Genomic DNA, 55,998 nt, shown 5'->3' with positions numbered 1-55,998 from the left:
TGGCCGAAGACGTCAGCGAGCGCCTGGTCCGCCTGCCGTTCTTCGCGCACCTGGACGATCGACAGTCGACCGTGATCGACGCCGTGCTCGACTTCTAGTTCGGGGGCGGCGTCGGGGGCGAGGCCCCGGTCCGCACCCAGACCTGCCAGTCGTCGGCGTCCGGGTCGCGGCGATAGACCGCGCCCAGCTGGGTTTGCAGCCGCTGGACGAACTGCTGCTGCTGCGGTGGACCCGCGAAACGGGGATCGGCGTCGAACAGGATGCGCTCGGGCGCGAGCGCGAGGATCTCGGCGACGAGGCCGTCGAAGTCGCCGGGTGTCAGGGTGCCGTTGAACGCATCGCGCACCGTCAGCGGAGACTGGAGGCCCGACAGGCGCGGCAGCAGGTACACGCTGGCCGAGAGGGAGAGGAGCCGGTCGCCTTCCGCGGCGCGCAGGTATGCCGCGCGGCGCTCGAGTGACGACGCCGCCTCCGCGTCCAGCCAGACCCCCGAGACCCGACGTTCCTCGGGCTCGGCGACCGGGTCCTTCACGAGGCGCTTCACGGCGCGCCGGGCGTCGTCGACCGCCTGCCAGTTGAGCGCGATGGCCGCGGGAAGCACCAGGAAGGCGAGGATCGCCGTGCGCGCCGGCAACAGGACCCGCGCGGGACGCCCCCCGCGCAGCGCGAGCACCCGCGGATCCAGGAGATCGGCGAGCAGGAACCCGTAGAGGAAGAGCAGGGTCCACAGGTTCATCGCCCAGGGCCGGTTCACGTAGTAGGCGAACCAGATCAGCAGGGTCGTCGCGATGGCCACCCGGAAGCTCGCGTCGGGCCCGAGCGCTCCCGCCCGCCAGCGGATGGCGCCGCGGATGACGGTGAACGCCGCGTGGGCGAACAGCAGCAACGCCAACGGGTCGAAGGGAAGCGGACTCCCCGCGTAGCCCGACGCGACGTGCCCCATGTCGGCGAGCAGGGAGCGCGCCGTTTCGAGAGGCCAGTAGCCGAGCGACGCGCGGAAGAACCCGGCGAACACGCCCAGCCCGAGCCCGACGCCCACGAGGTAGCCGATGCCGTGCGCCACGAGCGGGCCGAGGCGAACGGGCGCGCGCGAAGCCAGGTAGACGCAGAAGCCCACGCTGGCCGCGATCCCGGTCTCGAGGTTCGACACGAGCAGGAGCGCCGACACGCCGCCGAGCCAGATCGCCACGCCCCATCCCGCATCCCGCCGTCGGACCGCGAGAAGCCCGAGCGCCGCCAGCGGGAAGCCGATGAACCGCCACGCGGTCTGGTTCGGAAACCAGACCAGCGTGTTGAAGTTCGACAGGGACGGCGCGATCAGCAGCAGGGGCAGCACGACGGCCAGCGGACGGCGCGGTCGCCAGATCGCGTAGGCGGCAGCGGCGAGCAACGCGAAGAGCCCCTGCATGAGCTGGACGACGCGCACCTCGCTCCCGAACTCGGGCGCACCCCCTGCGCGCGCGAAGATCGCGAAGAGCGTCGGCAGGAGGGCGCCGTAGTTGAAGCTGGCCGCCCCTTCCCCGAGCGCGAGCCGTCCCGCCGAGCCCATTACAGCCGAGTAGTGGGCCTCGATCGCGGGCACCACCGAGGCGAGGTGTCCCGAGAGATCGAGGGGAAGCGCGAGCCCCGGCAGGATCAGGAGCGCGACGTAGAGCGCCGTCACCCCCGAGAGCACGGTTCGGGTGCGGGCCGCCCCGAGCCAGGGGGCCGCACGGGAAAGGAGCTCGGTGAGCAGCACACCCACCCCGAGGCTGATCGCCGCGCGCTCGGAGAACTGTGCCAGCAGGCCCGCGAGTGCGACGCCCGCCACCCACTCACCGCGGCGAGACAGCCAGCGCACGCCGCGCGCGACCTGCGGCGCACGGTCGCTCCACGCGCGCATGCGCCCGCGGTCGGCGAGGAGCATCCCGCCCAGACCCAGGGCCGCGACGAGGACCAACGCGACGCGATGCGCCCGACTCTGGTTCGTCGCGTCGAACATCGCGTGCAGCTCGACGAGCTCGGGCGTGAAGCGCTCGTGGAGCGGCGGATTCCCGGAGGGGGCCCAGAGCATCGGCAGGGCCAACAGGATCGACGCGAACGCGGCCGCTGCGGAAAAGCTGGATCGCGTCAGCCCGAGTCGCATGCCTCTGGACTACTCTTCCCTTCCGCCTGCGCGGTCATGGTCCGGGGTGCTGCGCTGGCGGAGCAGTATACGCGAGCCCATCCGGCGAACAAATCCATCCACCGGGGTGAATCACCGCATGAAGAGCCGCGAGCAGTTCCTCGAAGAGGTCGACGCCAACGGCTACTGCGTGGTCGAGGACGTGTTGTCGAAACGCGAAGTCGAGGCGCTGCGATCGGCCCTCGAGAACGCGATCGAGAAGGAGGTCGAGTACCACCACGGCCGCGAGGACTACGTCGACTACGCGATGGTGATGCTCTGCTCGCTCTATGGCGGGCCCTTCATCGAGGTCTTCGACAACCCGGGACTGATCGAGCCCCTCGAGTGGGTGCTCGGCGAGGGCTGCATCGTCTACGCCTACACGTCGTCCTCGATGCCGCCGGGCGGCACGAACTTCTCGAACCGGATCCACGTCGACTGCCCGCGGATCATCCCGGGCTACGAGACCAACATGGGCGCGATGGTGCTGCTCGACGACTTCACCGAAGGCAACGGCGGCTCCTGGCTGCTGGCGGGTTCCCACCGCAGCGTCGAGCCGCCGGCGCAAGACGACTTCTACGCGCGCGCCGAACGGCTCATCGCCCCCGCCGGCTCGGTGAACTTCCTCCACCCGCGGCTCTGGCATGCGGGGGGCGACAACCAGACCGACCGCTGGCGTCACTCGGTCACGATGAACATGTGTCGGCCCTGGATGAAGCAGCGCATCGACATCCCGCGGGCGATGAGCCACATGGACCTGTCGGGCTACTCCGAGCAGGCGCGCCAGAAGCTCGGCTTCCTGGCTCAGGTGCCCGCGTCCTACGACGAGTACTACCTGCCGCCCGACCAGCGGAAGTTCCGACAGCCGGTCGAGTAGCGCTCGCGCGTGATCCTCGACGGCGGCTAGCGATCGAGGACGGCGATGCAGCTCGCGCCGAAGCGCATCCCCCGGTCTCCGAACCGGGCCCGCTCCCACGCCCCGCCCCGCTCGAAGATCCAGGCGCCGAGGCCGCTCGGCTCGAGCTGCTGGGTCGCGCTCTCGAGGATCTCGTCGGGCGTCCGGGTGAGTCCCAACCGGTAGGGGAGGCAGCGCAGCAGGAAGGTGAAGGGCGGCAGGTACGAGTGGAAGTACGCGTTGAGTCGCACCTGGAGCCCGGTCCGGTCGGCGAGGCGTTGGATCATCCCGCGGTCGTAGCGCCGGTGGTGCTGGCTGTAGTCGTCGACGTCGGACCACAGCCAGCCGTAGGCCGGCACCGTGATGTAGAAGCGCGTCCCCGGACCGGCCTGTTGCGCCAGATCGCGCAAGAAGCCCGCGTCGTCCTCGACGTGCTCGATCACGTCGAAGAGTCCGACGCCGCCGATCTTCTTCTCGTCGAAGGAGAAGTCGCGGTAGGCGGTGCTGTAGACAAGCTCCACTCCGCGCTCGCGGGCCCGAAGGCAGGCCTCGTAGCCGGGCTCCACGAGGAAGCAGTCCCGGTCGGCGAATGCGCGGCCCAACATCAGGGCGAGGTAGCCGCTGCCCCCGCCGACGTCGGCGAAGCCGCCCTCGAAGGGATGGCGCCGCGCCGTATCACAGATGATCGCGGCCCGATGGGTGTGCCACGGGCTGCGCTCCTCGTGCCAGAGATCCTCGGACAGCGTGTACTCGGGATAGTCGACGGTCTCCTGACCGTCACTCACCCAGACCCCGTTGCGGTCTCGGACCAGGGCGCTCAGCGCGCGTCCCTCCAGCCCCAGATCCGCTCGCCGATCTCGTCCAGCGCGACGTTCGCGATCATGTCGAGGATCGAAACCGCGTGGTCGAACTCGGGGTTCATCTGGCGGTAGGTCGGATAGCCCGCGTAGTCCTTGTAGGTGATCTGGATCCCCGCCGCCGCGAAGTCGGGCTCGACGGGCGTCAGGTAGTCGCGCGCCGCGGGCCCGGAGATGTACTCGGTCGCGCCGAGCTGCTTCAGGAGCCCGAGGAGCCGCCCTTCGCGCTTCCCCTCCAGCGCGTAGTCGGCCGAATCGACGAAGCGCGTCGCGATCCCCAGCATGTCGCTGACCCGCCCCAGAATGTGCCGGTCCACGTCGATCAGCCGATCCCACTCCCGCTCGTGATAGAACTCGTGAAGCAGCGGCTCGAGCTGCGCGAAGTGCGCCGCGCTCTTGTACCCGTAGTAGAGCGAGCGGAAGTGGCGCTCCTGCCAGCGCGCGTCCTCGATCCGCACCTCGCTGATCTTCTGCTGGACGGCCGACTTCGCGATCGGGATCGTGAGCCACTGACGTCCCGACTTGGTGAGGATGGCGTTGCGATTCCGCCAGTCGTTCTTCGTGTACTTGACCTCGTCGTAGTGGACGAAGAGGTCCGCATCGTGGATGAGATCGAAGTACCCCTTCCAGGGCACATAGTTCGACTGGAGGACGACGACCTTCATCGCGCTAGCGGGTGGCGACGAACCCGATGTACTTGTAGAGCACCCGTGAGAGCGGCTGCACCTGCTGCAGGACGGTCTCCATCACCTCGGCATGGCGCACCCGGTCTCCGGCATCGCGGCTCTCGTCGTTGATGAGCGCGCCCTGCCCGATGTACCAGTAGTAGAAGATGTCGACGCTCGAGAAGCCGGCCTTGCGCAGCTTCTCGCGCAGCTCCTCTTCCTTGAAGCCGCCCAGTACGTTCTTTCCGTACTCGGCCTGGTCGAAGGTGTCCTTGTCGACTCCCAGCGTCTCCTGGATGTCCTCGTCTTTGTGGGACACCGCCTCGATCTCGCGCTTGATGATCGGATCGTAGGGGCCGTCGCGGTCGAGCCCGTCGATCGCCTCCCAGAAGTAGTAGTTCGGATCGAGGTCGGCGTAGTACTTGCCGCCGGGGCGGAGCGCGTTGTACGCCGTCTCGAAGGTCGGCTGAACGTCGTAGAGGTGGTGCAGGAACGAGTAGGTCGTGACCACGTCGAAACTGCCCGGCTCCACCGGGTATGTGCCGGCGTCGTGGTTGTGAAGTGTGATCGACGCATCCCCGGAGAGATCGACTTCGTCGAGCATCGCCTGGGTGACGTCGACGCCGTGGATCTCCTTCGCGTACTTCTTGCCGATCCCGATCATGAAGCCCGTGCCGCACCCCAGATCCAGCATGCGCTTGGCGCCCGTCTCTTCGAAGATCCGCGCCAGGATGGCGTCGACCTTGGCGACGTTCTCAGGGCGAAAGTGGGGCTCGCAGGTGCTGTAGTCGGCCGCCGCGCGGCTGTGCAGCGCGATGTTCGCCTCGATGACCTGCTTGTACTTGGCGCTGTCGCTCATCGACTCTCCCGAACTGATCCGAAGTTGTAGGTATCGCGGACGATCCAGGCCGGGCGGTTCTGGACCTCCCGCAGGACGCGTCCGATGTAGAGGCTCGCCAGCCCGATGAACAGGATCTGGACGCCGCCGAGGAAGACGATCAGGGAGACCGTCGTCGTATAGCCCGGCTGAATCTCCAGGAAGAAGAGCTTCTGGAGGATCAGGAAGGCCGTCAACAGGAAGCCGACCGCCGCCACCAGCGTCCCCGTCACGACGGCGAACTTCAGCGGCAGATCCGAGAAGGACACGATCGCCGACAACGCGAAGAGCAGCCGGCGCCGGAACGTGTAGCTCGACGTCCCCTCCTCGCGCTCCTGATGGGTGATCGGCGTGTAGTCCTTCTTGAAGCCCATCCACATCTCGAGCCCGGGCAGGTAGCGGCTCTTCTCGGTGAGCTGGTCGTAGGCGTCGACGAACCGACGCGACATCACGCGCAGCGTCGAGATATTGAGCGGAGTGTCGTACCCGGTGAGCTTGTTGAGCACCTGGGTGAAGAGTCGCGAGGTCCAGCGGTTGATCGCGGGATCGTTCCGTTGGATGCGCAGGCCGTAGACGACGTCGGCGTCGCCGCTGCGAATCAGGTCGAGAAGCTTCGGGATCTGGCTCGGAGGATCCTGCTGATCGACGTTCAGCATCCCGACATAGTCCCCGGACGCGTGCTTGTACCCGCACGAGAGCGCCAGGTGCTGGCCGAAGTTGCGACTCAGATCGATCACCCGCACGAACGGGAAGTTGCCCGCCAGCTTGCGCAGCAGCTCGATCGAATCGTCGACGCTGCCGTCGTTCACGAAGATCAGCTCGACCTGGCCCTCGATCGCCTCGCAGGCCAGGTACTCCCGGAACACCCGCTCGAACTCGACGCAGAAGCGTTCCGCCAAGCGCCCGTCGTTGTAGATCGGGACCACGAACGAATAGGTGGCAGAGGAGTCCTTCACGCCCGTCCCCCCTCGTGGTGTGCTCACCGTGCGCGCTCGCACCGCTGGGCCGATGCGTCCAGGAAATTCACGGGTTTCGCGCGTTCCCGACGGCTGCCCGGACGCCGCCAATACAACCACACGCGGCGGGTGGGGCGCCAGACGAGGCCCGCTCCCGGACGCACTGCCCCCCAGGGGTTGGCGGAGCGGGCCCGACGGACCCGAGACTCGAGCGCCCGGGCCATTCACTTTTGACACGGTCCGTGTCAACATTCGCCCGCGCCCCAAGGAGACCCCATGAAGACCCTTCGGACCCCCGACGCCCGCTTCGAGAACCTGCCCGGCTACGCCTTCGCTCCGCACTACACCGAGGTCGACGACGGCGACGGCGGCACGCTCCGCATCCATCACGTCGACGAGGGCCCCGCGGACGGTCCGCTGGTGCTGTGCATGCACGGCCAGCCGACCTGGAGCTACCTCTATCGGCTGATGATTCCGCGGCTGATCGACGCGGGACTTCGGGTCGTGGCGCCGGACCTCGTCGGCTTCGGCCGGTCGGACAAGCCGGCAGCGCGCGAGGACTACAGCTACCAGCGCCAGGTCGACTGGATGACGCGTTGGCTCGTGCAGAACGATCTGCGCGATACGACCTTCGTCGGCCAGGACTGGGGCGGACTGATCGGGCTGCGCATGGTGGCCGAGAACCCGGAGCGCTTTGCGCGCGTCGTCATCGCGAACACCGGGATCCCGGTGCCCCAGAACGTGACCGAAGAACGCGTCGCCGCCGTCGAACGGTTCCGGCGCGAGGCGCCGACCCCGAGCCTCCCCGAAGTGATGGCGGCCATCGGCAAGGGCAACCCGGAGGCGCCGGAGGCCGCCTTTGCCTATTGGCAGAAATGGTGCTGGGACACCGAGGACATCCCGGTGTCCGCGCCGATCGTCGGGTCGCTCGACGGTCGCCAGGCCACGCCCGAGGAAATCGCCGCCTACGAAGCGCCGTTCCCGGATCCGTCGTACAAGATGGGCCCGCGGGCGATGCCGACCCAGGTCCCGACCCTGCCGAACGATCCCTCGGTACCGGCGAACCAGCGTGCCTGGGAGGTCTTCTCGAAGTGGGAGAAGCCGTTCCTGTGCTGCTTCTCCGACAACGATCCGGTCTCGCAGGGCGGCGAGCAGCCCTTCCTGTCACGGGTCCCGACGGCGAAGAACCAGCCGATCCAGGGGGGCGGTCACTTCCTGCAGGAAGGCCGCGCCGACGAGTTCGCCCAGCGCATCATCGACTTCGTCGCCGCCTCCTGAGGAAGCAGCGAGCGCTAGCAGGTTGCTGAAGAACCCTGGACCGAGCCACACGAGCGAGTTCCGGTTGCCTTCGAGGCGACGAAACGAAGCTGTAGTGTCGCTACAGCGAGTTTCGAGAACGAAGAAGGCGGCCGGAAGACGCCGCGTGGCGACGGGAATGGGTTTTTCAGCATCCTGCTAGTCCTGTCCCGTGATGCGCCGCATCAGGCGGTTCATGCCCCCGATCCAGCGGTCGTAGTCGGCGGTCTTCCGCCGCATGTACTCGATCACCTCGGCGTGGGGCAGGATCAGGAAGCGCTCGTCCCCCAGGCCCTCGATGACCGTGTCCGCGAGCTGTTCGGGCTCGATCATCCCGTCGTTCGCGGCGGCCGCCGTCGCGTCGTTGTCGTTCGCGGTCATCGGCGTGCGCACCGCCTGGGGGCAGAGCATCGACACGCGAATGCCCTGATGGGCATAGGTGAGCGCGAGCCACTCGCCGAAGCCCACCGCGGCATGCTTCGTCACCCCGTAGGCGGCACCGCCGATCTGGTTGAGCAGCCCGGCCGCCGACGAGGTGTTCATGAAGTAGCCGCCGCCGCGCTCGACCATCCGCGGCACCAGGTGACGCGCAGCGTAGACATGGGACATGACGTTGACGTCCCAGCTGCGCTGCCATTCCTCGTTGTCCGACGCGAGTTCGGGAGCGGCGCCGATGCCGGCGTTGGAGCAGAACAGATCGATCGGGCCGATCTCGTCCTCGGTACGCTCGATCACCCGCTGCACGTCGGCCTCGCGCGACACGTCTGCGCCCATCGAGACACAGCCGAAGGCCTCGGCCGTTCCCCGCGCGCCCACCTCGTTCAAGTCCACGGCGACGACCTGACGCGCCCCTTCCTGGACGAAGCGCGCAGCCAACGCCTTCCCGATGCCGCTGGCAGCCCCGGTCACCACGACGATCTTGTCCTTGAGTTCCACCGTTCTCCCTCGCGGGCATTCTAGCGGGCGGGGGTGCCCGGGTGCGCCCCCCTCGGGCGCAGGGATCGCGTATGCTGCGCCCGAGGAGGATCCGCATGGCAAGCCTGCACGATTTCCAGATGTCGTCCATCACGGGCGAAGACGTGGCGCTCTCGGACTACGCCGGCAAGGTGTGTCTGGTCGTCAACGTCGCGAGTCAGTGAGGACTCACGAACCAGTACGCAGGTCTGCGTACCCTTCACGAGACTCACAAGGGCCAGGGCTTCAGCGTTCTGGCGTTCCCCTGCAACCAGTTCGGCGCCCAGGAGCCCGGGAGCAACGAGGAAATCCTCGAGTTCGCGCGCTCGAAGTACGATGCGTCGTTTCCGATGTTCGCGAAGATCGAGGTCAACGGGCCAGGCGCCTCTGATCTCTACCAGTTCCTCAAAGCGGGAAACCCGGACGAGGAAGGCAACGAGGACATCGCCTGGAACTTCACCAAGTTCCTCGTCAACGGCGAAGGCCAGGTGGTGAAGCGCTACGCGCCGCCGGTCGCGCCCGAAGACATCGAGGCCGACGTCACCGGCCTGCTCTAGACCGCGTCCGGAGCGCGCGACACTGCGCGTTCCGGACGCGGCCCGGGGCCAGCGCCCGCTCAGCTCGGCGCGCCTTCCTCGAGGGGTCGGTCGGACGTAAAGACCACCCAGAGCCGGCGCTCGCTGAACACCCAACCGCTCTCGGCGCGCGCGAAGCGATCCTGATAGCGAATGTGCATCGTCCGATCGCGGTCGCGTCCATCGCGCGCGTAGATGTGGTGCGCGGTGCAATAGGTCTCACCCCGCGCGCGCCCCTCGCCGTCGGCCTCGAGGGTCTGATTTCCGACCAGGTGGAAGGTGGCCCGATAGGCCTCGATTCGCGGCATCGCAGCGAGGACTTCTGCATGGCCGCGCATCTCCGCGTCGGGCGCGACCTCGCTCGGATCCCCCGGGTGCACGGCGATCAGGGCGTCCGGGGCCAGCAGCGGCAAGAGCGCGGCGTAGACGCGTCGATCGACGGCTCGGGCGTAGTGCAGCGCGAGGTCGTAGCAGGCGCGTCGGTCCGAATCGGTCAGCACGCGAACCTCCGGGGCGAGGCATCGCGCGGCGCGGATGCCTACTCGATCGCCTCGAAGAGGTAGCGCGAGTTCGCGGTCTCCACCTCGATCGACTCTTCGGAACGCCAGCGCACGGACACGATGTCGCTGGTCACGCGGACGGCGCCGTCCTCGGTGGTGAAGCGCACCGGGGCCCCCACCGCGACGTCCGAGAGGAGTTCACCCACGCCGACGTCCTGCTGCGGCGTATCTCCACGCTGCACGCGAATCCGCACCTTGCCGAGGGCGCGCTCGCGTTCGCCCTCACGGGTGTCGAGTCGCACGTAGTCGGTCAAGCCGGCGCTGTCCTCGGCCGGAAACAGCGACTCGTCGGTCAAGCGTGCGCGGAGCTCTGCCACGAGATCGACGCCGGCGTCTCGATCCAGATGGCTCACGACGTAGACCGTCGCCTCGGTCACGACGGCCAGGTCCCGCTCCGAGAGGTAGACCAGCGAGCGCACGTCGCTCGTCTCGAGACCGCGCTGGCGACGAATCCGCAGCCGCAGCGGCTGTCCGACGGCCAGCGGGGAGGCGAGCGTTCCCGTGCCGATGGAGGTCAGCTGCTCCTCCCCGACGTCCCACTGAGAGACCACCAGTCGCGTGTCCGGACCGAAGAGCGGCTGAGAAGCCTCCTCGTTCAGGGCATCGACGTGTCGGGTGTCGTTGGGATCGCTCACAGCGCCTGCCTCCGCAGTCGATCCGCGAGCTTCTTCGCGGGCATCGGGTGGGCGATCGCGAATCCCTGGGCCTCGTCGCAACCGAGCTGGCCGAGCAGCGGAATCAGGACGTCCTCGGACACGCCTTCGGCCACCACGCGCAGGCCGACGCTGTGGGCCATCAAGACCATGGCGCGCACGACGCTGAGCTTGTCCTCATCGGCGGCCATCCCGCCCACCACCGAGCGATCGAGCTTCAGGGTGTCGAGCGGGAGCTCGAGCAGGGTCTGCAGCGAGGAGTAGCCGGTTCCGAAATCGTCGAGGGCCACATGGCAGCCCGCTGCCTGCAGCTCTTCGAGGATGCGGGTGGCCTCTTCGACGCGGCGCAGCGCGACGCTCTCGGTCACTTCGAACTCGATGCGCGCGGGGTCGACACCGCTGGCTTCGATGGCGTCCAGGAACTCGCGCGCGAGGTTCGGACGCTCGAACTGCCGGGACGACACGTTCAGCGATACGGTGAGGTTGTCCGCGCCCAGGATCCCCTCGGCGATGTCACCACACACCCGTTCGAGGACCCAGCCCCCGAGGTCGAAGATCTGGTCGGTCTCCTCGGCGATCGGGATGAACTCGCCGGGCGAAATGGGCCCGAGTTCCGCATGGGTCCAGCGGATCAGCGCCTCGGCTCCGCGGATGCGCATGCTGCGTAGATGCAGACGAGGCTGGTAGCAGAGCTGGAACTCACCGGCTTCGAGAGCGCGGGGCAGCCCTTCTTCGATCAGGGCGCGGCGCTCCGCCGCCTCGCCGACCTCTCCCTTGTACACGAAGGGCTGGCCGTCGCGGCAGCGACGCGCCCCCTGCATCGCCAGGTCGGCGCTGTGCACCAGCTCCTGGGGCGTGGTGCCGTGGATCGGCGAGGAGGCGATCCCGACGCTCGCGCGCACCCGCAGCTCGACCCCGTCCACCTCGAAGGGGGTGTCGAAGCAATGGGCCACCTCGTCGGCCACCCGCTGGGCTGCCGGCAACTCGATGTCGGGGACCGCGATCGTGAACTCGTCGCCATTCAGGCGTCCGAGCACCGGACGGTTCGTATCCGTCGTGATCGCGGGAATCTCGGGCGAGGAGCGCACGGCGGCGCGCAGCCGGTTCCCGATCTCCTGGAGCAGCAGGTCGCCATTCCAGGGTCCGTAGCGATCGTTGACGCGTTTGAACGCGTCGACGTCGATCAACAGAAGCGCCACGTGGCGATCGTCGGAGCAGAGGTTGCCCAGCTCCTCGATGAAATGATGCCGGGTGGCGAGCCCGGTCAGCGCGTCGAACCATCCGACGCGGCGGAGCTGCTCGAGTTCGGGACCACCGGGCGTGATGCCGGTGGTCTGCAGCCGACGCAGGCGGGCCGCAACCCAGTCCCAGGCGACGGGAAGACGCTCGAAGTCGAGGCTCGTCTGGAACTCGACACCGCCGTGGGGCGGCTCGTGGCGGTCGGGAACCAGGATCAGTGTCGGAGGGAGCGTTCCGAAGTTGGCGCGCAGCGCGCGGAGCCGTTTCTCCCAGGATTCCTCGGCGCGGCGATGGTCGAGCACGAGCAAGGTGGGCGGCCGCGACACCCGCGACACGTCGTCGGGATCGATCGGCGTGACGCCGAAGCCCGCGTGAGAAAGCGCCTCGGCGCATTCCTGCACGAGCTCCATGTCTCCCGAGATGAGTCCCACCTCGGTCGGCAGCTGTGCGTCCCTGGAAGAAGCGTGCACCGCGAACGTATCGGCCTCGGGCCAGGGAGAGCTGAGGCGAGAGTCGCGGACGCCCCGGGAGGGTTCCGCTGGGACCATAGGGATCCGATCTCGCGCGACGCCTATGCTCCGCGAAATGCCGCAGCTTCCGGACAAAGAGCGGACCCTCGCCGCCGTACGGGCCGCGATCGACGCCCGACTCGCCGAGCTCGCCGCTTCCCAACAGGCCAGCCAGGCCGGCGCGACCCACAGCGAGACCCGCCAGGAGAATCCGAAGGACACCCGGGCGATCGAGGCGGGCTACCTCGCGCGCGGGTTGGCCGAGCGCGTCGAGGCGCTCCGCGAGGCCCAGGCCACCCTGGCCGGCCTCCGACTCGAGCCCTTCGACGCGGGCGATGGGATGGGCGTGAACCAGCTGGCCGCCCTCGAGGCGGACGACGGCGACGAACGACTCGTGTTCCTGCTGCCGGCGGGCGGCGGCATCGAGGTGAACGTCGACGACGAGACCGTGTCGGTGCTGACGCCCCAGGCGCCGCTCGGTCGCGCGCTGCTCGGTTGCGCGCCCGGGGAAGAGGTCGACGTCAAGACGCCGCGGGCCGCCCACCACTACCGCGTGATCGCGATCGCCTAGCCCACGCCCCCGGGTTCAGGGCGTCGGCGGTGGCGACGAAGCGGCTTCCCGGGTCTCGGTGGCCGATCCCACGCGACCGGTCAGCGACACCAGGCGCATCGCGAGCACCTCGCTGAGCCGCCCGTTCAGGATCGCGGCGATCCGCGGATAGCGTCGACTCAGCCGATCCAGGTCTTCTCGGGTCAGCCGCAGGAGTCGCCCGTCGGTCATGGCCACGACGTCCGCCGAGCGCCGCCCCAGCACCAGTCCGACTTCGCCGATCAGGTCGCCGCGGCGCATCGTGCGCAGCACGGTCCGCGTCGGACCGCTCCCGACGCTCGCCTCCAGTTCGCCGTCGATCACCACGAACATCTCGTCGCCCAGCGTCCCGTCGGCCACGACACAGTCGCCGGCACGGAAGGGCCGGAAGGAGGCCATCAGCGCCGCGATGCGTGCCTGCCGCTCGGTCAGTCCCTTGAAGACCGGAATCGAACGCTGGGGCGCCTCACCGAGATCGAGGCGCAGCACGTCCCAGAGCGTGACCACCCGGAGGCGTCCGGCGATCGCCGGCGTCAGCGTGATGTCGATGACCCAGGCGATCGCGAGGGTCGCCGCCGAGAGCAATCCGAACTCGAACTGATTGGCGTTGCCACTCGCGAGCAAGCACAGGAATCCCAGACACAGGGCGATCGTCGTGTAGGTGATCGGTCGCCCCACGGCGACCACGGCCTCGAGGACGCCGCGACGCTCGTCGGCCATCCGCTTCGCCGCTTCGTTGAAGTGGGCCATCAGGTGGATCGTGTCGTCGACCACGATCCCGAGCACCAGACAGGCCACGAGCCCGGTCGTGACGTTGAGCGAGACACCGGAGAGTCCCAGGAGACCGAAGTAGACCAGCACCGGGAGCGCGTTGGGAATCAACGCCACGAGCCCGATGCGGAACGACGTGAACAGGAACGAGAGGATCAGGTAGATGATCACGAACGCGGTGCCGAGGCTGCGCAGCTGGCCGACGGCGATCTCGTCGAGGGTCTGGGCCACGAGCACCGTGTTGCCGGTGACCTGGCCCGCGAGTGAGCCCGGCAGTTCGTCGAGGCGGGTCTGGATGCGATGCACCAGCGGCACCAACGCGCTCGAATCGATCGCCGAGGTGCGCACTTCGAGGTTCGCGACGCTGTAGTCCGGCACCACGAAGCGCTGGAGCTCCTCGTTCTCGCCGAGGATCAACAGCTGGCTCACCGCTTCGGCCGAATCCGGGATCCGGAAGGCGGCTTCGCCGTCGACGCCGCGGTGAATGGTCTTCACGTAGTCGGCCAGCGACGTGACGCCGCCGATCTCGGGTTGCTCGAGGAGCCAGCTCGTCAGGTCGTCGACGGCCCGGAGCGACACCGGGTCCTTGAACGCGTCGGGCTCGCGGGCCTCGAGCACGACGCGGAACCCGTTGGCGCCCTGGAGGTGCTGGTTGAAGGCTTCGAAGTCGATGCGGCTGGGATTCGAGCCGGACAGGCTGCTGACCAGACTCGTCCCGACCTCGATCCGCGTAGTCGCGATCAGGGCGGCGGCGGCCAACACCGCGGCGGACAGGAGCACCGTCGAGCGCCGCCGCAGGTCGAACTGGGCGACGCGCGACAGCCAGCGGTCGAAGCGATCGGGCTCGGTTTGGGAAGGAGTGACCGCCCCGGACGACACCGGCAGCAGCCGCAGCAGGGCGGGGACCAGCGTGAGCGCGAAGAGCGTCGTGAGCCCCACACCGAGCGCGTTGTAGAACCCGAACTGCTGGACCGCGTGGAGCGAACTCGTCGTGAGCGTCAGGAACCCGGCGGCGGTGGTCACGCCCGTGAAGAACACGGGGATCGCCGTTTCGCGCAGGGCTCCGTGCACCAGCGCCCGCGAGTCGCCCTCCCCGGCGCGCCGCGCCTTTTCGTAGGCCGCCAGCAGATGCACCGCATAGGCGAAGCCCACCACCACGAGGATCGAGGGCACGGCCGAGGTCACCTGGTTGAGCGAGCCCGAAATCTCGGCCATGCACGCCATCGTCGCGGTGACCGCGACCCCGACGGTCAGCATCGGGATCGCCACCCCACGCCAGCTCCGGAACGCCACGAAAGCCGCCAGGGCCATCACGACGTAGGCGATCGGGAGGACGCCCTGGATGTCGCGGCGCAGGAGGCGCGCGATCTCGGCCTGGATGTGGGGTGCCCCGGTGATCCACACCTCGGCGTCCCCCGCAGCCGCCTCCGCGAGGGCGCGGATCCGCTCGTCGAAGCGGGAGGTGATCAGCGCTTCCTCGGAAACATCCAGGAGCTGGGCCGCGACGACGGCCACGCGCCCGTCGCGCGAGATCAGGTTGCCCGCATAGATCGGATCGGCGAGGGCACGTTCGCGCAGGTCGGCGAGCTCCGCGGGCGTCTCGGGCACGTCTTCGAAGAACGGTCCGACGCGCAGCGCCCCGTTCTCGCCGCGGATGTGAACGGCCGTCGAGAGACTCGAGACGTAGAGCACCTCGGGCTCGGACTCGATCGCCTCGGAGAGCTCCTCCAGCCGGGCGAGCCGCTCACGGGTGAAGGCGTCGTCGCTGGACAGCCCGATCAACACGACGTCGCCGCTGTCGAAGAGGGCCTGGATCCGCTCGAGGTACTGCCGGCCCGGATCGTCCTCGGGCAAGAGGCCATCGACCGAGGGATCGAGCCGCAGGCGCGGCTCGCCACTGCGCAGGTCGACGAGCGCGAGCAGACTCAGCGCGAAGAGCAGCGCCACGCTGACCACGACCCAGCGCGGATGCTCCAGCAAGAGCTTCTCGAGCGGGTCGATCAGGCGTTCGCGCAGGTCGGACATGGGCCGGAGGCAGGGTACGGCGCCCGCGCAGTGGTCGCCCGGGGCGCGTCACCGCGCGGCTGGTGGGACCACCCCCCAGTGCTGCATCCGCGCCCGCGAGGGCCGGTTATGGTTCGGGGCGAGGTCATGCCCATGAATCCCGTCTCCCGCATCGTCCTGCTCGGCTGCGCGCTGCTGGCCAGCGCCTGCGCCCACATGAACGAACCGCCGTCGCGTCCGTATCTGTTTGGCTGGGGGTTCGTCTCACCCGAGGTCCTGCCCCCGCGTGGGGGCACCACCCAGGGGCCCGCCGTCGAGCTCGACCCCGAGCCGCCGCAGGCGTGGCGCGCGCTCCAGGCCGACTCCCTCGATCTGCCGGAGCGGGACCGGGCCGCGATCCTGGCCATGGCCGGCGACTACCGGGCCAGCTTCGACTTCCTCGAGACGGTCCGCTTCGACGGCGCGACCGAGCCCGCGACGCCGTACCGATCCTGGGGCACCGAACGCATCTACGTGGTGGAATCCGGTCCGCATTTCGTGCGGCTCCAGCACATCCTCGTGATGGTGGTCGAGGGCGATGACGGGGAGCTCCTCGGTCCCTTCGTCCAGAAGCACTGGCGGCAGGATTGGCGCTACGAACCCGAGCGCGCGCTGCGGTACCAGGGCCTCCAGCGCTGGCGGCTCGAGCGCGTCAACGCGGGCGAAGCCCGCGGGCGCTGGAGCCAGACCGTCTACCAGGTCGACGACTCGCCGCGCTACGCCACCCTCGGCAGCTGGGAGCACGGCCCCCAGGCCTCGGTATGGACCAGCGAAGATGGCTGGCGTCCGCTGCCCCGCCGCGAGAGCAGCGTCCGCGACGACTACCACGTGCTCGAGGGGCGCCACCGCCTGACCGTCATGCCGAGCGGCTGGGTGCACGAACAGGACAACCGCAAACGCGTCCTCGACACGGAGAGCGGGCGCCCCCTCGCCGATCGCGCCCGCGAGATCGGCGTCAACCGCTACCAGCGGATCCGGGGCTTCGACTTCAGCGCCGGCGACGCCTACTGGGAAGCCACGGGACGGTTCTGGAGCGAGGTGCGCGCCGCCTGGGACGCCCGCGTCGGGACGGGACGCCCGCTCCAGGTGGCGAAACGCTGCGAGGACGAACCCGCGTTCCTGCCGTTCTTCCGCGCCGCGGATCGTGTGGTGAACGACGGGCCGGCGCCGCGCGCCGAGCAGCGGGCGGAGATCGAGCGCATCCTCGACTGCCTGGTCACGCCCGGCTGACCAGGCCCCCACCGACGGCAGCCTTCGCGGTATGCTCCCGCTCCCCAAGCCACCGGGCGGCCCGACGGTCGCTCGTGCAAGGAGAGCAGCGATGATTCTGGGAGTGCACCACCCCGCGCTGGCCGTCCCCGACATGGACAAGGCGCTCGATTTCTACTGCGGCGTGATGGGTTTCGAACAGGTGATGGAGGCGAACATTCCCTCCGGCGTCGCGCCGATGGACGAGGCCTTCGGAATCGAGGACGCCGGCTGCAAGGTGCGCATGGTCCGCAAGGGCAACTCCTGCATCGAACTCTTCGAGTTCAACAGCCCCGAGGACGGCGTCGCGAACCGACCGGTGAACCGGACCGGGCTCACTCATTTCGCGGTCTGCACCGACGACTTCCAGACCGACTACGACTACCTGGTCTCGAAGGGTGTGACGTTCAACACACCTCCCTTCGGCGCTTCGCCCGCCCGCTTCGCCTACGGACGCGACCCGTTCGGAAACGTCTTCGAGCTGCTCGAGCACGTGCCCGGCTCGGGTGCCAGCACGCTGAGCTTCGACGAGTAGAGGGCATCGCATCGACCCCGACCGAGACAGGGGCCCGAATTCGGCCCGAGGTCGAGGCGCGAAACCGCAGGCATAGCGACGCTACGGCGAGGTTTCGCAACGAAGAGATCGGAGCGAAGGCGGGTGCCTGGCGACCGAGGGGTCGATGAGATGCCCTCTCGTCGCCGCGGGGCGCGCGTTGGCCGGCCACGGCCCGCGTGGTAGTTTGCCGGGCCGCTTTTCGCGCGGGTACGGTGAGGCCTCGTGAATCCCTCGGACACGCTCCTGACGACCGCCGAGATCGCCGTCGCGGTGCTCGGCTTTGCGGGCATCGTCGCGGTGTTGCAATCGCGCGCGGCTCCGATGGCCGAGTTGCGCCTGCGCGTGATGGTCGAGGCCGGCGGTACCACGATCGCCTTCTCGCTGCTCCCCGTCGGCCTGTTGGCGTTCGAGATCGCCGAGGAGAGTGTCTGGTCGATCGCTAGCGCGGGCCTCGGCCTGGCAACGCTGGCCCTGCTGGCCCGCACCTTCACCCGTCAGCGTCAGCTCTTCGGCTCGATCTTCCTGCGTGAGACGATCGTGTTCGACGTGGGTTTCTGGGTGAGTGCCCTGCTGGCGGCGATCGCCCTCGCCCTGAATGCCTTCAGCGTCGGCTACCCGGCCAGCTTCGGGGTCTTCTACGCCGGGCTCACCCTGGTGCTGACCTCGGCGGTGATCACCTTCGTGCGGATCGTGTACCTGGTGGTCGAGGGCAGCCGATGAGTTCCGAGGCCGCTGCCCGCGGCGACACCCACCGCAAGAGCATCGGCTACCTGCTCTGGCTCTTCGGCTTCCTCGGGTCCCATCGCTTCTACTACGGCAAGCCCTACACCGGCACCCTCTGGTTCTGCACGCTGGGCCTGTTGGGAATCGGCTGGCTGATCGACCTGTTCCTGATCCCCTCGATGGACCGCGACGCCGACGAACGCTTCGTCACCGGAGAGATCGACTACAGCCTCGCCTGGGGGCTGCTCACCTTCCTCGGCGTGGTCGGCATCCACCGCTTCTACCTCGGGAAGCTCTGGACCGGGATCCTCTACCTCGTGAGCGGGGGTATCGTCGGCGTGGGCGTGCTCTACGACTTCTGGACGCTGAACGACCAGATCGCCGCCGTGAATCGCCCGGAAACCCGCTGACGCGGGGCCGCTAGCTCTCGGTGCCGGACTCGCTGTCGGTGCGGGAGGACTGGGCGAGGGCGTCGGCGACGAGCTGACGCAGCCCGTCGTAGCCCAGCTTCTCGAGGGGCCGTCCGTTGACGAAGAAGGTCGGCGTCCCGCGCACACCGAGCGTTGCCGCGTCGGCGCGATCGATGTCGGCGAGCTTTTTGTATTCGCCGCGGCTCACCACCCGATCGTAGGCCTCCATGTCGAGCCCGATCTGCTCGGCGTAGCCCGGAATGAGCTCGGGGCGCGGCAGCTTGTGCGAGCCCCAGATGTGCTGTTCGCGGAACAGGATCTCGAGCATGTCCCAGAAGCGGTCCTGCTCGCGGGCCGCCTCAAGCGCCGCGATCGCCTGGATCGAGTTCTTGTGGAGCGGGAGGTAGCGGATGACCAGACGCACCCGGCTGCCGTACTGGTTCATGACCCGCTTCACGTAGGGATGCATCAGCTTGCAGGAGCCGCACTCGGGGTCGAGGAACTCGACGATCGTCACCTGCGCGTCGGCAGACCCCTTGGTCACGCTGTGGGGGCGCTCGAAGACCGTGTCGTCGGCGGCGGCCAGCAGACTCGACTGGGCGTCGCTCTGGGACTGGTTGTAGAGGAACGCGCCGATCCCGAAAACCACGAGCAACGCGCCCGCCGCGAGGGCCAACCGGCTTGCTTCCTTGCTCATGGGCTTCCTTCCTTGTTCACGCTTCCGTGCTCCCCGTGGTGCGCTGATGGAGCCACAGACTAGCCCCGATCAAGCTGAAGGCAGAGAACGACAGGAACGGGATCGTGATGAACCCGAGCCACTCGAGGTGCACCTCGCGGCACGACACGCCCTCGGCGCAGGGCGACAGGGACTCGGGGATCACGCCCCAGTACACGCCGTTGTGATACACGGCGATCCCGAAGCCCAGCACCACGAGCGGCAGCGCGTAGTGCACCACGCGGGCGTCCTTCAGCAGGATCCCGACCGTGAGGACGAGGCTCAGCGGAAACAGGCAGATGCGCTGGTACCAGCAGAGCGTGCACGGCGGCAGCTGCATCACCTCGCCGAAGAAGAGGCTGGAGAAGGTCCCGACCAGCGCGACCAGCCAGGCGAAGTACAGGAAGGGCGCGTCGCCCGAGACTGCCACCGGGGCGGCAGGGGCGAGCGGGGCGGAGTCGGCAGGGGGGTCGGGTTGCACGCGGGTCTCGGGCAGTTCGTCGAGCGACGGAGAACGAGAGTAGCCCCTCGCCCGGACCCCGCCGAAGTCCGGGCTTCCCGCCAAGGGGCTCCGGAGCGTGGGCGACCCGAGGCGCCGGGCGTAGAATCGCGCTTCGCCCACGCCGGCGGCCCGAGAGGATCCCAGCCGTTGCCGACCCACGTCGCGGAGATCGCGTCCCTGTTTCCGGAAGCCTCCGCGCTGCGCATGGCGGAAGCGAGCGATTGGGAGGCGCCGCTCGTGGCGGGCGAGGTGGCCATCGTGGCCAGGGCGGTCGCGAAGCGTCGACGCGAGTTCGCCGCTGGACGCGCCTGCGCGCGCGATGCCCTCTCGACCCTCGGTGGCGAGGCGGGCGCCCTGCCCCGCGACCCGGATCGGGTCCCCGTGTGGCCCCAGGGGTTCGTCGGGAGCATCAGCCACTGTGACGATGCCTGCGGTGCGGTGGTCGCCCGCGCGAGCGACGTGGTCGCGCTCGGCTTCGATGTCGAGGGTGCCGATGCCCTGCCGACCGAGGTGATCGACACCGTGCTCGGGCCGGCCGAACGCGATCGCGCGCAGGAGCACGACCGCGCGCTCGGGCGCGATTGGGCGAAGCTCGTCTGGAGCGCCAAGGAGAGCTTCTACAAGGCCTACTTCCCGCGATTGCGACACACCCTGGAGTTCCACGACGCGGAGGTGCAGCTCGCGGGTCCGGGGCAGTTCCAGGTGCGGCTCGTCGACCCGTCGGCTCCCTCCTGGTTCGGGCGACGCGAGATCGAAGGGCGGTTCGTCTATCGGGAACGGCTTCTCTACACGGGCGTCTTCCTCGAGGCGTCCGACGCCGGCGCCTCCGAAGCGTCGGGTTGAACGAAGCCCCAGTCGAGAGAAAGCCCGGGCGCGGCGGCACCCCGAACGCGACCGAAGCCCAGTGCGGCCGAAGCCCGAGCGGGACGCGCTACCCTCGGCCCATGCTCGTCGCCTCCGCCGTCGTCGTCTTCGGGATGGTCGCGTGGATCTTCTGGGCGATGGCCCCGAGCGACACGCTGCGCTTCGGCTTCGAGCAGATCATCCACGCACGGGTCCCCTGGTTCGTGTTGCTCCCGATGTGGGGCGGACTCGCCCTCGGAATCGGCTCCCTCGTGCGTCGCCGCCCCTGGTTCGCCTGGCCCGTGGTCGGCGTCGAGGCGCTGCTCGTCGGCCTGGTCTCGGTCTACATCCTGCAGCTCTCCCAGCTGCCGCCCTCGACACTCCAGGTCGCGGTGGGCGATCCGTTCCCGGCGTACTCGCTGCTCGACCAGGACGAGATCCGCCACGCGCGCACCGAGGGCGAAACGCGCCCGCCCGAGCTCTACATCTTCTACCGCGGCGATTGGTGACCCTTCTGTCGGGTCGAGCTGGTCCAGCTCGAGCAGTACTACGAACGGATCCACGACCAGGGCGTCGAACTCTACGCGGTGAGCGTCGACCCCCCGAAGGTGTCGCGACGCCTGCGCGACCACCTCGACGTCGAGTTCACCTTCCTCGCCGACACCGACGGCACCCTGCTCGACGCGCTCGGCATCCGCCATCAGGGCGCGCGCCAGGACGGCGCCGACATCGCCTACCCGACCGCCATACTCGTGGACCGGTCGGGCCAGGTGCAGTGGACCTACCAGTCCACCACCTACCGGGAACGCGCCGAACCCGAGGCGATCTTCGCCGCGATCGGGGGGCTCTAGCCGCCGGTCGCGCGGTGCACCAGGCCCACGCGCACCGCGTCGCGGTCGGGCAGCGTGCGCTCGAGGAGCGCCATCGCCTCGTCGATCTCGTCGAGCGTGAAGGTCTCGCCCACCAGCGTCGCGGTCGGGAAGCGACCCGAGTTCAGCACGTCTCCGGCCTTCGCGAAGGTCGCGGGGGTGCCGCCCGACCCGCCGATCACCCGCAGCGACTTCATGATGATGTGGTCGCTGATGATCTCGACCGGGCGCTGGTCCTTCATGCCCCCGAGCAGGATGCGCCCGCCCATGCGGGCCATCTCGATCGCGTCCGAAACGGGCTGAGTCGCCATCGCCGACAGTTCCATGACCACGCTCGGGCCCCCTCCGGTCAACTCTTGAATGCGACCGACGAGGTTCGCCTCTTCTTCCACCACGAGTGTCTCGTGCGCCCCGAGCGCGCGCGCCGCCTCGAGACGCAGCCCGTCGCGTGCGGTTCCTGTGACCACGATCTGCTTCACGTCGAGCATGCAAGCCGCGTAGGCGACCGCGATGAGCCCCATGTGCCCCGGCCCCTGCACGACCAGCCGATCGTGGCGCGAGAGCCCGACGGCCTCGGACCACGCGACGATCGACGAGAGCGGCTCGATGAGCGAGAGCTCGGCGGCGGGCACGTCGTCGGTCAGGGGAACGAGCTGGGTACCGGGCAGGATCCCCATGTACTCGCCGTAGCCGCCCCACAGCCCATGCTCGAAATCGGGCGGAATCGTGTACCCGTAGAGGTTGAGACCGGGACGCGCCGGCGAGTTCAGCACGAGCAGATCGACGCCGACCCGTTGCCCCACCGACACGCCGAGATCCGCGTCGGGTGCGAGGGCGTGGACGCGGCCGACGATCTCGTGTCCCGGGACGACCGGGCACACCTCGCCCGGGACGTGGGGCACGCCGCGCAGCTGGGAGACGTCGCTCGCGCAGAGACCGACGGCTTCGACCTGCAAGACCGCGCCTCCCGGCAGCGGAGTCGGGATCGGAAACTCCCGCACCTCGTAGGACCCGTCGCCCAGGAACACCACGCCGCGACAGCCCACACCGCCTCCTTGGATCGTCCGCCAGCCGAGGGCCACCTCGACGCTGCGGGCGGTCAGCATACACGACACGCCCGTTCGCTAGATTGCGCAGCGAGAACTCCGATGGAGGCGCCGTGAGCGAATCGTACTTGCTCGTCGAAGACGTCCGCGAAGGCGTGCGGCAGATCACGCTGAACCGCCCCGAGAAGCGGAACGCCATCCACAACGCCCTGCGCGGCGCCTTGTTGACGGCGCTGCAGGAGGCCGACCGGGACGCGGACGTCCACGTGTCGATCGTGCGCGGTGCGGGCCGGTGCTTCTCGTCGGGGTACGACCTGAAGTCGGACCTCTCGAGCGGTCAACCATACTTTACGGCCAACGTCGGGATGCCCTGGGCGCGCCATGTCAGTGAGGGCTGGCTCTCGCTCTGGGACCTCGCGAAACCCGTGATCGCCCAGGTGCACGGCTACGCGATGGCGGGGGGGCTCGAGCTGGTCGGTGCCTGCGACCTGGCCTACGCCGCCGCCGACGCGCGCCTCTCCCACCCGGTGCTGCGCATGTCGGGCCTCGCCGACTTCCCCTGGTTCGCGGCAAAGCTCGAGCCGCGTCACGCGATGGAGCTGCACCTGACCGGGCGCGAGTACTCGGGGGAGGAAGCCGCGCGTGCAGGTCTGGTGAACCAGGCGTTCCCGTCGGAAGAGCTCGAAGCGCGCGTGCTGGAGATCGCCGAAGGCATCGCGCGCGTGCCCATTCCCGTGCTGACGGTTCAGAAGCGCCACGTCTACGCGGCGCTCGAGGCACGCGGCGGTCGCTCGGTCGTGCGCATGGGTAACGACCTCTCGGCCGGACCCCACATGCAGGCCCTGATGGGCGCGAGCGGCGCCGACATCCTGGGCAACGTGAAGAAGGGGAGCTCGGGCGGTTCGGACGCGACGGGTTCAGGCTGAGCCGGCTGCGTGAAGCCCTGCGCGCCGGCCGAAGAAGCTGGCGTCGCCGAGGGACATCCCGCTGCTGTACCCCTGCTTCGCGATCCCCGAGGTGGTGCGCCCCGCGGCGTACAGGCCGGGCACCGGCTCGCCGGCGGCGCGCAGCACGCGCCCGTCCGGATCGATGTGGAGACCGCCGAGCGTGAAGACCGAGTACATCGCGGCGTCGGTACCGAGATCGATCGCGCCGAAGGGAGGCTCGGTCAGGGGCTGTAGATACCCCGCGCCCTTGTGGAAGAGCGGATCCTCTCCGCGCTCGGCGTAGCGGTTGTAGAGCGCGACGGTGTCCTGCAGACAGGGGGCGGGCAACCCGAGCTCGGCCTCGAGCTCCGCCACCGTGTCGCCGACCGCAGCGACGGCCGCGGGAAAGAACTTCGGCTGCTGGAACACCGCGTCGTCGACGATCAACCAGCCGCGCCCTTCCTGATGGAGCAGAAAGAACTCGCCGGCGCGCCCCATGTACGCATCCTCGTTCAAGAAACGCTGACCGAAGCGGTTGACGAAGAGCCCGCGTCGCAGGTCGTTCGGGGGAAACAGCGCCAGGCTGATGTCCCCCGCTCCCATGCGGATCGCGTGTCCGCCTGCCGCGATTCCCAGGCGGATACCCGAACCGTCGTCGTACTCCGTGCCCACCTTGAAGCGACAGCGAGACAGGGTCGGCGCATACGCGGCCAACATGTCTTCGTTGTAGACGAAGCCACCGGCGGTGAGCACCACACCGCGTCGCGCCTGCACGCAACACACGCCGTCGGCCTGGCGTGCGACCACTCCGACGATGCGTCCGTCGCCCTCGACCACCAGCGCCATCACCTTCGTCCCGGTGTGCACCTCGATGCCCGCCGCTTCGGCCGTCGCGACCAGGTGCTGCATCAGCAGACCGCCCTTGTTGCGCACTTTGCGCGGAATGTGCCCGCGCGGTGCGGGACGAGCGATCTCGCAGAACGGGTGCACGTGCTCGCTGCCCGAGTAGGTGAGACCGTCGTCGGTCTCGAAGGGCTCGTGGGCGTCGGGAAAGAACGACGCGCGGAAGGGAACGCCGCACGCGTCGAGCCAGTCGAAGTGCTCGAGACTGCCCTCGCAGTAGGCCGCGATCATGGCCTCGTCCGGGTCGGGACCGCACGCGGCCATCATGTAGCGGAACATGTCGTCGGTGCTGTCCTCGAACCCGCACGCGCGCTGGATCGGCGTCCCACCGCCGAGGTACACGAGGCCACCCGAGAGTGCCGAGGTCCCTCCGGGCCCACCCGCCACCTCGAGCACGCAGACCCGGGCACCCGCCCGCGAAGCCTCGATGGCAGCGCTCGCTCCCGCGCAGCCGAAACCGACGACGACGACGTCAGCGCTGTGGTCCCATTGCGGTACGTCCCGAGCGTCGAGGCGCAGCGGAATCTCGGTCTGGGAGTCGAAGGACATGGGGCTCCACGCAGCGCTCAGGGAACCCTGACCGAACCGGCGCGCTCGCACAGGCTTCGGAAGGGACGCTATCACTTTCGGGTCGCGTCCCCCGACGCGACCGCGAACGAGGATGCGATGGAAAAGATCGTCACGCTCTTGTGGAGACCCGAACGCCAGGACCCGCAGTCCTTTGCCGACCACCTGCGGGAGAAGACCGCGCCGCAGCTGCGCGCCCTGGGAGCCCGCGCCCTCAAGGTGTGCGTCGAAGACGACGCGGTCGCGGCGGGTGCAGGACTGCGCATGAATCCACAGGGCCCGCCGAAGGCCGCCATGGTCTCCTACTGGACCGGGCTGGCCCAGGACCGCGGCCCCTTCGAGTCGCTTCTTGCCGAACCGAGCGAGCGATTGGCCTCCTTCCTCGTCGTCGAGTCGATCCCGATCGTGAACGAGACCCACGTGTCCCCCCCCGGTGAGCGCACCGAGGGCTTCTCCCAGGTGACCTGCATCCGCGCGAAGCAGGGACTGCCCTACGACGAGTTCATTCGCATCTGGCAGACCGAGCAGCGGCCCTGCGCCATCGAGACCCAGTCGACGTTCCAATACGTCCGCAACGAGATCGTCCGCCGCCTGTCGGGTGACACTCCGCGCTGGTCGGCGATCGTCGAGGAGGGCTTTCCGATCGGCGCCCTCGACAACCCGGAAGTCTTCTACGACGCCGTGGGTGAGCCGGAGAAGTTCCGCACCAACCTGCGACGCATGATCGACACCTGCCAGAAGTTCTTGCAGATGGATGCCACCGACGTCACCGCGATGAGCGAGTACGTCTTCGACCGCGAGCCCTTTCCCTCATGACCGATCGCAACCAGAAGAGTGATCCCTTCGACACCCCCGACCGCGCCGTGATCCCCGACATCACGCGGGGTCACGTCGCGGCGATGGAGGCGTCGGAAGACGGCGAGCCCGAGCCGGTCTGGGTGATGTACAACATGTCGCACCTGCTGCTGCGCACCGTCGGACGACGCTCGGGGCGCATCCACAAGGTGGCCCTGCCCTACTGGCTCGACGACCGCGACACCCCGATCGTCGTGGGCTCCTACGCGGGCGCCAAGAAGCACCCGGCCTGGTATCTCAACCTCACGGATCGCGAGGTCAACGCCGAGCTGTACGTGCGCACGCGCTTCGATCAGTACTGGACCGAGGCGGAGATCCTCACTGGCGACGAGCGCCAGCGCATCTGGGACGCGATGACCGAAGACCGCAGCTACTACCGCGACTACCAGCTGCTCACCGAACGCGAGCTGCCGCTCATTCGCCTGGCGAAGAAGCGTCCGGCGGAGGGGATGCCTCCAGGCTGACGCCCGCGACGCGTTCCAACCCGAGCGCTGCCAGCGGATGGTTCGGCTGGAGCTCGAGGGCGCGCCGAAACGCGGATTCGGCTTCGGCCGTGTTGCCGTCGCGTTCGTGGATCAACCCGCGCAGATAGCGGGCCTCGGCGAGCTTGCCGTCGAGCGACACCGCCTTCTCGCAATCGGCGCGCGCGGGCTCGAGCTTGGCGAGGCGCAGGTAGACGCCGCAGCGCGCAGCCCACACCAACCCGAGATGCGGGCGCGCCTCGACCGCCCGGTCGAGGTCTTCCAGGGCATGATCCGGGAGCCCGAGCCGCTCGAGCGCGACGCCGCGCCAGAAGTAGGCCTCGGCCTGCTCTGTCTCGGGCAGGCCGGCGCCCAGGGCCAGGCTGTACCCACGCACGGCCTCTCCCGCGTTCCCGGCCGCGCGCGCCTGCTGGGCGTAGGTGAAGTACTGCTGCCCGGCGCTCGAACTCGTCAGGCGCGCGACGGCGGCAACCGCGTCGGGCTGCTTCGGGTCGAGCTCGAGCACCCGCTGATAGCGGGCCAGCGCGGCCTCGGTGTCACCGGTCTTCTCGGACAGGAGCCCCAGCGTGTAGTGGGCGGCTGCGGTCTCGGGCTCGAGTTCGATGGCGCGCTCGCAGCTGGGCACCGCCTCGGAGGCGCGTCCCAACTGCATCAAGAGCATGCAGCGAAACGCCAGTGAGGACGGGCGCTCCTCTCGTGAGATCGCCAGGTCGAGATCCGCGACGGCGGTGTCGAGGGCGTGCAACCTCATGTGTGCGCGCGCGCGGTTCTCGAGGATCGGGACCGACTCGGGCCCGGTGACGGCCTCGAGCACCGCGTCGTAGAGCACGACGGCGCGCTCGTACTCACCCGCGTTATGGGCCTCGACCGCCCGCTCGAAGTCGAGCTTCGGGTCCGCCAAAGCGGGCCTCCCGGCCCCGAGAGCCAGCGCGAGCGCGAGAGAGAGCCCGACGGCCGGCCACGGGAGCCACGAATTCCAGGAACGCATCATCAGGGGGGCCTTCGTTGAGGTCGACGTAGCGTAACACCGGCCATTCCCGGCGTGCCTTGGGATGACGCCCGGGGTAATCGACCGGCCCGCGACCCCGACCGACCTTCGCCTCCGCGTCCGCAGGAGGCTTCCATGACCCTTCGCAAACGGAGCGCGACCGCGCTCGCCATCGCCACCGCCCTGCTCTGTTCCGGCTGCGACCTCAACAAGTCGGTCCTCAGCCAGGCGCTGCGGGGATTCGTGGCGTACTTCGATACCCCGGCCTCGGTCGGCTCCGAACTCACCCGCCTGAGCGACCGGGTGTGGACCTACCACTGGTACTTCGATCGCACGCTGATCGTGCAGACCGATGCCGGACTCGTGGTGGTCGACCCCTTCAACCCGCACATGGCGACCCACCTGCGCCAAGCCCTCGTCGACGCGGGCATCGAACCCGACGTCCACACGCTCCTGTACACCCACTACCACGTCGATCACACCCGCGGCGGCGCGGCCCTGGCTCCGCGCAACGTGGTCTGTCACGTCCGCTGCGACGAGTTTCTCGACGAACTCCCCGCGGAGGACACCGCCGACGTCCTGCGCCCGACGCGCACACTCGAAGGAGACCAGCGTCTCGAGATCGGGGGCGTCCGCATCGACCTGGTGGCGCTGCCGAAGTCACACACGGACACCATGTACGCGGTACACCTGCCCGACGAGGGCGTGCTCTTCGCCGCAGATACGGTCGGACTCGGGGTGATGCTGCCTGCGGGCGGGGTCTCCATCTACATGCCGGCCTACCTCGCCGCCCTCGACCGCCTCCAGGGGCTCGACTTCGAGGTCTTCGTGTCGAGCCACTTCGGCTGGGGCGACAAGGCGGCCTACGTCGAAGCCGCAGATCTCCAACGCGACGGGTACCGCTGGGCCCGTGAAGCCCTGGCGCGATACGGGACGGACGAGCGCGGCATCTCGATGACCTACGACGAGGACCGCTTCCTCGCCGCCTTCTCCTACTTCTACGACCGGATGAAGGAGAAGTACGGCGATTGGCACGGGTTCGACGCCATGATCCTCAGCACCTTCACCAATCAGATCGTGGCCGTGACCGTCGGCAACTAGGCTGCCGCCGCGTAGCTGACGATCTCGATCTCGATGCCATCGGGGTCGTAGAAGTAGGCGCGTCGGCCGGGCTCGTAGTCCATCTCGAGATGGACGCGGGTGCCCGCGGCGGGCAACCGCGCCAGGATCGGTTCGAGCGCCTCCACTTCGACGGCGAAGTGATTGACGCCGGGGGCCGCGTAGCTCGACCGCAGCGGTTCCCCGGCTTCGCGCTCCGCTTCGGCTTCCGCCTCGAAGAGCGCCAGGTAGGGCCCGTCCTGCACACCGACGTGGGCCGCCGGCGCGGTCCGGGTGGTGTTCAGGATCTCGCCGCGCCAGCGCACGTCCCAGCCGAAGACGTGACGGTAGAAGGCGATCGAGCGCTCCAGGTCGTGGACGGTGAGGTTGACGTGTTCGATTCGCATGGCGTTCCTCCGACCGCGCGGGGGGCGCCCTCGCGCGTTGTCGTCGAAGGATCGCCCGGGAATGTCGGTTTTCTGGTAGAAATGTCGGTATCCTGGCAAGGCTCCGACTCCCCGTCAGCGCCGGCACCCGGTGCTCCGAACCCGCCGAGGATGGCGCCATGCCCCGTTCCCACCCCACCGAGGCGCCGGTGGCCGACCGGCTCGACGCGCTCAGCGATGCCCTCGCTCAGAACCTGCGGGCCGTCCGGGAAGTGCGGGGGCTGACCCAACAGCAACTCGCGGACCTCTGCGGCGTCCCGCGTTCGACGGTCGCGCACATCGAGAGCGGCGGAACGAACCCCACCCTGGGCGTCCTGGCGCGCCTGGCCGGCGCGCTCCACCTCTCCCTCGAGGAGCTCCTGGCTCCACCGCGGGCGCGCTGCCAGCTCTTCCCGCGTGGGTCGCTCCCCGAAGAGGTCTCGCGACGCGGCGGCGCGGTGCGATTGGCGAAACTGCTGCCGAATCCGGTTCCCGGCATGTCCATCGACCGGCTCGAACTCGCCTCGGGCGCCACCCTGGCCGGCTCCCCCCACGCCCCGGGAACCCACGAGTTCCTCTACTGCGAACGCGGGCGCCTCGATCTCTGGGTCGCGGGGGAACACTTCGCCCTGTCCCAGGGAGATGTGGCCGCGTTCACCGGCGACCAGCGCCACAGCTACCGCAACCCGGGGCGAGGAACGGCGGTCGGGTTCTCGGTGGTGTGTCTGGCCCCGCTCGAGGCGGGCTGAGCCGGCGGGCGAAGCCCTGCGGTGTCGGGGGGTGGCTCGCCGGCGCCTTCCGGGTACGGTGAGGATGGCAGGAAGAGGCAATGACCGAGGAGGCCCCGTGAAGTCTTCGACCGTCCAGTCCTGGATTGCGATCGCGGTGATCCTCGCCGTCGGCGCAGGGATCGCGTGGGCCGGGAGCCAGGGGAGCCGATCGGTGGGCGGGTTCCCGCTCTTCGCGTGGACCGGCGTCCTGGCCTTCGTCGTCAACTGGATCGTGTTCGTGCCGTCCTACGCGGCGCGCACCGAGCACTACTTCGATCTGACGGGCAGCCTCACCTACCTCTCGGTCGTCGGGTTCGCGTTGCTCTTCGGCGCCGGCGACGCCCGTGCGCTCTTGCTCGCGATGCTGATCGGGGTGTGGGCCGCGCGACTCGGCTCGTTCCTGTTCCTGCGGGTGAAGACCGACGGGTCGGACGGGCGCTTCGACCGTTTGAAGCACGACTTCCCCCGCTTCCTGATGACCTGGACCCTCCAGGGCCTGTGGGTCTTCCTCACCGCCGGCTGCGCGCTCGCGGCACTCTCGGTCGCCACGCCGACCCCGCTCGGCGCCAGCGCGGCGCTCGGCGTCGCCCTGTGGCTCGCCGGCTTCGCGATCGAGGTCACCGCCGACCGCCAGAAGCGGATCTTCCGCAGCGACCCGGCGAACCAGGGTCGCTTCATCACGACCGGTCTCTGGGCCTGGTCGCGCCACCCGAACTACTTCGGCGAGATCCTGCTCTGGGTGGGGATCGCCCTGATCGCCGCACCGGCGCTGCGTGGCTGGCAGCTCGTCACGCTGATCTCTCCGGTCTTCGTGTACGTGCTGCTCTCGCGCATCAGCGGCGTCCCGCTCCTCGAACAGCGCGCCGAGAAGCGCTGGGGCCAGGATCCCGAGTACGTCTCGTACCGCGATCGCACCCCGGCGCTCTGGCTGCGCCCCCCGCGAGCGGCCTGAACGCTGTCGACGCCCGCACCTCGAACACCCGATCTCGGCATCGGGAGGCTGCTCTGCTACGCGCTGCCGTCGCTGTTGAGCTCGGTCGCGGCGCTTCCGATGCTGCTGTTCGTCCCGGCGTTCTACGCCGACGACCTCGGCGTCCCCCTCGCGTCGGTCGGTATCGCGATCGCGGTCTCGCGCCTGCTCGACGTCGTCACCGACCCGTGGATCGGCGGTTGGAGCGACCGGCTGCGCAGCCGCTTCGGCCGCCGCAAGCCGTTCCTGGTCGCCGGCGTCCCACTCTTCGCCCTCGCCATCTGGCAGATCTTCGTGCCGCCGGCGGGCGCGGGCATGGCCCACCTGCTGCTCTGGTCGGGGCTGCTCTACCTCGCGTTCACGATGATGGACCTGCCTCACAAGGCCTGGGGCGCCGAGCTCTCGCCCGACTACGACGAGCGGTCGCGCATCACGAGCGTGCGCGAGGGCGTCTCGACCGCGGGACAGGTCGCGCTGCTCGCTGCGCTGGTCTGGGCGGCCGGGCGCGGCGTCAGCGAGGCGTCCACCCAGCTCTACGCGATGGCGCTCGGCGTCGTGATCGGCCTGCCGCTGCTGGTCGGGGTGGCGGTGCTCGCGGTCCCCGAGCCGCCGGCACCCGGCCCTCCGCGTCCGCGGCGCAGCATCCGCGAAGGCGTCGCCCTCGCGACGGGAAACCCGGCGTTCCTGCGGATGGTCGGCGCCGTCGTCTTCTTCGTATCCGGCATCGCGATCCAGGGGACGCTCCACCGTCTCGTGCTCGCCGACGTCATGGGCGACGAAGCCCGCTTCCCGATGATGGTCCTGGTCGAGAACATCGCGACCCTCGCGGCAGTACCGCTTTGGCTCGGGCTCTCGATGCGCATCGGCAAGCACCGGGCCCTGCTCGTCGCGGCGCTCTGGCTCGCGGTCTTCTCGCTTCCCCTCTGCTTCCTCGGCCCGGGCGACACCACGACGCTCATGGTCTGGATCGCGATCCGCGGCTCGAGCTTCGCGAGCGTTCTGTTCCTGTCGAACTCGATCGCCGCCGACGTGATCGACGTCGATGCACTCCGCGCGGGCGAGGCGCGCTCGGGCTTCTTCTTCGCGGTATGGGGGATGGCGACGAAGCTCTCCCTCGCCCTCGGGGCGGTGCTGGGCACGAGCCTCCCGGCTGCCTTCGGCTACGACCCGTCGGGCGGAAGCATCACGGGAGAGGTGCAGGCCTCCCTGATGTGGATCTACGGCGGCGTGCCGGCGGTGATGATGGCGGTCGGAGCGCTCTTCCTCGTCGGTTTCCCGATCACGCGCGAGCGCCACGCGGAAGTTCGCGCCCGCCTCGAAGCGACGCCTCCGCCCGAAGACGCGGGCTAGCGCCGCTCGCCGAGCCGCAGCGGTGCGTCGACGCCGTTCACCGCGGCGTCGAGCTCGGCCAGCTCGGAGCAGAGGTCTTCGAAGCGCTGCTTCCCCAACGTGTCGGCGAACTCTTCGGTTGTCTCCTGCATGATCGCCTCGATGTCCGCGACGAGTGTGCGGCCACGCGGCGAGTAGACCACCCGCTTCGCCCGGCCGTCGTTCGGGTCGGCGACGCGCTCGACGTAGCCGTCCTCTTCGAGGCGCGCGACGAGCTGCCCGGTGCGCTGGAGGGTGAGCCGCAGCCGGCCGGCGAGATCGCTCATGCCGATCCCCTCTGCCGGCAGGTTCGGCACCACCTGGGTGCTCGAGGGGCTGAGATCATGGCCCCGCTCGATCAGCCCGTCGCTGACACGGCGCCGGATCGCCATCGCCAGGCCCAGCAGGTGGCGGCTCATCAGGACGGCGTCGGCGTCGCTCGGGGCGCTCTGGACTCTCGATCGGGGCATTGGATCTCCATTTTTCCGCTTGACAGGATTTACCAAAGTCTATTTACTATTTCCAGGGGGCCAGACACGGCCGTCATCACACCGGAGGAACCTCATGGGCAATCGCACCCTCGACACCTTCATGAACGATCCGATCGCGTATTTCGACGCCTCGATCACGAAGATGCACATGATCCCCCGCGATGGGCTCGAGTCGCTGCAACGCGAGGCGATGCGCACCCGCGTCGCCCAGCACCGGGCCAGCATCGAGATGGTCAAGAACCTGGCCGACCGCCTGGGCATCGACGAGGTGCAGGAATTCGACGACGTCGTTCCGCTGCTCTTCGCTCACACCGCGTTCAAGTCCTACCCGGCGGCCCTTCTCGACAACAAGCGCTTCGACCTGATGACGAAGTGGCTGCAGAAGCACACGCCCCACGACCTCTCCCAGGTGCCGACCGAGGGTCTGGACAGCATCGAAGCCTGGATCGAAGCCCTCGACGAACACTCGAATCTGCGCCCGATCACCTCGTCTGGAACGACCGGCACGATCTCGATCATCCCCAAGGACAAGCACGGCGGTCACTACGCGATGCGCCTGTGGCGCCTCTTCCTGTTCCAGGAGTTCTTCAAGGAGCCGAAGGAAGAGGACTTGAACCCGGTGGTCGACGTCATCTGGCCCCAGTTCGCCGACGGCAAGCTCGGCCATCTGCGCATGGTGGGGCTGCTCAAGAACGAGTTCACGGGCAACGACGAGAGCCGTTTCCACCCCCTCTACAACGCGTCCATCAATACCGACCTCATGTTCCTCGCCAGCAAGCTCCGGGCCGCGGCGAGCCGGGGCGAGCTCGATCGCGTGAAGATCGACCCGAAGCTCCTCGAGAAGAAAGAGGAGTTCGAGCAGCTCGAGGCGAACCGTCCGGCCGAGCTGCAGCGCTTCTTCGAGCGCATGACGAACGAGCTTCGCGGCAAGCGGGTCTTCATGACGGGCACCTACGCCCTCATGCACGAGATCGCCAAGGAGGGCCTCGCGCGCGGCGTGAAGCACGTGTTCGCGAAGAACTCGGCCATCCTCACCGGCGGTGGCCTGAAGGGTCACGTGCTGCCCGAGAACTACATGGAGACCATCAAGGAGTTCATGGGCGTCGACCGCATCCAGGAGGGCTACGGGATGAGCGAGATCAGCGCGATGCACTGGGCCTGCCCGGAGGACAAGTATCACGTGCTGCCGTTCGTGATCCCCTACCTGCTCGATCCCGAGACCAGCGAAGCGCTCCCGCGCAAGGGGAAGCAGACCGGCCGCGCCGCCTTCTACGACTTCGTCAACGTGAGCCACTGGGGCGGCATCATCTCGGGCGACGAGATCACGATCGACTGGGACAGCAAATGCCCCTGCGGCCTCGAGAGCGTCGCGATCGAGCACTCGATCATGCGCTACAGCGAGAAGGAAGGCGTCGAGGACGACCGCATCACCTGCAACGCCACCCAGGAAGTGCACGACGAAGCCGTGAACTTCATGCGGGAGTACGAAGGATGAGCGCGTTCCGCATCCCGATGTTCATCCGCGGTGAGATCATCGAGGAGGACTGGGTCCCCTTCGGTGCCCGCAACGGAGCCGGGGGATTCGAAGCGCCCGACCCGGCGAAGTACGTCGATCGGCTTCCGCTGGCGACGCCGATGGACCTCGCCGACCTCTACGAGATCTCCTTCGACGAGATCGTCGACGTCCTCGTCGAGCTCGGGAAGGCGCTGGATCCTGACAAGAACGCCCACGTCCAGGAGGCGATGAAGGCGGCGGCGATCGCGGCTCCCTACCCGCCCGCCATGCTGCGCAATTCGTACACGACGATGCCCTACGTCTTCGACCGGGATGCGATCGTCGAGATCGCCGAGTCGCGGATCGGCGTCGACTACCTCGAGGGGTGGGTGTCGCGCACCCTGCGCGACGGCCGGGAGATCCGCGTCCGCGCCTTTGGCGCCCGGGCCCTCCACGTGCCCGCTGGCAACGGGGGGCTCGTCTCGGCGATCACGATCATCCGCAACGCGATCACCCGAAGCGACGCGATCGTCAAGGTGCCCTCGAACGACCCGATGACCGCGATCGCCATCGCGAAGACCCTCGCGGACGTGGCTCCGAACCACCCGGTCACGAAGCACCTCGCGGTGGCCTACTGGAAGGGCGGCGACACCCGGATCGAAGAGCACCTCTACCGGCCCGAACACGTCGAGAAGATCGTGGCCTGGGGGGGCTTCGCTTCCGTGAAGCACGTGACCCGCTACATCCAGCCCGGCCTCGAGCTGATCTCGCTCGACCCGAAGCGCAGCGCCACGATCATCGGTCCCGAGGCCTTCGAGAGCGAAGAGACCCTCGACGAGGTCGCCGTCCGGGCCGCCACCGACATCGGCATGGCCAACCAAGAGGCGTGTGCCTCGGCCCGCGTGATCTACCTCCTCTGCGGCACCGACGCCGACGGCATCGAGCGCGCCAACCGGATCGGGGAGCGCATCTACCAGAAGCTGGTCGGCCTACCGGAGCACCTCTCGACGAAGCCGCGCTACTTCGATCGCGACCTGCGCGACCACCTCGAGGGTTCGCGCATGACCGAGGACTTCTACCGCGTGATCGGCGGCGAGGAGGACGAAGGCGCGGTCATCGTCTCGCAGATGGACGAGCCAGTCGACTACGCGCCGATGCTCTCGGGCCGGGTCGCGAACATCGTCCCGGTCGACGACATCAAGAAGGTGACCGACGCCGTGAACGCCTACACCCAGACGGTCGGAATCTACCCCGAGAGTCTGAAGCGCGAGCTCCGCAACCAGCTGCCGCTCTTCGGTGCCCAGCGCCTCACCTCGCTCGGCTACGCCTGCCACGTGACCAGCGCGATGCCCCAGGACGCCATCGAGCCGGTCCGCCGCATGTGCAAGTGGATCGTCGACGAGGAGTGCGACCCGGAGCGGGTCTTCCCGCTCTGGCAGACACCTGCGCTCTAGCGGCTCCTCTCGGAGGCCGCGGCGGCACCCGGCGGCCTCCCAACGCGCTCCCGCCCGAGGGCACGCTGGGTGCGCGGCGACGCCCGAGTCGACAGGAGCGCCTGACCAGGCGCCGTCGCCGTGCCACGATCCGGCGCCGCGGCTAGCCTTGGCGACCGTTTCGTCAACCCACGGAGATTCGCGTGTCCACTTCCTCCCTGCTTTCCGGTGTCCGCATCATCGAGTCGAGCCTGCTCGGCCCCGGCCATGTCGCCACCTTCTTCGCCGACATGGGCGCCGACGTCATCAAGGTCGAGCCGCCGTCGGGTGACTACATCCGCCAGATGACCTGGCCGATCATCGAAGGAGTCTCGCTGCTGCACCTGCACACCCATCGCGGCAAGAAGAGCATCACGCTCAACTTGAAGAGCGAGGAAGGCGTCGCGATCTACAAGGAGCTCGTTGCCAAGGCCGACGTGGTCGTCGAGGCGATGCGCCCGGGTGCGCTCGCGAAGCTGGGCCTCGGCTTCGAAGACCTGAAGAAGGTGAACCCGAAGATCGTCTTCGCGACCCTCTCGGGCTACGGCGCCACGGGCCCCTACAAGGACATGCCCAGCCACGGCATCGCCTACGACACCTGGTCGGGAATCGTCCAGCCCATGGTCGACGACGAGGGCTTCTGCCGGATCCCTCCGACCATGCCCAACGTCGGCATCAACGTCGGCCCGATGCTCGGCGCCATCGCGATCCTGGCCGGCGTCATCAAGGCGCGCGAAACGGGCGAGGGCTGCGAGATGGAAATGGCGCAGAGCGACGCTTCGGCGTACATGGACTGGTACCGAATCGAGACCGAGCGGGCCTATCGACGGCCCGAGAGCGAAGTCACGGGCAACCCTTCGGACAATTACGAGCGCCGCCCGGCCGGCCTCGCCGGGATGTGGGAGGGCGTGCGCTACCAGGCGTACGAAGCCAGCGACGGCCACGTGCTCTTCATGGCGTCGGAGCAGGCCTTCTGGAAGAACTTCTGCGAGGGCAACGACCGCATGGATCTCTTCGAGAAGTGGCCCGGATCGAAGTACGCGGATCACGCGAAGGGCAACACCGAGATGCAGCGCGAGCTCCAGAAGATCTTCAAGACGAAGACCGTGAAGGAGTGGCTCGATTTCGCGACCGAGCACAACACCACGATCGCGCCCTTCAACACCCTCGCGTCGATCGGCGACGACCCCCAGTTCCAGCACCGCATGAACTTCTGGCCCACCGAGAAGCTCGGTTGCGAGCAGCTGCCGCTGCCTGTCTTCGTCGACGGAAAGCCGCTGCCGGTACCGACGATGGCCCCGACCCTCGGCGCGAACACCGACGCCGTGATGGAAGACGTGCTCGGCAAGGACGCCGCCACCATCGAGAAGCTCCGCAAGGACGGCGTCTTCGGCTAGGCCGGGGCGATCGGCCCCGGCCCGCGGCGGCCTGCCCCGCGCCGAACGCCCTCGTGCGTTCTCCGCGCCGTTCGAGCCGGCACGGGGTCTGCAGTCTCCCACTCCGAATGCAAAGGAGTGGGAACATGGGACGCGCCTATCCGGCAGACGAACTCGCGAAGCGGGTCTTCACCCTGGTCGCCCTCGGCGTCGGGCTGCAGATCCTCGTGATCCTGGTCATCGGCTTCTAGCCTCTCGCGATGTCGAAGGACCGATCGCTGGTGAAGCAGCACCTGGCGGCGCTGCTTGCGGACGCCGAGTCCGCGAGCGTGCCGCGGGACGTCGTGGGGCGTCTGCTCCTCGAGGAGACCGTCGCGCTCTGGCTCGAGGAACGCCCGGCGCCCGACGTGGCGCGCGAGCTCTTGTTCACCGCCGAGCACCTCGACGGCGACGCGGACTTCACCTTCATGCGCCCCTAGCGAGCCCGGTCTCCGATGGGATCAGGCCTCGAAGATCGCCGTCTTGCCGCTTCGCACCAGGCGCCCTGCGGTCGGCGCCGCGTAGTGGGTGCCGATCACCAGAGTGCCCGTGTCCGCGTGCTCGTCGATCAGGCGCCTTCGGGTCGCGGCGGCCTCCGCGCTGTCGCTGTCCGCCGGCATCTTCCAATCGACCTCGGCCCACTGCACCGGGTGGTGGGTGAGATCGCCGGTGATCAGCCCCTCGGCGCCGTCGGACGCGATGCGGACCGCAACGTGACCAGGCGTGTGCCCCGGCGTCGCCTCGAAACGCACCTCGGGGGTGATCGCGTGGTTCGTCTCGACGAGCTCCGCGAGTCCGGCATCCACCACCGGACGCACGGCGTCGTCGAAACAGAAGGCGTACTCCTGACCACGTCCCGCCTCGGTCTCGGCCTGCCAGTGCTCGTACTCGACGCGCGCGAACAGGTACTTCGCGTTGGGGAACGTCGGCACCCAGGCGCCGTCCTGCCGCATCGTGTTCCAGCCGACGTGGTCGAAGTGGAGGTGGGTGCACAGCACGACGTCGATCGACTCGCGCGGAAAACCGGCGGCGGCGAGTTGGTCGAGGAAGGCGTTGGAGCCGTCGGGGCTCGGAAAGCCGGGCACTTCGCGATCCCCGACGCAGGTGTCGACCAGGATCTTCCGGCCCTGGCTCTCGACGACGAGCGCTTGGATGGCCAGGGTGATCTGCCCGTCCGGGTGGAGGAAGTGAGGCGCCAGCCAGGAGACGTGGGGCTCGAGGGCGTCCTTCGTCGCCTCGGGCAACAGACCTTCCGGCGGCAGGGCCAGTTCGGTCTCGACGACACGCGTCACCTGGACGCGTCCGATCTTCCAGGAAAGCAGCTCGCTCATGGGTTCCCCCGTGCGGGTTCGGATCTCGGATGGGCCAATCCTTCCAGACCGCAGCCACCCTCGGCTAGCAAATTCGATTCGGCGGGTGTTCCCCGCGGCTCCACGCCTGGATCCCGTCGATCAACACGTTCCCCATCCCGAGCCGGGCTTCGAGGGTCGAGCTCCCGATGTGGGGCAGCGCGAAGACGTTGGGGAGGGCGAGGTAGTCCGGGTGAAGGTCGGGCTCGCCGGCGAAGACGTCGAGCCCGGCGGCCCCGACCCGGCCGTCGCGGAGCGCGGCGAGCAGGGCCGCATCGTCGACGAGATCGCCGCGCGCGATGTTGACCACGATCAGTCCCGGTTTCGCCGCGCGGAGGAGGCCGTCGCCGAGCACGCCGCGCGTCTCCGGGGTGGACGGGCAGGCCAACAAGAAAACGTCCACCGCGGCAGCCAGGCTCTCGGGTCGCTCGTGATGCGCGGCGCCCAGCTCCACGGCCGCGGCGGCCGGGCGTCGGTTGCAGTAGTGGACGTCCATGTCGAAGGCGCGGGCCCGACGCGCCACGCGCAGGCCGATGTCGCCCATCCCGAGGATGCCGAGACGCTTCCCCGACAGCTGGGTCCCGACCAGCTGGGTCGGCGACCAACCGCGCCAGTTCCCGCTCCGCAGGAGTTCGATGCTCTCGGTCGCTCGCCGTGCCGCGCCCAGCATCAACAGGAAGGCGTTCTCGGCCACCGCATCGGCCAACACACCGGGGGTGTGAAAGACCGCGAGGCCGCGGGAGCGCGCCGCCTCGAGGTCGATGTGGTCGGTCCCGACCGAATACGTCGCGATCGCGCGCAGCGTCCCCGGGAGCGCGCGAATCGCCTCCTCCGGAAGCGGGTTCTCGAGGGACACGAACACGGCATCGATCGGCGCCTCGGTCGCACCGAGCGCGGCCAGGACATCGCGGCGGGGGTCGAAGTGCGCGTGGAAGGCCCTGCGAATCGCGGCGTCGACGGGCGCGATGAACTGCGAAGCGACCAGCACGCGCAGACGACCCGGTTCGGCAGGCGCCACGGGAGGAGCCCGCCCTCAGGCGGGTGAGAAGACGGCGCCGCCGTCGAGCTTGATCACGGCGCCATTGGTGTAGCTCGACGCATCGCTGGCCAGGTAGAGGGCCGCGCCCACGATCTCGTCGGGTTCGCCCCCGCGCTGGGCCGGGATGTTGTGCTTCGCCGCCTTGTTGAAGGCCTCGAGGTCCCAGGCCTTGCTGATGTCGGTCAGGAAGGGGCCGGGCATCAGGGTGTTCACCCGGACGGTCGGTCCGAAGCAGCGCGAGAGCGAGGTGGTCAGGTTGTTGAGCCCCGCCTTCGCTGCGCCGTAGGGCACCTCGGCGTAGGATGGCGCCACGGCGGCGATGCTGCTCACGTTGATGATCGAGCCACCCGTGTGCTCCTGCATCCATTCGCCGAAGCGCACCGCCAACCGAAACGGCCCCTTGAGGTTGACGCCGAGCACCTTGTCGAAGAGCTCCTCGCTGCATTCGCTGAGCTTCGGATAGAGCGGCGACATCCCCGCGTTGTTCACGAGAACCTGCGCCCCTCCGAACTCGGCGAGGGTGGCCTCGAAGAGCCGATCGCAGTCCTCCCAGGACGCCGCGTGGAAGGCCAGCGGCAGCGCGCGACGACCGGTCTGGGCCTCCACCTCCTTCGCGAGAGCGTCGCAGGCGTCCTGCTTGCGGCTCGCGATCACCACGTCGGCACCGTGCTCGGCGAACGCGAGCACCATCTCCCGGCCGAGTCCGCGGCTACCGCCGGTGACCACTGCCACCCGACCGGTCAAGTCGAAGAGGTCGTCCCGAGATCCCATTCCGTGCTTCTCCTCGCTGCGTCGCCCGGCTCTCGGGTCGCTCAGTCGTCCTGCTTCGCGGTCCGGTAGTCGCCGAACTTCTCGTCGCGCTTCGTGAGCGCCGCACTCACGCCCTTCTGCATCTCCTTCAGGTAGGCACGCGCGGAGGGCTGATGGAAGGCCAAGGCCTGGATCTCGGTGCCCGCACGAATCGCGGCGCGGGCCCCCTGGATCTCCATCGCGCGATGGATCGAGCGTTTGTTCAGCTGCTGCAGATCCGTCGGAATCTTCGCAATGCGTTCGGCCCGCTCGAGGACGGCCGCTTCGAGCGCGTCGTTCGGGAAGCAGCGATTCGCGAGCCCCATCTGCACCGCCGTCGCTCCGTCGACCGCATCGCCGGTGAGCATCAGCTCCATGGCGTTGCGAAAACCGGCGAGCCAGACGTGGAACTGGTTGTCGGGCGGGCTCATCAACCGCACGGGCGGGTAGCCGATCTGCGCGTCTTCCGAGACGTAGGCGAGATCGCAGGCGGCCATCAGCTCGCTGCCACCCGCCAGGCAGTAGCCGTGCACCTGGGCGATCACCGGCTTCTTGAGATCCCAGATGTGGAACGCGCCCTCGACCACATGGCGCGGCCACGAGCCATCGCCGTCGGCGCTGAAGAAGGGTTCGTCACGCCCGACACCGACACCGCCGCCCAGGTCGTAGCCTGACGAAAAGCACGGCCCGGCCCCCCGCAGCACGCTGACGTGCACCTCGGCATCGCGATCGGCCGCCTCCAGGGCGTCGAAGAGTTCGCCGCGCAGGGCGTTCGAGAGCGCGTTGCGCTTCTTGGGGCGGTTCAGCGTGATCCGCCGGACGAGCGGGCGCGGATCGTCGACGAGGATGTGTTCGTAGGACACGGCGTCTCCTGCAGGGAGAGGCAGAGTACACCGGGTGACGGGGCACGCCCCCTCGAGCCGTCGGGACGACACCCGGACTCGATCGCCACGTCCGCACCCAGGATGTCACGACGGACCGAGGCTGCGGTCGGGTATGCTGCGGCGCATTCTCACGGCGCCCACGCTCCCGCGTCATGCGCCCCTGAACGTGGATGGCGAGCATGACCCAGGAACGCATTTCTCTTCGAGACAAGGTGGCGATCGTGACCGGCGCCGGCGCTGGACTCGGGCGCGGCATCGCCGAGGGCTTCGGCTCCCTCGGTGCCACGGTGGTGGCGGTCGAGAAGGTGGCCGAACGCGCCGAGGCGACGGCGGCCTGGTTCGAGGAGCACGGCATCGCGCACCGCGTCGTGCAGCTCGACGTCGAGGAGGGCGAGCGGATCCCGCCCTTCGTCGAGGAGATCGCGCGCGATCTCGGGCGCATCGACATCCTCGTAAACAACGTCGGCGATCACTGCGGGTTGACCAAACCCTTCCTCCGCTCGACCGAGGAGGAATGGACGAAGCTCTACGACGTCAACCTCCGCCACGTGTTCCGCATGAGCCACGCGGTACTGCCGGTGATTCGCGCGGGAAAGCGCGGGGGCAGCATCATCAACCTCTCGACGATCGAGGCCTTTCGCGGGATCCCGATGGGCGCCGTCTACTCGGCGTTCAACGCGGGCATCACGGCCTTCACGAAGAGCCTGGCCTTGGAGTTCGGCCGCGACGGCATCCGTGTCAACGCGATCGCCCCCGAGACCTCGGAGACCGAGCAGGTGCAGGTGAAGAACTGGGTGCCGGCCGAGTACCACGACTACTTCCGCGACTGGATCCCGCTCGGCCGCTTCGGAACCCCGCAAGACGCCGCGGGCTGTGCCGTCTTCCTGGCGAGCGACCTCTCCAGCTGGGTGACGGGAACGACCATCCACCTCGACGGTGGCGCGCTGGCCGCCGGTGGCTGGTACCGCGTTCACGAGACCGGGCGCTGGACCAACATGCCCGTGGTGAAGGACGCCGGGATCAAGTAGCGCTCACGGGGCGGACGCGGTCTGCCGCTCAGCGCTTCCGCTTCCCCTTCTTCTTCCGGCCCATCGTGCCGCGCTCGGGCTCGTCGCCCGGGTCGAAGGTCTCGGCCTCGGTCGGTCGAGGCTCGCCTGGGCCCGACTTCTCCTCGACGCCGCCGAAGTGCGGCAGGGTGTCGAACCAATCGAGGAAGGTCTTCTCGAACATCACGCCGAAGCGCAGTGCGCGGGCGACCGGCGCCGACTTGTCGGGAAGATCCTCGTAGACGTCCTTGAAGAAGGCGTAGCGCTTCTCGTGCTTCTGCCGGTGCAGACGCAGGTACCAGTCGAGATCATCGGGCGGAACGTGGTCACCGAACCACACCGTCAAGAGCAGCGGGACGCGGCCGATGTAGTCGCCCGGCTCGCGCGCCACCCACTCCTTGAAGACCTCTTTCCCGGGCTTCGTGATCGTGTAGAGGCGCTTCGAACGCGGGCCCGGCTCGCCCGCCTTCACGAGGCCGTTCTCCTCGAGCGTGCGCAGCTCGCGGTAGATCTGACTCGACGTCACGTGCCAGAAGTTGCCGGCCGTTTCCTCGACCAGATTGGCGAGGTCCCAACCACTCATGGGCCGATCGAGCAGGAACCCCAGCAGAGAACACGCAGTGTCGTTGTACTTGGGCCGCGGCATGCGGCGGGAGAATAGCGCGCAGGGTTCGCGCGCCAGAACCGTTTGGCTAGCCGCCCCGCCGCGCCCCGCGTAGAGTGCCGGGGAAACTGCGAGGAGACTCCGTGAACGACGTCGAACGACTGTTGGCGCTCGAAGAGATTCGTCAGCTGGCGCAGCGCTACTCGATCTACCTCGACGCACGAGACCTCGATCGCCTCGTCGAGCTCTTCACGCCCGACGTGCGGGTCGGGCGTGAGGCCCGCGGCCGCGACGCGCTGCGCGCGAACTTCGACGCGCAACTGCGCGGTGTCGGCATCACCTTCCTTCACGTGGGAAACCATGCCATCGAGCTGGATCCCTCCGGAGAGAAGGCCACCGGGGTCGTCTACTGCCGAGGCGAGATCCAGCAGGGAGGCATCGACGCGAAGCGCTGGATCGTCCAGGCGATCCAGTACCACGACCGCTACGTGCGCCACGAAGGCCACTGGTACTTCGAGCGCCGCAACCACCTGTTGGTGTACGGCGCTGACCTCGGCACCAACCCGCTCAGCCTGCCCCCTGCGCACTGGCCCCGCAGCGCCACTGGGATGGGATCGGCACCGCACGAATTCGAGACCTGGCAGCGCTTCTGGGCGTCACCCGCAGGCGACGCGGAACCGTCCTCGGGCTAGGCGGCCGGCCGCAGCTGGTAGCGCACCGGCAGGTGCTTCAGTCCCACGACGAAGCTCGACTCGATCTGGGACTCGCCGCCCGCGCGCTCGAGGGAGACGACCCGGTTCGCCAGCTCTTCGAAGAGCGCCCGTGAACTCAGCCGGGCCACGTGGGCCCCGAGGCAAAAGTGCTCGCCGGTGCCGAACCCGAGGTGTCGGTTCGGGTGGCGTTCGATGTCGAACTCGAAGGGTCGCTCGAACACGCGCTCGTCGCGGTTCGCCGACCCGTAATAGAGCACCAGGTGCTCGCCCTCGCGGATCGTCTGGCCGTGAATCTCCACGTCCTTGAGGAGCGTCCGGCGCATGTAGTTCACCGGCGACGACCAGCGGATCGTCTCCTCGACCGCCTTCTTCGCCAACTCCGGATTCCCCTTCAGACGCTCGATCTGTCCCGGGTTGTCGAGCAGCGCCGAGAGTCCGCCGGAAAGTGCGTTGCGCGTGGTGTCGTGCCCGGCGGTGAAGACGATCAGGTAGTACCCGAAGGTCTCCATCGGCCCCATCGCCTCGCCGTCCTTCATCTTCGCGTTGGCGAGCATGCTGGCCAGATCATCGCGCGGGTTCGCGCGTCGGTCCTGGATGATGCGATCGAAGAGCTGGTAGAACTCGAGGCCGAGCTCCTGCACGGCCTTCTCCCGGTCTTCGCCTTCGCGCTGAAGATCGGGATCGTCGGCGGCGAAGAGCTGCTGCGTCAACTCGAGGACGCGCTCCTCGTCGTCTTCGTCGATGCCCAGGATCGTCGCGAGCACGCGCAGCGGATGGCGCTGGGAGATCTCCTCGACGAAGTCGCACTCGCCTTCTTCGCCGAGCTTGTCGAGGATCTGGCGCGCGCTCTCGGCCACGATCTCATCGAGGCGGTGGATGCTGCGCGGCGTGAAGAAGCCGCTGGCGACCTTGCGGAAGTCGCGGTGCTCGGGCGGATCCATCTCGATGATGGTCCGCATCCCACCGAACGAGGAGTTGTCGCGATCGCGTCTCGACAGCTGCTCGAGGGTGAGCATCGTCGGCGGGCCCTTCGCGTTGCTGAACACGTCGGGCTTGCCCGAGATGTCCATGATGTCGGCGTGGCGCGTGATCGCCCAGAACGATTCGTACTCTTCCGTCTCGCAGTACTGAATGGGCGCGTGCTCGCGGAGCTGCGTCCAGAGATCGTGGGGCTGCCCCGAAACGCCGTAGTGCTTCGGGTAGATCAGGTCGCGGGGGTCGAACTCGAAGGACATGGAGGCCTCGTGTTGGCGCGAAGAAAGTGGACACCAGTGTAGCCGCGCGCCCGCGCCCGATCGCGGGCGACTTCGTCAAGCGGACTTCCCCAACCGTGTCGAGCCACCGCGATTCGCTGGACGCTGCGCAAGGAGCGGCGCAGAATCGGCGGGCGCATCCGAGGAGGAATCGACATGGGCAGCTGCGATGGAAAGGTGGCGTTCGTCACGGGATCGAGCCGGGGCATCGGCCGCGCGATCGCCAAACGTTTGTCGTCCGAGGGCGCAGCCGTCGTGCTCAGCGCTTCGCGCCTCGGCGCTCACGGCAAGCTCCCCGGCACGCTCGAGGAAGCCGTCGCCGAGATCCAGGCGAACGGCGGCAAGGCCGCGGCCGTAACGGCCGACCTCTCGGATCCGGCCGCGCGCGAAGGGCTGATCGAGCGCGCGAGCGAGGCGTTCGGCCCCATCGACATTCTGGTGAACAACGCGGCGGCCGCGACCATGGGCATGCCCAGCCAGGTGACGACCGAGCAACGCAGCCAGATGTTCGAGACGAACGTGAACGCCCCGGTCGACCTCGCCCAGCAGGGGATTCCGTCGATGCAGGAGCGCGGCGGCGGCTGGATCCTCAACATCAGCTCGGCCACCGCCGAGCAGCCCCTGCTGCCCTACCGCGATGGCAAGCTCTCGGCCCACGTGATCGGTGCCTACGGCGCAACCAAGGCGGCCCTCAACCGCTACACCGTCGCGCTGGCCCACGAGGTCTCCGAACACGAGATCTTCGTGAACGCGATGGCGCCGGTGTCGATCGTGCTCACCGCCGGCGCCGAATACGTCCGCGACATCGCGCGCAAGAACCCGGACTGGCTCGAGCCGGTCGAGATGATGGCCGAGGCCGCCCTCGAGCTCTGCAGTGGCCGTCACGTGGGCCAGGTGGTCCTCAGCCGCGACATCTTGCACGCGGTGGGGCGCCCGGTCCGGTCGCTGGATGGAAGCCGCGTGATCGGCGACGCATTCACCCTGGGCGACCCCGAGGCGCCCGGCGCCTGATCCTCTCCCGAAAAGAGAAACGCCGGCACCCCACTCTGGGATGCCGGCGCTTCGTGCTGCTTTTCGAGAACGAACTCAGTTCAGGCGGCGGCGAAGCCCCATCCCGAACAGGCCCATGCCCACGAGAACGGCCGTGCCCGGCTCGGGCACGAACTGATTCACGATCCCCTGACCCAGGATCTGAAGAACCTGAGTCGTAGGGTGCACGGGGTCGAAGAATGCGAAGTCGTTGCAGACCGGTGCGCCACCCGGAGGTGCAGCGCCCGCCAGCAGACAGGCATCGTCGACGTTCAGACCTGCCGGCAGCCCGAACAGGGCCGGGTCGGCAAGAACGGCGTCTGTGAGCGCGATCGTGTCGAAGAACTGCGAGCCGGTCGTCGAGGCCACACCCGCGAAGGCCGCCGAAATGTCTTCGGAAGCCGCGCGGCCCGCTGCCTGGGCAGCCGCACCGAGTGCCTTCACTTCGGGAATCCCGCCGACGTCGCCGGGCCCGACGACGCCCACGTGCTGAATGCCGTAGACGTTCTTCAGCACCGAGATGAAGCCTTGAAGGGCATCCGTCGCGCTCTGGATGTAGGCGGCGCGCGCAGGGCCGGTGAGGCCCTGCAACACGATGTCACGCGCGTCGTTGCCACCGACGTTGATCAGGTAGAGCGCACCGGGGTCGACCACCTGGTTGCCAGCGCCCACTTCCTGGAGATAGGCCAGGAGCTGGTCGCCGAGGTCGGGCACGATCTGACCGCTCTGGGGCGGCAGGTTGTTGGCGCGCGCTCCGCCGAAGGCGAAGTTCGTGCCACCAGCGAGGAACGTGTTCGCGTTCCCCCCCGTGATCGCTTGAGAGACCGAATCGGCCGGCGTGATCGGGTCGGTCGGCACCACGGGACAATTCGTGAAGCGACCAGCGCAGTAACCCAGCGCGGGATCGGGCGTCGTTCCGCCAGTGAGGCCGAAGACGCTACCGCCATCCACCAAGCTATCACCGAACGTGTAGAGGTTCGTGTAGCTCGGCATCGCGAACGCAGGAGCGCTAACGAGGACAGCTAACAGAAAAGCAGCACAAGACAGACGGGTCCGCAGGACCATTTGAAATACCCCCTTCCCAAGGAGTTTCCGGAGCTGGAACTGGCTCCAAGTGGGGTTTCTACCATGATCCCTACAGTGCAATCAAAACATTTCGTCAGGGTTGTGTGAAAAAAATGCGGCCGGGAATCGCCCAACCCCCCGAACGCCGTCACGAAATCGGGCCTCTCAAGGTGACTCGAAGTCCGCCTTCCGGCGGAGACCGGCAAGGGTCGCGCTAACCCCTTGCTGCGCCTGACACTTCTCGCAGCGGCCGGAAACCCCGCGCATCGCGGCCGGTCGGGGCCTAGTCTTCGCCGGCGATGCCCGCGGACCCGGCCGCTCCCAACCCCGCACGTCCTGTCTGGCTCGTGCCGGCCCTCGCCGCGGGCCTGGCCGTGCTGTGCGTGGCATCGCTGGGCGCGATCCGCGACCACGGCTTCGCCGATCTGGACGATCTCGGCGGCATCCAGCTCAACCCCGACCTTCAGGTCGCCTCGCTGGGCGAGGCCATCGAGAACGCCTGGACCCGCTCGCTGATCTCGAACTGGATGCCCCTGACCGCGCACTCCCACCAGTTCGATCACGCGTGGTTCGGCGACGACGCGGGCGGTCATCACACCACGAGCCTCGTGTTGCACGCGGCCTCGAGCCTACTGCTGTTCTTCGCGATGTTGGCCCTGACGAACGCGCCTTGGCGCAGCGCCTTCGTCGCGGCGGTGTTCGCCGTCCATCCGCTGCACGTGGAGACCGTCGCCTGGATCTCCGAGCGCAAGGGCGTGGTATCGGGCTTGTTCTTCAACGCCACGCTGCTGGCGTACGCGCGCTATGCGCGCGTACCGAGCTCCGGGCGCTACGCGCTCGTCGTCGCCGGGGTCGCGGGTGCGCTGCTCTCGAAGCCGACCACCGTCACGCTGCCCTGCGTGCTGCTGCTGCTGGACTACTGGCCCCTGCGTCGACTCGACGGCGCCGCGGTTCGAGAGAAGCTCCCGCTCTTCGCGTTGGTGATCGCCGCTTCGATCGTCACCTACTTCGTCCAACGCGACACGGGCGCCATGGCCTTCGGCGCCGAACGCGGCGGCTTCGATCGGGTGGCCACCGCGATCCATGCCTACGGGTCCTATCTCTTCCATACCTTCTGGCCTGCGAACCTCGCCGCGTTCTACCCGCTGCCGACAGAAGGTCGCCCTTCCCTGTTCGAATGGGGCAGCGCCCTGCTCGTGCTCGCCGCGCTCACGCTGCTCGGCGCGGCGCTGCAGCGACGGGTGCCCGCGTTCTGGATGGGCTGGCTGTGGTTCGGCGGCATGCTCGTGCCGACCCTCGGCCTCGTCCAGGTGGGCGAACAGGCCTCGGCGGACCGCTACATGTACCTGCCACTGATCGGCCTGACCGTCGCCTGCACCTGGCCCCTCGCCGACGCGGCCGCGAGATGGAACCGGTCCACGCTGCTCGGAGCCGCGGGCGTCGCCGCGGTCGCCGCCCTCGCGCTCACGAGCGTTCGGCAGGTCGACCACTGGCGCGACGGCATTGCCATGTGGAACCGGGTGATCGCCGTGTCCCCCGATCACCCGCGCGCCCACATCGGTCTCGGCTCGATTCAGGCCCGCACCCTCGCGCTGGAAGCCGCCGAAGCCCACTACGAGCACGCGTTCTCCCTCGACCCCGACTACGCCCGCTTCGCGGTGCGAACCTACTACGAGACGAAGGCCTCCCACCTGCGGAAGCGCGACGACCCGGCGGGCGCGCTCGCGAGTCTGCAACGGGCCGTGGAGATCGATCCCGCGCATGCGCGCAACCAGGCGCGACTCGGAGCGGCGTTGCTGCGGGCCGGAGACCGCGAAGCGGGGCTCGCCGCCTTCACGCGCTCCCACGCCCTCGACCCCCGCCAGGCGCGGGTGCTCGACGTGCTCGCGAAGGACGCCGAGGCGAAGCGCGCGTTTCGACCGGCCATCGGCTACCGGCGAGCACTGCTGGAGATCGCGCCGCGCAGCGCGGGCAATCGCAACAACCTGGCCTGGCTGCTCGCGACCGCACCCGACCCGGCGGACCGCGACCCGGAACAGGCGCTCACCCTGGCGCGCGCGCTGGTCGGTGACGGCGGGGAAGCGCCCGCCCACCAGCTGGACACCCTGGCAACGGCCCTCGCCGCGGGCGGCGCGTTCGAGGAGGCGCTCGTCTGGAGCGAACGCGCAGCGCAGCGCGCCCGCGACGCCGGGAATACCGCGCAGGCCCAGGAAATCGAGGCGCGAGCCGACGACTTCCGCGCCGGGCGCTCCTTCGTCGAGCCCGATCGCTAGTGGATTGCCGTCGCTCGTCGAACGAGCGCGGCTCGATGCGACCCGCAGCCCCCACGCCTTCGGATACACTGGCGCGCCACACGAGGAGGCAGCATGGCCCAAGGCGAGATGACCGAACGCGAGTTCAAGACCCTGCGGCGCTTCATCAAGCCCTACTCGAACTTGAACGTCCGCATGTACCGATGGACCTCGGGTCGCATCATGGGCAAGTTCCAGGGCTACGACGTCATGCTGGTGAACATGACGGGCGCGAAGAGCGGCGAGCCCCGTACCGTCCCGCTGATGTACGTCCCCCACAACGATGGCGTGATCGTGGTGGCGTCCCAGGGCGGCGCTCCGAAGGAGCCGGTCTGGGCGAACAACCTGCGCGCGCACCCCGAGATCGAGGTGCAGTACAAGAGCCAGGTGATGCCCTTGCGGGCACGTGAGGTCGACGACGCCGAGAAGGCCGAGGTGTGGCCGACCTGCGTGAAGTACTACCCGCCCTTCGAGGACTATCAGGCGCGGACCAAGCGCAACATTCCCGTCTTCGTCTGCGAGCCGCGCTAGTCGGCCGGACCCCTGCGACGTGCGCCCGGCACGATGCCGAACGCACGCCGCACGGATCCCCCAACGAGCGTGCCGAGATGGCGGGGCACGGCCCGCCATCTGCTGAGACCGCTAGTTGCGGTTGCGGTTGCCCTGGATCACGGCGCCGATGTCGTCGCCGCCCGGGTTGTTCTCGATCTCGGTGCCGTCGTCGAACGCGGTCTCCCAGACGCCGTTCGGGCCCGCCGACAGACACCAGACCGCGTGCTGGTCGCGCTCGGCCTGGGTGGTGCCGTTGACGTTCGCGTTCTGGAGGTACCGGACGTTGCACACGAACGGGCGACCCCAGGGATCGAGCGGCACCCGATCCAGGTAGGGACCGTTCCAGCCCGGCGGCTGCGGGGGCGAAGCGCTCACCGGATAGAGCGGGTCGACGGTCGCCGTTCGATTGAAGATCAGGTGATCCTCGATCGGCTGGGCGGCTCCGCCCGAACCGCCGCCGTCCCAGTTGTCGTCACCCGTCGCCACGTTGGCGCCGTTCGGGATGTCCGCGCCTCCGAAGCCGGCGGGCAGACCTACGAGCCGCGAGACCTCGCCGCCGTCGTTGATGTTGCCGTCACTGCTGACCGGCCAGATCCCGGTATCGAGATTGAAGGCCCGGATGGCCTGCCCGAGGATCTGACTGTCGGAGAGCGCGCGGGCGCGCCGTCCGTCGTTCACGTACTTGATCACGAGCGGCGTGAGCGCCGCCGACAGGATCGCCAGGATGGCGACACCCACCAGGATCTCGATCAGCGTGAAACCCGCGCGGTGACGCTCGGGCGCTGCGTTCAAGGATTGCATCTTCGTACTCCTGTTCCTTCGTTTTCGCGCCAGAGCTATCTGCCGGCGGTCCTCGTTGGGTTGATGTCGGGGGGGGTGTTTCCTTCCGAGGCTTCCTCGGGCGGGGCCTTTGCCTTGACGGCGTGCGGAACACGCCCGGCGAGTCGTTCCAGACGCGCCTCGACCGCCTCGCGCTCCGGGTCACCCGGCGACACGAGGTCGAGGTAGCGGCGGTAGTGGAAGGCGGCGCGGGCCGCGTCGCCGCGGTGATCGTGGGCGAGCGCGAGGTTCAACACCGCCGCACTGCGGGTGGTGTCGAGGCGCGCGGCGCGATCGAGATGCCCGATCGCCTCGAGCCAGAGGCCCGCCTCGATCAGCGCAGCGCCGAGGTTGATGAGCACCTCGACGTCGTCGGGTTCCACCACGCGCGCCCGGGTCAACTCACTCACCGCGAGCTTCGCGTCGCCGCGCCCGAGGGCGACCAGGCCGCGTGCCGCCGCGATGTCCGGATAGTCGTCCCGCACGAGCGACGCGCGATCGAGCCACTCGTCCGCCTGGTCGAAGCGTCCCTCGGCGGCGCGAACGCGCGCGAGGTTCACCATGGCTTCGACGAAGGACGGGTCGCGCTCGACCGCCTTCGCATAGGCCTCCGCGGCCGCATCGAGGTGACCGCGCCGCTGGGCGGCGACGCCGAGCTTGAAGTCGGCCTCGCTCCGCTCGAGGGAATCGAGGCGGACCCGCTCGCGCTCGACGGCCCCCGCCATCACAGCCGGCGACAAGGCCAGCACGAGACACGCCACGCATCGACTAAGGCAGGACATCATCGAACTCCACTCCGTAGGACTCGCCGATCGGACGCCTCCACCACGGGCCTTCCGCGAGGCGTCGCTCGCGCAGCGCTTCGAGCACCGCGAAGGAGTCGCGGGCGTTGTCGCGCAGGCGACTGATCATCGGGGCGTCCAGGATCCGCGGCGTCACGAGGATCACGAGCTCGGTGCGCTCGTGTTCCACATTGGACTGGCGGAACGCCTGGCCGAGCCAGGGGATGTCGCCGAACACCGGCACCTTCGCCTGGCGCTCGATCTCGCGGCTCTGAATCAGGCCCCCGATCAGGATCGTGGAGCCGTCGTCGACGCGCATGACCGTGTCCGTCTCGCGCAGATCGATGACCGGCAGGCTGCCCGTCGCATCCAGCAGGGGGCTTCCCGACGGCTGGGTCACGATGTCCACGATCTCCGAGATGCTCGGGTGCAGATGCATCGTGATGCGATCGTCGTCCGAGATCTGCGGCGTGATGTCGAGGGTGACCCCCACGGGCACGATCTGGGGGGTGAACTCGGTGACCTGGGCGACACCCACCTGGTCGACGACCTCGGCGTTCACCTCGGCGATGAAGAAGATCTCGTTGCGAACGACCTTGATCAGTGCCTTGTGGTTGTTGAGCGTTGCGAGTCGGGGTGTCGACACGACGCGCACGTCGCGCTGGTCGGCGATCGCGTTCACGGCGGCGCTGAACTCCTCGTGCACGATCCCGAACATGAAGCCGCCATTCAGCAGCGCCGGGGCCAGGTCCTGAGCGAGGAACGCCGGGTCGAGGCCCGCGCCTCGCCCGATGCTGCCATCGACGTTGCGGCCGAGGCCGACGGCCACGTCCCAGTCGACGCCGAGCGACAGGTCGTCGCCGAGATCGATCTCGAGGATCTGCACGTCGATCAGCACCTGGCGCTCGGTCGAGAGCGAGACCTCGCGCAGATAGTGTTCGACGTCGCGCAGGACCTCGGGCTCGGCCGTGACCGTGATCAAGCCTGCCTGACGCGCGACCACGACGCTGCGATCCGGCACGTCGACCGCGTCCGGGACGGCGTCTTCCTCGTCTGCATCCTCTTCGCCGTCGATCGAACCGAAGACGATGCCGCGCAGGCCTTCTTCGACCTCCTTCCAGAAGTCGAGGACCTGAGTCGTCTGCACGCCCGAAGTACTGGTGTCCTCCGCGGCGGAGGTGCTGCCGCCGCCCTCCCCGACCTGGGGTTGGGCCGCGATGGCGCCGGAGATGGTGAGATCCGAGCTGCCGCTCCGGGAGTAGTTCGGGTAGTCGACCTTGTAGATGCGGGTGCCCCGCTCGGTGCGGTACACGCGCAGGATGTTGCCCTCGAGGACGTAGCGGTAACCGCGCGGGCGCAGCAGCTGGTCGAGGATCTCGCGCAGCGAGACGTCTTCGAAGTCGGCCGTCACGCTGCCGACGACGCCCGGCTCGACCACCGTGTTGAACGCGCTGTCGCGACCCAGGCCCAACAGCACGCCACGGAGCGGCGCGTCCTGGACGTTCAACGAGAACCGGCGCTCCTCGAGCAGCCGAAACGCCGGCGGTCGGGGCGCTTCGTCCGGAATCGTCACCGTCCGCGGCGAGAATCCGGGCGGCTCGACCGGGCTCGGCGCCGCTTCGGGTGCTTCCGTCGAGGCCACTTCGGGTTCGGGACCCGTCGTCGCGCACCCCAGGAACGCGACCAGGAGCCACGTCAATCGGCAAGACCTATCCGTCACCGTTCTCTTCCTCTTCCTCGAGTTCCGTCGGGGGAGCGGCGGGGGATACCGCGACTTCCATCAGCTCGTCTCCGACCCGGAGCCACACGCTCTCGGGTCCGATGCGTTCGATCCGGTGCTCACCCACCCAGTCGTGCTCGCTGTGTGGGCGGCCGTCGATCCAGGCCACGCGTCGCGTCGGCCCGAAGAGGACGCCTCCCACGCGCATCTCGAGGGGACGCTCGGCATCGCGAAGCGCGGCCTCACCGAGTGTCAGGAACGGGCTGCGCATCGGGCCGGGCTGGAGCGCCATCCACGCAGCCGCCGTCGCGTTCCCCACCGGCGGAGGCGGCTTCGCGGCTGCGGGGGACTCTCCTTCGCCCTCTCCGAAGTCGATGAAATCCTCTTCTTCCTCGTCGTCGTCCACGCCACCCATGTCGGGTCCGCTCGTGAAGAACAGGTAGTTCTGCACGCCGACCGCGATGGCGGCGATGCCCAACAGCGCGATCCACTTCTTGTCGATCACGACGCGATCTCCGAGCGCTTCCAGATGTCGATCTCGAGCTCGACGCGTACGTCCGGAAAGCTGCGTTCGACGTCGAGGTGGCGAACGCGCACCCCGCGGTTCGCGCCGGCGGTGAGGTTGTCGAGGATGCGCTTCAGATCCTGGTAGTCGGCGACGAACTTCACCCGGAGCGGAACCCGGCGGAGCTCGATGCCCTCGTCGCCGCTGCTCGAGTAGAGCCGCAGCGGCTCCTCGGCCTCGTCCTCCTCCTCGTCGGCCGCGCTGCTCGTGCGCACGACCTCGACGCCGCGCACACTCGGTGCCCGCAACCGCTCGGCGACTCGCGCCATCAACGAGGCGTCGTCGGCGACGTCTTCCCCGAAGGCGCGGACCCGTTCGAAGCGCAGCGCCCAACTCTCGCGATCCGCGTCGCTGATCGCGGTGCCGGCTTCCCGCTCGCGCTCCCACTGGGCGAAGCGATCTTCCTTCCCCGCGAGATCGTCGCGCGCACGGTCGACGGAAGTGACGCCGGGACCGAGCCACAGCAACGCGGCGACCGCACCGAGAACGAAGACGCCGCCGATCCAGACCGGGTTCCGGCCCGTGAGTGCGATCGCGCGATCAGCCATCGCGATTCCCCCAGCCATCGAGCGAAAGGCCGTGCCCCGCGTCGGGGGCCAGGGCCGCCTCGAGGCGGAAGTGCACGCGTGCGCCCGCTTCGGGCTCGCCGGCGGGCGGCGCCGTGGTGCGTTCGAGCGTCCGCACCGCCCACAGCGGCGAGTCGGTGAGACGCGCAGCGAAGTTCGAGACCTCCGATGCGGCCTCGGCCATGTCGGCGCCGCGGAACTCGACGTCGAGGCTCGCCACCCAGGCGTCGGCGGCGTCGCGTCGCGCGGACAAGCGCAGGAGCAGCGCGTCTTCGGGGAGCAGGACGCCGATCGCATCGAGTGCCTGGGGCCAGGGAGGATCGGCACCCTCGAGTGCATCGAGCGCCTCGGCGACCGAGGTCGCCCGGCCTCGCGCGGCTTCGGTGCGCTCCACCGCTGCCCGTTCGCCGGCGAGCGCCGCCCACGCCGACTCCATCTGCGCGCTGGCGTCGGAGAGGCTCGAGAGGTTCATCCACACGTAGGCGAGACCGGCGAGCGCCAGGCAGCCGAGCCAGAGCACGGACGCGCCGAGCCGTCGCTCGAGGCGCTGGCTGCGCCGGGCGTGGGCCACCTCTCTCGGCAACAGGTTCCCGCCGCGCGGCGACGCGCAGCCGGCCACCGCACCGAGCACGACGGCGAGCCCGGGGGACGCGCCGGCGGCGGGGCCCTCGGCGACCACCTCCCCGAGCATCCGGGTCTCTCTGCCCAGCTCGAGGGTCAGCGGCTCCACCAGCTCGTAGAGATCTTCACGACCGCCCGAGATCACGACCTCGCCCACGGTTCCCAGCCGCAGCTCGGTCTCGACGTATTGGAAGGTGCGCCGGAGCTCGGTGAGGATCCGTTCCGACGCATCGCCACGATCGTGGCCGTCGACCCCGACCTCGGTGATCAGTTTCAATGAGATGTCGCGGTGGAAGATCCAGCCTTCCGCATCCGCGAACACGCATGTCGCATGGGCAGGACCGATGTCGAAGAGCGCGCGCAGCTCGCCTTCGGGCGGCGGCGGCATCCAATGCGAGACCGAGCCGAGCGCGAGCTGCAGGGTGTCGAAGGCTGCGACCTCCAGGCCCAGCGTTTCCCACTGGCCCTCGGCGAAGCGCACGAACTCCTCGGGCAGGCCCACCATCCAGGCCGAGCGATCCGTGCGCTGGGACGAGAGCGCGTAGGCGGCGATCCCGGGCTCGCCGAGGCCCTCGGCGAGTTCGGCGCTGCGGCGGGCGGCCACGCCCCGCGCGTCGCGATCGGAGAGATCGGGAAGCTCGATGCGCTGGATGCGCAGCTCCGGGTGCCGGATCGGTACGCGAACATGGGCGCGCGCGAGGTCGAGTTGCTTCACCACCCGCGCGATCAGATCCGGCGGGCGTTCGCCCTCGGCGCGCGGCTCCTCGCCGCAGGCGGCGAGACGGAAACCGCCGAAGGCGTAGCGGGCTTCGGCCCAGGCCACCGCATCCGGTCGCAGATCGAGCGCGACGTAGCGGGGCCAGAGACTCGGCATCGAGATGGGAAGCCGCGCCATGCTCAACACCCCGCCGGTAGGCCGGTCGGCTGGATCAGAGTGACCCGACGTTGGACCGCGCCGCTGCGCACTTCGATGACGTCGCGCACCGAGGCGCCCGCGAAGTCGCCCTGCCCCGTCACGCGCAGACCGTGCAGACCGTTGTGCAGACCCGTGCCGACGAACGGGCCGCCCGACCCGACCGGGCCCGCGATCTGCAGTTCGTTCCGGGTCCCGGCGACGGACCGCGACACGAAGACGTTCGCGTCGTCCTCGCCGAGCACGCACTCGGGACTGCCGTCGTTCGGGACGCCGGTCAGGTTCACGGTCACCGAGCCACTGGTCACGGGCGCGTCGCCCGGCATCGCGAGATCGTCGGCCGTTCCGAACTGGCGGTCGGGACCGGCACTGGTGACCTGCGCGGTACCCGCGACGTAGCCAAAGCCCGTGCCCCAGGCGTCCACGAACTCGGCACCGGCAGCGCCGGCCTGGACCACGTAGGGACCGTTGTAGCCCGCGCCCACGCCGTCGTTCGGATCGATCGCGTAGAAGGGCGCTGCCCCGCGCGCGTTGAGATCGTCGAGGACCGCCGGAAGCGCGCCCATGTCGCCGAGATAGCCGTGGGACGCCCGCTGGGGATCGCCGGCCATGCCGACCACGACCCGCGTCATGCGATCCAGGGTGGTGCGCAGACGCTGGTTGCGAATGTGGGTGAGCG

58 protein-coding genes and 1 pseudogene (2 of these 59 only partly in view) are annotated in these 55,998 nt (G+C 68.7%); 28 read left to right on the top strand and 31 right to left on the bottom strand.

Features of this window, described 5'->3' with window-relative positions; all coding sequences use genetic code 11:
• Positions 1–98 carry the 3' end of a dTDP-4-amino-4,6-dideoxygalactose transaminase gene (gene rffA, locus AAF430_12075; protein ID MEM7410965.1) on the top strand. The gene continues 1,036 nt to the left of window position 1, outside the view, so only the last 98 of its 1,134 coding nucleotides appear in the window; its start codon lies beyond the left edge, outside the window; the stop codon is at positions 96–98.
• On the opposite strand, the gene AAF430_12070 is transcribed toward rffA, so the two are convergent.
• The gene (locus tag AAF430_12070) at positions 95–2,125 is read right to left on the bottom strand and encodes a hypothetical protein (GenBank protein MEM7410964.1); all 2,031 of its coding nucleotides are present in this window, start codon (positions 2,123–2,125) and stop codon (positions 95–97) included. The two genes, rffA and AAF430_12070, sit on opposite strands and share 4 nt — an antisense overlap.
• A gap of 118 nt (positions 2,126–2,243) precedes the next feature.
• On the opposite strand from AAF430_12070, the gene AAF430_12065 reads away from it, so the two are divergent.
• Positions 2,244–3,020 (top strand): phytanoyl-CoA dioxygenase family protein, encoded by a 777-nt coding sequence (locus AAF430_12065; GenBank protein ID MEM7410963.1) that lies wholly within the window; start codon positions 2,244–2,246, stop codon positions 3,018–3,020.
• A 26-nt stretch (positions 3,021–3,046) separates the two neighbouring features.
• On the opposite strand, the gene AAF430_12060 is transcribed toward AAF430_12065, so the two are convergent.
• From AAF430_12060 to AAF430_12045, 4 genes are read right to left on the bottom strand one after another with little or no spacing between them, the layout of a single operon-like run.
• Positions 3,047–3,823: a methyltransferase domain-containing protein gene (locus AAF430_12060; GenBank protein MEM7410962.1), complete on the bottom strand. Its 777-nt coding sequence runs from the start codon at positions 3,821–3,823 to the stop codon at positions 3,047–3,049.
• 32 nt (positions 3,824–3,855) lie between these two features.
• Positions 3,856–4,560: a WbqC family protein gene (locus AAF430_12055; protein MEM7410961.1), complete on the bottom strand. Its 705-nt coding sequence runs from the start codon at positions 4,558–4,560 to the stop codon at positions 3,856–3,858.
• 4 nt (positions 4,561–4,564) lie between these two features.
• Positions 4,565–5,419 (bottom strand): class I SAM-dependent methyltransferase, encoded by an 855-nt coding sequence (locus AAF430_12050; protein ID MEM7410960.1) that lies wholly within the window; start codon positions 5,417–5,419, stop codon positions 4,565–4,567.
• Positions 5,416–6,393, bottom strand: a complete 978-nt coding sequence (locus AAF430_12045; protein MEM7410959.1) for a glycosyltransferase family 2 protein — start codon at positions 6,391–6,393, stop codon at positions 5,416–5,418. The genes AAF430_12050 and AAF430_12045 overlap by 4 nt, the downstream gene beginning before the upstream one ends.
• A 276-nt stretch (positions 6,394–6,669) precedes the next feature.
• Here AAF430_12045 and AAF430_12040 point away from each other — a divergent pair, with 276 nt between their 5' ends.
• Positions 6,670–7,671, top strand: a complete 1,002-nt coding sequence (locus tag AAF430_12040; GenBank protein MEM7410958.1) for a haloalkane dehalogenase — start codon at positions 6,670–6,672, stop codon at positions 7,669–7,671.
• A gap of 177 nt (positions 7,672–7,848) precedes the next feature.
• Here AAF430_12040 and AAF430_12035 read toward each other — a convergent pair whose 3' ends face one another.
• On the bottom strand, positions 7,849–8,625 hold the full coding sequence (locus tag AAF430_12035; GenBank protein ID MEM7410957.1) for an SDR family oxidoreductase: 777 nt from the start codon (positions 8,623–8,625) through the stop codon (positions 7,849–7,851).
• A gap of 95 nt (positions 8,626–8,720) precedes the next feature.
• Between AAF430_12035 and AAF430_12030 the strand changes: the two genes are divergently transcribed.
• Positions 8,721–9,200 (top strand): glutathione peroxidase, encoded by a 480-nt coding sequence (locus AAF430_12030; GenBank protein MEM7410956.1) that lies wholly within the window; start codon positions 8,721–8,723, stop codon positions 9,198–9,200.
• Positions 9,201–9,259: 59 nt separating this feature from the next.
• Here the strand turns inward: AAF430_12030 and AAF430_12025 are convergent, their stop codons facing one another.
• Genes AAF430_12025 through AAF430_12015 form a run of 3 tightly spaced genes read right to left on the bottom strand, consistent with a single transcriptional unit; the run spans position 9,260 to position 12,140 of the window.
• The gene (locus AAF430_12025; GenBank protein ID MEM7410955.1) at positions 9,260–9,718 is read right to left on the bottom strand and encodes a nuclear transport factor 2 family protein; all 459 of its coding nucleotides are present in this window, start codon (positions 9,716–9,718) and stop codon (positions 9,260–9,262) included.
• A 38-nt stretch (positions 9,719–9,756) separates the two neighbouring features.
• Positions 9,757–10,413, bottom strand: a complete 657-nt coding sequence (locus AAF430_12020; protein MEM7410954.1) for a hypothetical protein — start codon at positions 10,411–10,413, stop codon at positions 9,757–9,759.
• Positions 10,410–12,140 carry a bifunctional diguanylate cyclase/phosphodiesterase gene (locus tag AAF430_12015; GenBank protein MEM7410953.1) on the bottom strand — a complete coding sequence of 577 codons (1,731 nt, stop codon included), beginning with the start codon at positions 12,138–12,140 and terminating at the stop codon, positions 10,410–10,412. Before AAF430_12015 ends, AAF430_12020 begins: the two co-directional genes overlap by 4 nt.
• A gap of 115 nt (positions 12,141–12,255) precedes the next feature.
• Between AAF430_12015 and AAF430_12010 the strand changes: the two genes are divergently transcribed.
• Positions 12,256–12,750 (top strand): GreA/GreB family elongation factor, encoded by a 495-nt coding sequence (locus tag AAF430_12010; GenBank protein ID MEM7410952.1) that lies wholly within the window; start codon positions 12,256–12,258, stop codon positions 12,748–12,750.
• A 15-nt stretch (positions 12,751–12,765) separates the two neighbouring features.
• Here the strand turns inward: AAF430_12010 and AAF430_12005 are convergent, their stop codons facing one another.
• Positions 12,766–15,564: an efflux RND transporter permease subunit gene (locus tag AAF430_12005; protein MEM7410951.1), complete on the bottom strand. Its 2,799-nt coding sequence runs from the start codon at positions 15,562–15,564 to the stop codon at positions 12,766–12,768.
• 132 nt (positions 15,565–15,696) lie between these two features.
• Here AAF430_12005 and AAF430_12000 point away from each other — a divergent pair, with 132 nt between their 5' ends.
• The 4 genes from AAF430_12000 to AAF430_11985 all read left to right on the top strand — a co-directional run bounded on the left by AAF430_12000 (position 15,697) and on the right by AAF430_11985 (position 18,519).
• The gene (locus AAF430_12000; protein MEM7410950.1) at positions 15,697–16,812 is read left to right on the top strand and encodes a DUF6607 family protein; all 1,116 of its coding nucleotides are present in this window, start codon (positions 15,697–15,699) and stop codon (positions 16,810–16,812) included.
• Between the two features lie 91 nt (positions 16,813–16,903).
• Complete coding sequence (locus AAF430_11995; GenBank protein MEM7410949.1) at positions 16,904–17,365, top strand: VOC family protein; 462 nt, start codon at positions 16,904–16,906, stop codon at positions 17,363–17,365.
• 243 nt (positions 17,366–17,608) lie between these two features.
• Positions 17,609–18,106, top strand: coding sequence for a hypothetical protein (locus AAF430_11990; GenBank protein ID MEM7410948.1), 498 nt, complete (start codon positions 17,609–17,611; stop codon positions 18,104–18,106).
• Positions 18,103–18,519, top strand: coding sequence for a TM2 domain-containing protein (locus AAF430_11985; protein ID MEM7410947.1), 417 nt, complete (start codon positions 18,103–18,105; stop codon positions 18,517–18,519). The genes AAF430_11990 and AAF430_11985 overlap by 4 nt, the downstream gene beginning before the upstream one ends.
• Before the next feature lie 10 nt (positions 18,520–18,529).
• On the opposite strand, the gene AAF430_11980 is transcribed toward AAF430_11985, so the two are convergent.
• Both AAF430_11980 and AAF430_11975 read right to left on the bottom strand, forming a co-directional pair.
• Positions 18,530–19,216, bottom strand: a complete 687-nt coding sequence (locus AAF430_11980) for a thioredoxin domain-containing protein (GenBank protein MEM7410946.1) — start codon at positions 19,214–19,216, stop codon at positions 18,530–18,532.
• Positions 19,217–19,232: 16 nt separating this feature from the next.
• Positions 19,233–19,715 carry a disulfide bond formation protein B gene (locus tag AAF430_11975; protein MEM7410945.1) on the bottom strand — a complete coding sequence of 161 codons (483 nt, stop codon included), beginning with the start codon at positions 19,713–19,715 and terminating at the stop codon, positions 19,233–19,235.
• 168 nt (positions 19,716–19,883) lie between these two features.
• Between AAF430_11975 and AAF430_11970 the strand changes: the two genes are divergently transcribed.
• From AAF430_11970 to AAF430_11960, 3 genes and pseudogenes are all read left to right on the top strand, one after another.
• Complete coding sequence (locus tag AAF430_11970; protein ID MEM7410944.1) at positions 19,884–20,579, top strand: 4'-phosphopantetheinyl transferase superfamily protein; 696 nt, start codon at positions 19,884–19,886, stop codon at positions 20,577–20,579.
• Positions 20,580–20,680: 101 nt separating this feature from the next.
• Entirely contained in the window at positions 20,681–21,088 is a 408-nt protein-coding gene (locus tag AAF430_11965) for a hypothetical protein (protein ID MEM7410943.1), read from the top strand.
• Positions 21,089–21,100: 12 nt separating this feature from the next.
• Positions 21,101–21,430, top strand: a pseudogene (locus AAF430_11960) (redoxin domain-containing protein).
• On the opposite strand, the gene AAF430_11955 reads toward AAF430_11960, so the two are convergent.
• Complete coding sequence (locus AAF430_11955) at positions 21,427–22,554, bottom strand: zinc-binding dehydrogenase (GenBank protein ID MEM7410942.1); 1,128 nt, start codon at positions 22,552–22,554, stop codon at positions 21,427–21,429. The pseudogene AAF430_11960 and the gene AAF430_11955 sit on opposite strands and share 4 nt — an antisense overlap.
• A gap of 53 nt (positions 22,555–22,607) precedes the next feature.
• On the opposite strand from AAF430_11955, the gene AAF430_11950 reads away from it, so the two are divergent.
• Entirely contained in the window at positions 22,608–23,420 is an 813-nt protein-coding gene (locus AAF430_11950; protein ID MEM7410941.1) for an enoyl-CoA hydratase/isomerase family protein, read from the top strand.
• Here AAF430_11950 and AAF430_11945 read toward each other — a convergent pair.
• Entirely contained in the window at positions 23,412–24,872 is a 1,461-nt protein-coding gene (locus tag AAF430_11945) for an FAD-dependent oxidoreductase (protein MEM7410940.1), read from the bottom strand. The two genes, AAF430_11950 and AAF430_11945, sit on opposite strands and share 9 nt — an antisense overlap.
• Positions 24,873–24,989: 117 nt before the next feature.
• Here AAF430_11945 and AAF430_11940 point away from each other — a divergent pair, with 117 nt between their 5' ends.
• Positions 24,990–25,706 carry a hypothetical protein gene (locus tag AAF430_11940; protein ID MEM7410939.1) on the top strand — a complete coding sequence of 239 codons (717 nt, stop codon included), beginning with the start codon at positions 24,990–24,992 and terminating at the stop codon, positions 25,704–25,706.
• Positions 25,703–26,209, top strand: coding sequence for a nitroreductase/quinone reductase family protein (locus AAF430_11935; protein ID MEM7410938.1), 507 nt, complete (start codon positions 25,703–25,705; stop codon positions 26,207–26,209). The genes AAF430_11940 and AAF430_11935 overlap by 4 nt, the downstream gene beginning before the upstream one ends.
• On the opposite strand, the gene AAF430_11930 is transcribed toward AAF430_11935, so the two are convergent.
• Complete coding sequence (locus AAF430_11930) at positions 26,160–27,128, bottom strand: tetratricopeptide repeat protein (GenBank protein MEM7410937.1); 969 nt, start codon at positions 27,126–27,128, stop codon at positions 26,160–26,162. The genes AAF430_11935 and AAF430_11930 overlap by 50 nt on opposite strands.
• 222 nt (positions 27,129–27,350) lie before the next feature.
• Between AAF430_11930 and AAF430_11925 the strand changes: the two genes are divergently transcribed.
• Positions 27,351–28,316 carry an MBL fold metallo-hydrolase gene (locus AAF430_11925; GenBank protein ID MEM7410936.1) on the top strand — a complete coding sequence of 322 codons (966 nt, stop codon included), beginning with the start codon at positions 27,351–27,353 and terminating at the stop codon, positions 28,314–28,316.
• Here the strand turns inward: AAF430_11925 and AAF430_11920 are convergent.
• Positions 28,313–28,720, bottom strand: coding sequence for a VOC family protein (locus AAF430_11920; protein MEM7410935.1), 408 nt, complete (start codon positions 28,718–28,720; stop codon positions 28,313–28,315). The two genes, AAF430_11925 and AAF430_11920, sit on opposite strands and share 4 nt — an antisense overlap.
• A 158-nt stretch (positions 28,721–28,878) precedes the next feature.
• Here AAF430_11920 and AAF430_11915 point away from each other — a divergent pair, with 158 nt between their 5' ends.
• From AAF430_11915 to AAF430_11905, 3 genes are all read left to right on the top strand, one after another.
• Positions 28,879–29,487, top strand: a complete 609-nt coding sequence (locus AAF430_11915; protein MEM7410934.1) for an XRE family transcriptional regulator — start codon at positions 28,879–28,881, stop codon at positions 29,485–29,487.
• 97 nt (positions 29,488–29,584) lie between these two features.
• Entirely contained in the window at positions 29,585–30,460 is an 876-nt protein-coding gene (locus tag AAF430_11910) for a DUF1295 domain-containing protein (protein ID MEM7410933.1), read from the top strand.
• A 3-nt stretch (positions 30,461–30,463) separates the two neighbouring features.
• Positions 30,464–31,828: an MFS transporter gene (locus AAF430_11905; protein MEM7410932.1), complete on the top strand. Its 1,365-nt coding sequence runs from the start codon at positions 30,464–30,466 to the stop codon at positions 31,826–31,828.
• On the opposite strand, the gene AAF430_11900 is transcribed toward AAF430_11905, so the two are convergent.
• Complete coding sequence (locus tag AAF430_11900; GenBank protein ID MEM7410931.1) at positions 31,825–32,316, bottom strand: MarR family transcriptional regulator; 492 nt, start codon at positions 32,314–32,316, stop codon at positions 31,825–31,827. The two genes, AAF430_11905 and AAF430_11900, sit on opposite strands and share 4 nt — an antisense overlap.
• Before the next feature lie 94 nt (positions 32,317–32,410).
• On the opposite strand from AAF430_11900, the gene AAF430_11895 reads away from it, so the two are divergent.
• From AAF430_11895 to AAF430_11880, 4 genes are all read left to right on the top strand, one after another.
• Entirely contained in the window at positions 32,411–33,832 is a 1,422-nt protein-coding gene (locus tag AAF430_11895) for a hypothetical protein (GenBank protein MEM7410930.1), read from the top strand.
• On the top strand, positions 33,829–35,286 hold the full coding sequence (locus AAF430_11890; GenBank protein MEM7410929.1) for an acyl-CoA reductase: 1,458 nt from the start codon (positions 33,829–33,831) through the stop codon (positions 35,284–35,286). Before AAF430_11895 ends, AAF430_11890 begins: the two co-directional genes overlap by 4 nt.
• A gap of 182 nt (positions 35,287–35,468) precedes the next feature.
• Positions 35,469–36,701, top strand: a complete 1,233-nt coding sequence (locus AAF430_11885; GenBank protein MEM7410928.1) for a CoA transferase — start codon at positions 35,469–35,471, stop codon at positions 36,699–36,701.
• A gap of 239 nt (positions 36,702–36,940) precedes the next feature.
• The gene (locus AAF430_11880) at positions 36,941–37,159 is read left to right on the top strand and encodes a hypothetical protein (GenBank protein ID MEM7410927.1); all 219 of its coding nucleotides are present in this window, start codon (positions 36,941–36,943) and stop codon (positions 37,157–37,159) included.
• Between the two features lie 21 nt (positions 37,160–37,180).
• On the opposite strand, the gene AAF430_11875 is transcribed toward AAF430_11880, so the two are convergent.
• The 4 genes from AAF430_11875 to AAF430_11860 all read right to left on the bottom strand — a co-directional run bounded on the left by AAF430_11875 (position 37,181) and on the right by AAF430_11860 (position 40,759).
• The gene (locus tag AAF430_11875; protein ID MEM7410926.1) at positions 37,181–38,050 is read right to left on the bottom strand and encodes an MBL fold metallo-hydrolase; all 870 of its coding nucleotides are present in this window, start codon (positions 38,048–38,050) and stop codon (positions 37,181–37,183) included.
• A gap of 64 nt (positions 38,051–38,114) precedes the next feature.
• Positions 38,115–39,086: a D-glycerate dehydrogenase gene (locus AAF430_11870; GenBank protein ID MEM7410925.1), complete on the bottom strand. Its 972-nt coding sequence runs from the start codon at positions 39,084–39,086 to the stop codon at positions 38,115–38,117.
• A 15-nt stretch (positions 39,087–39,101) separates the two neighbouring features.
• Positions 39,102–39,878 (bottom strand): glucose 1-dehydrogenase, encoded by a 777-nt coding sequence (locus AAF430_11865; GenBank protein ID MEM7410924.1) that lies wholly within the window; start codon positions 39,876–39,878, stop codon positions 39,102–39,104.
• 41 nt (positions 39,879–39,919) lie between these two features.
• Positions 39,920–40,759, bottom strand: coding sequence for an enoyl-CoA hydratase-related protein (locus AAF430_11860; protein MEM7410923.1), 840 nt, complete (start codon positions 40,757–40,759; stop codon positions 39,920–39,922).
• 200 nt (positions 40,760–40,959) lie between these two features.
• Between AAF430_11860 and AAF430_11855 the strand changes: the two genes are divergently transcribed.
• A complete protein-coding gene (locus AAF430_11855) occupies positions 40,960–41,808 on the top strand; it encodes an SDR family oxidoreductase (protein MEM7410922.1) in 849 nt (282 codons plus the stop codon).
• A 28-nt stretch (positions 41,809–41,836) separates the two neighbouring features.
• Here AAF430_11855 and AAF430_11850 read toward each other — a convergent pair whose 3' ends face one another.
• A complete protein-coding gene (locus AAF430_11850) occupies positions 41,837–42,472 on the bottom strand; it encodes a PadR family transcriptional regulator (GenBank protein MEM7410921.1) in 636 nt (211 codons plus the stop codon).
• 101 nt (positions 42,473–42,573) lie between these two features.
• On the opposite strand from AAF430_11850, the gene AAF430_11845 reads away from it, so the two are divergent.
• Positions 42,574–43,122: a nuclear transport factor 2 family protein gene (locus AAF430_11845; GenBank protein ID MEM7410920.1), complete on the top strand. Its 549-nt coding sequence runs from the start codon at positions 42,574–42,576 to the stop codon at positions 43,120–43,122.
• On the opposite strand, the gene AAF430_11840 is transcribed toward AAF430_11845, so the two are convergent.
• Positions 43,119–44,378, bottom strand: a complete 1,260-nt coding sequence (locus AAF430_11840; GenBank protein ID MEM7410919.1) for a cytochrome P450 — start codon at positions 44,376–44,378, stop codon at positions 43,119–43,121. The genes AAF430_11845 and AAF430_11840 overlap by 4 nt on opposite strands.
• Before the next feature lie 174 nt (positions 44,379–44,552).
• Here AAF430_11840 and AAF430_11835 point away from each other — a divergent pair, with 174 nt between their 5' ends.
• A complete protein-coding gene (locus AAF430_11835) occupies positions 44,553–45,407 on the top strand; it encodes an SDR family NAD(P)-dependent oxidoreductase (protein ID MEM7410918.1) in 855 nt (284 codons plus the stop codon).
• A 75-nt stretch (positions 45,408–45,482) separates the two neighbouring features.
• Here the strand turns inward: AAF430_11835 and AAF430_11830 are convergent, their stop codons facing one another.
• The gene (locus AAF430_11830; GenBank protein MEM7410917.1) at positions 45,483–46,418 is read right to left on the bottom strand and encodes an SGNH/GDSL hydrolase family protein; all 936 of its coding nucleotides are present in this window, start codon (positions 46,416–46,418) and stop codon (positions 45,483–45,485) included.
• A gap of 371 nt (positions 46,419–46,789) precedes the next feature.
• Between AAF430_11830 and AAF430_11825 the strand changes: the two genes are divergently transcribed.
• Together AAF430_11825 and AAF430_11820 are read left to right on the top strand one after the other, a co-directional pair.
• Positions 46,790–48,763 carry a hypothetical protein gene (locus AAF430_11825; protein MEM7410916.1) on the top strand — a complete coding sequence of 658 codons (1,974 nt, stop codon included), beginning with the start codon at positions 46,790–46,792 and terminating at the stop codon, positions 48,761–48,763.
• A 93-nt stretch (positions 48,764–48,856) separates the two neighbouring features.
• Positions 48,857–49,312, top strand: a complete 456-nt coding sequence (locus AAF430_11820) for a nitroreductase family deazaflavin-dependent oxidoreductase (GenBank protein ID MEM7410915.1) — start codon at positions 48,857–48,859, stop codon at positions 49,310–49,312.
• Between the two features lie 111 nt (positions 49,313–49,423).
• On the opposite strand, the gene AAF430_11815 is transcribed toward AAF430_11820, so the two are convergent.
• The 7 genes in view from AAF430_11815 to AAF430_11785 are tightly spaced (at most 35 nt apart) and all read right to left on the bottom strand, a layout consistent with a single transcriptional unit that may run on beyond the window.
• Positions 49,424–50,134, bottom strand: a complete 711-nt coding sequence (locus AAF430_11815; protein MEM7410914.1) for a prepilin-type N-terminal cleavage/methylation domain-containing protein — start codon at positions 50,132–50,134, stop codon at positions 49,424–49,426.
• Positions 50,135–50,169: 35 nt separating this feature from the next.
• Positions 50,170–50,892 (bottom strand): tetratricopeptide repeat protein, encoded by a 723-nt coding sequence (locus tag AAF430_11810; GenBank protein ID MEM7410913.1) that lies wholly within the window; start codon positions 50,890–50,892, stop codon positions 50,170–50,172.
• Between the two features lie 28 nt (positions 50,893–50,920).
• Complete coding sequence (locus AAF430_11805) at positions 50,921–52,633, bottom strand: secretin N-terminal domain-containing protein (protein ID MEM7410912.1); 1,713 nt, start codon at positions 52,631–52,633, stop codon at positions 50,921–50,923.
• 10 nt (positions 52,634–52,643) lie between these two features.
• On the bottom strand, positions 52,644–53,159 hold the full coding sequence (locus AAF430_11800) for a hypothetical protein (GenBank protein MEM7410911.1): 516 nt from the start codon (positions 53,157–53,159) through the stop codon (positions 52,644–52,646).
• Positions 53,156–53,767, bottom strand: a complete 612-nt coding sequence (locus tag AAF430_11795; protein MEM7410910.1) for a hypothetical protein — start codon at positions 53,765–53,767, stop codon at positions 53,156–53,158. Before AAF430_11795 ends, AAF430_11800 begins: the two co-directional genes overlap by 4 nt.
• Positions 53,760–55,301 (bottom strand): hypothetical protein, encoded by a 1,542-nt coding sequence (locus AAF430_11790; GenBank protein ID MEM7410909.1) that lies wholly within the window; start codon positions 55,299–55,301, stop codon positions 53,760–53,762. Before AAF430_11790 ends, AAF430_11795 begins: the two co-directional genes overlap by 8 nt.
• A 2-nt stretch (positions 55,302–55,303) precedes the next feature.
• Positions 55,304–55,998 carry the 3' portion of a prepilin-type N-terminal cleavage/methylation domain-containing protein gene (locus AAF430_11785; GenBank protein ID MEM7410908.1) on the bottom strand. 106 nt of this gene lie beyond the right edge of the window, so the window shows 695 of its 801 coding nt (coding positions 107–801); its start codon lies beyond the right edge, outside the window; it ends in the stop codon at positions 55,304–55,306.

It is taken from the genome of Myxococcota bacterium, assembly GCA_039030075.1.
Lineage (GTDB): Bacteria > Myxococcota_A > UBA9160 > UBA9160 > SMWR01 > JAHEJV01.
This window is presented reverse-complemented; position numbering and strand designations above follow the sequence as displayed.

Coding starts and splice junctions, on each gene's coding strand:
- AAF430_11880 (MEM7410927.1), top strand. CDS start 36,941: ATGTCGAAGGACCGATCGCTGGTGAAGCAGCACCTGGCGGCGCTGCTT.
- AAF430_12040 (MEM7410958.1), top strand. CDS start 6,670: ATGAAGACCCTTCGGACCCCCGACGCCCGCTTCGAGAACCTGCCCGGC.
- AAF430_11865 (MEM7410924.1), bottom strand. CDS start 39,878: ATGGGATCTCGGGACGACCTCTTCGACTTGACCGGTCGGGTGGCAGTG.
- AAF430_11985 (MEM7410947.1), top strand. CDS start 18,103: ATGAGTTCCGAGGCCGCTGCCCGCGGCGACACCCACCGCAAGAGCATC.
- AAF430_11855 (MEM7410922.1), top strand. CDS start 40,960: ATGACCCAGGAACGCATTTCTCTTCGAGACAAGGTGGCGATCGTGACC.
- AAF430_12000 (MEM7410950.1), top strand. CDS start 15,697: ATGAATCCCGTCTCCCGCATCGTCCTGCTCGGCTGCGCGCTGCTGGCC.
- AAF430_11825 (MEM7410916.1), top strand. CDS start 46,790: ATGCCCGCGGACCCGGCCGCTCCCAACCCCGCACGTCCTGTCTGGCTC.
- AAF430_11965 (MEM7410943.1), top strand. CDS start 20,681: ATGCTCGTCGCCTCCGCCGTCGTCGTCTTCGGGATGGTCGCGTGGATC.
- AAF430_11955 (MEM7410942.1), bottom strand. CDS start 22,554: ATGCTGACCGCCCGCAGCGTCGAGGTGGCCCTCGGCTGGCGGACGATC.
- AAF430_11830 (MEM7410917.1), bottom strand. CDS start 46,418: ATGCCGAGCTACACGAACCTCTACACGTTCGGTGATAGCTTGGTGGAT.
- AAF430_11940 (MEM7410939.1), top strand. CDS start 24,990: ATGGAAAAGATCGTCACGCTCTTGTGGAGACCCGAACGCCAGGACCCG.
- AAF430_12065 (MEM7410963.1), top strand. CDS start 2,244: ATGAAGAGCCGCGAGCAGTTCCTCGAAGAGGTCGACGCCAACGGCTAC.
- AAF430_11820 (MEM7410915.1), top strand. CDS start 48,857: ATGGCCCAAGGCGAGATGACCGAACGCGAGTTCAAGACCCTGCGGCGC.
- AAF430_11935 (MEM7410938.1), top strand. CDS start 25,703: ATGACCGATCGCAACCAGAAGAGTGATCCCTTCGACACCCCCGACCGC.
- AAF430_11920 (MEM7410935.1), bottom strand. CDS start 28,720: ATGCGAATCGAACACGTCAACCTCACCGTCCACGACCTGGAGCGCTCG.
- AAF430_11915 (MEM7410934.1), top strand. CDS start 28,879: ATGCCCCGTTCCCACCCCACCGAGGCGCCGGTGGCCGACCGGCTCGAC.
- AAF430_11790 (MEM7410909.1), bottom strand. CDS start 55,301: ATGGCGCGGCTTCCCATCTCGATGCCGAGTCTCTGGCCCCGCTACGTC.
- AAF430_11890 (MEM7410929.1), top strand. CDS start 33,829: ATGAGCGCGTTCCGCATCCCGATGTTCATCCGCGGTGAGATCATCGAG.
- AAF430_12010 (MEM7410952.1), top strand. CDS start 12,256: ATGCCGCAGCTTCCGGACAAAGAGCGGACCCTCGCCGCCGTACGGGCC.
- AAF430_11815 (MEM7410914.1), bottom strand. CDS start 50,134: ATGCAATCCTTGAACGCAGCGCCCGAGCGTCACCGCGCGGGTTTCACG.
- AAF430_11795 (MEM7410910.1), bottom strand. CDS start 53,767: ATGGCTGATCGCGCGATCGCACTCACGGGCCGGAACCCGGTCTGGATC.
- AAF430_11925 (MEM7410936.1), top strand. CDS start 27,351: ATGACCCTTCGCAAACGGAGCGCGACCGCGCTCGCCATCGCCACCGCC.
- AAF430_12005 (MEM7410951.1), bottom strand. CDS start 15,564: ATGTCCGACCTGCGCGAACGCCTGATCGACCCGCTCGAGAAGCTCTTG.
- AAF430_11995 (MEM7410949.1), top strand. CDS start 16,904: ATGATTCTGGGAGTGCACCACCCCGCGCTGGCCGTCCCCGACATGGAC.
- AAF430_12070 (MEM7410964.1), bottom strand. CDS start 2,125: ATGCGACTCGGGCTGACGCGATCCAGCTTTTCCGCAGCGGCCGCGTTC.
- AAF430_12050 (MEM7410960.1), bottom strand. CDS start 5,419: ATGAGCGACAGCGCCAAGTACAAGCAGGTCATCGAGGCGAACATCGCG.
- AAF430_11835 (MEM7410918.1), top strand. CDS start 44,553: ATGGGCAGCTGCGATGGAAAGGTGGCGTTCGTCACGGGATCGAGCCGG.
- AAF430_11900 (MEM7410931.1), bottom strand. CDS start 32,316: ATGCCCCGATCGAGAGTCCAGAGCGCCCCGAGCGACGCCGACGCCGTC.
- AAF430_11850 (MEM7410921.1), bottom strand. CDS start 42,472: ATGCCGCGGCCCAAGTACAACGACACTGCGTGTTCTCTGCTGGGGTTC.
- AAF430_11875 (MEM7410926.1), bottom strand. CDS start 38,050: ATGAGCGAGCTGCTTTCCTGGAAGATCGGACGCGTCCAGGTGACGCGT.
- AAF430_11980 (MEM7410946.1), bottom strand. CDS start 19,216: ATGAGCAAGGAAGCAAGCCGGTTGGCCCTCGCGGCGGGCGCGTTGCTC.
- AAF430_12055 (MEM7410961.1), bottom strand. CDS start 4,560: ATGAAGGTCGTCGTCCTCCAGTCGAACTATGTGCCCTGGAAGGGGTAC.
- AAF430_11945 (MEM7410940.1), bottom strand. CDS start 24,872: ATGTCCTTCGACTCCCAGACCGAGATTCCGCTGCGCCTCGACGCTCGG.
- AAF430_11840 (MEM7410919.1), bottom strand. CDS start 44,378: ATGTCCTTCGAGTTCGACCCCCGCGACCTGATCTACCCGAAGCACTAC.
- AAF430_11895 (MEM7410930.1), top strand. CDS start 32,411: ATGGGCAATCGCACCCTCGACACCTTCATGAACGATCCGATCGCGTAT.